Source organism: Ruegeria sp. HKCCSP351 (assembly GCF_017872535.1).
In the GTDB taxonomy this organism is placed as follows: Bacteria; Pseudomonadota; Alphaproteobacteria; order Rhodobacterales; family Rhodobacteraceae; genus Ruegeria.
This window is the reverse complement of sequence record NZ_JAEDOV010000014.1, coordinates 1-44,879: the sequence shown is the minus strand read 5'-3', so window position 1 is coordinate 44,879 and position 44,879 is coordinate 1. Positions and strand designations below refer to the sequence as shown.

General features: G+C 60.1%; 36 protein-coding genes. 18 read left to right on the top strand and 18 right to left on the bottom strand.

From position 1 onward, the window contains the following. Positions 1-90: 90 nt before the first annotated feature. The 6 genes from I9182_RS19600 to I9182_RS19575 all read right to left on the bottom strand — a co-directional run bounded on the left by I9182_RS19600 (position 91) and on the right by I9182_RS19575 (position 5,435). Complete coding sequence (locus tag I9182_RS19600) at positions 91-1,494, bottom strand: FAD-binding oxidoreductase (protein ID WP_209599383.1); 1,404 nt, start codon at positions 1,492-1,494, stop codon at positions 91-93. Positions 1,495-1,531: 37 nt separating this feature from the next. Then, positions 1,532-1,918: a nuclear transport factor 2 family protein gene (locus I9182_RS19595; protein WP_209507924.1), complete on the bottom strand. Its 387-nt coding sequence runs from the start codon at positions 1,916-1,918 to the stop codon at positions 1,532-1,534. A 26-nt stretch (positions 1,919-1,944) separates the two neighbouring features. Continuing rightward, positions 1,945-2,439, bottom strand: a complete 495-nt coding sequence (locus I9182_RS19590) for a universal stress protein (RefSeq protein WP_209599382.1) — start codon at positions 2,437-2,439, stop codon at positions 1,945-1,947. 17 nt (positions 2,440-2,456) lie between these two features. Continuing rightward, a complete protein-coding gene (locus I9182_RS19585; RefSeq protein WP_209599381.1) occupies positions 2,457-3,797 on the bottom strand; it encodes a TRAP transporter large permease in 1,341 nt (446 codons plus the stop codon). A 17-nt stretch (positions 3,798-3,814) separates the two neighbouring features. After that, entirely contained in the window at positions 3,815-4,351 is a 537-nt protein-coding gene (locus I9182_RS19580) for a TRAP transporter small permease (RefSeq protein ID WP_209599380.1), read from the bottom strand. 67 nt (positions 4,352-4,418) lie between these two features. Beyond that, on the bottom strand, positions 4,419-5,435 hold the full coding sequence (locus tag I9182_RS19575) for a TRAP transporter substrate-binding protein (RefSeq protein WP_209507932.1): 1,017 nt from the start codon (positions 5,433-5,435) through the stop codon (positions 4,419-4,421). 157 nt (positions 5,436-5,592) lie between these two features. On the opposite strand from I9182_RS19575, the gene I9182_RS19570 reads away from it, so the two are divergent. The 4 genes from I9182_RS19570 to I9182_RS19555 all read left to right on the top strand — a co-directional run bounded on the left by I9182_RS19570 (position 5,593) and on the right by I9182_RS19555 (position 12,254). Continuing rightward, complete coding sequence (locus tag I9182_RS19570) at positions 5,593-6,519, top strand: LysR family transcriptional regulator (RefSeq protein ID WP_209507934.1); 927 nt, start codon at positions 5,593-5,595, stop codon at positions 6,517-6,519. Between the two features lie 279 nt (positions 6,520-6,798). Then, entirely contained in the window at positions 6,799-8,838 is a 2,040-nt protein-coding gene (locus tag I9182_RS19565) for an NADH:flavin oxidoreductase (RefSeq protein ID WP_209599379.1), read from the top strand. Between the two features lie 73 nt (positions 8,839-8,911). Next, positions 8,912-10,930, top strand: coding sequence for a CocE/NonD family hydrolase (locus tag I9182_RS19560; protein ID WP_209599378.1), 2,019 nt, complete (start codon positions 8,912-8,914; stop codon positions 10,928-10,930). 181 nt (positions 10,931-11,111) lie between these two features. Then, the gene (locus I9182_RS19555) at positions 11,112-12,254 is read left to right on the top strand and encodes an amidohydrolase (RefSeq protein ID WP_209599377.1); all 1,143 of its coding nucleotides are present in this window, start codon (positions 11,112-11,114) and stop codon (positions 12,252-12,254) included. Between the two features lie 87 nt (positions 12,255-12,341). Here the strand turns inward: I9182_RS19555 and I9182_RS19550 are convergent, their stop codons facing one another. Genes I9182_RS19550 through I9182_RS19540 form a run of 3 tightly spaced genes read right to left on the bottom strand, consistent with a single transcriptional unit; the run spans position 12,342 to position 14,786 of the window. Then, the gene (locus I9182_RS19550) at positions 12,342-13,262 is read right to left on the bottom strand and encodes a U32 family peptidase (RefSeq protein ID WP_209599376.1); all 921 of its coding nucleotides are present in this window, start codon (positions 13,260-13,262) and stop codon (positions 12,342-12,344) included. A gap of 4 nt (positions 13,263-13,266) precedes the next feature. Then, positions 13,267-14,244, bottom strand: a complete 978-nt coding sequence (locus I9182_RS19545; RefSeq protein WP_209599386.1) for a peptidase U32 family protein — start codon at positions 14,242-14,244, stop codon at positions 13,267-13,269. After that, complete coding sequence (locus I9182_RS19540) at positions 14,244-14,786, bottom strand: SCP2 sterol-binding domain-containing protein (RefSeq protein ID WP_245222755.1); 543 nt, start codon at positions 14,784-14,786, stop codon at positions 14,244-14,246. The genes I9182_RS19545 and I9182_RS19540 overlap by 1 nt, the downstream gene beginning before the upstream one ends. A 136-nt stretch (positions 14,787-14,922) precedes the next feature. On the opposite strand from I9182_RS19540, the gene I9182_RS19535 reads away from it, so the two are divergent. Then, a complete protein-coding gene (locus tag I9182_RS19535) occupies positions 14,923-16,431 on the top strand; it encodes a UbiD family decarboxylase (protein ID WP_209599385.1) in 1,509 nt (502 codons plus the stop codon). After that, positions 16,428-17,009: a UbiX family flavin prenyltransferase gene (locus tag I9182_RS19530; RefSeq protein ID WP_209507947.1), complete on the top strand. Its 582-nt coding sequence runs from the start codon at positions 16,428-16,430 to the stop codon at positions 17,007-17,009. Before I9182_RS19535 ends, I9182_RS19530 begins: the two co-directional genes overlap by 4 nt. Positions 17,010-17,126: 117 nt before the next feature. Here the strand turns inward: I9182_RS19530 and I9182_RS19525 are convergent, their stop codons facing one another. The 8 genes from I9182_RS19525 to I9182_RS19490 form a co-directional block, all read right to left on the bottom strand. Then, positions 17,127-19,544, bottom strand: a complete 2,418-nt coding sequence (locus tag I9182_RS19525) for an FAD-dependent oxidoreductase (protein ID WP_209599375.1) — start codon at positions 19,542-19,544, stop codon at positions 17,127-17,129. Between the two features lie 28 nt (positions 19,545-19,572). Continuing rightward, positions 19,573-20,823 carry an aminotransferase class V-fold PLP-dependent enzyme gene (locus I9182_RS19520; RefSeq protein ID WP_209599374.1) on the bottom strand — a complete coding sequence of 417 codons (1,251 nt, stop codon included), beginning with the start codon at positions 20,821-20,823 and terminating at the stop codon, positions 19,573-19,575. Positions 20,824-21,133: 310 nt separating this feature from the next. Beyond that, entirely contained in the window at positions 21,134-21,874 is a 741-nt protein-coding gene (locus I9182_RS19515) for an Asp/Glu racemase (RefSeq protein ID WP_209599373.1), read from the bottom strand. Next, positions 21,871-22,938 (bottom strand): histidinol-phosphate transaminase, encoded by a 1,068-nt coding sequence (locus tag I9182_RS19510; protein ID WP_209599372.1) that lies wholly within the window; start codon positions 22,936-22,938, stop codon positions 21,871-21,873. The genes I9182_RS19515 and I9182_RS19510 overlap by 4 nt, the downstream gene beginning before the upstream one ends. After that, positions 22,935-24,587, bottom strand: a complete 1,653-nt coding sequence (locus I9182_RS19505) for a hydantoinase B/oxoprolinase family protein (protein WP_209599371.1) — start codon at positions 24,585-24,587, stop codon at positions 22,935-22,937. The genes I9182_RS19510 and I9182_RS19505 overlap by 4 nt, the downstream gene beginning before the upstream one ends. Further along, complete coding sequence (locus I9182_RS19500) at positions 24,587-26,680, bottom strand: hydantoinase/oxoprolinase family protein (RefSeq protein WP_209599370.1); 2,094 nt, start codon at positions 26,678-26,680, stop codon at positions 24,587-24,589. The genes I9182_RS19505 and I9182_RS19500 overlap by 1 nt, the downstream gene beginning before the upstream one ends. A gap of 243 nt (positions 26,681-26,923) precedes the next feature. Next, a complete protein-coding gene (locus tag I9182_RS19495; protein ID WP_209599369.1) occupies positions 26,924-28,024 on the bottom strand; it encodes a Gfo/Idh/MocA family oxidoreductase in 1,101 nt (366 codons plus the stop codon). A 12-nt stretch (positions 28,025-28,036) separates the two neighbouring features. After that, on the bottom strand, positions 28,037-28,747 hold the full coding sequence (locus I9182_RS19490) for a GntR family transcriptional regulator (RefSeq protein ID WP_209599368.1): 711 nt from the start codon (positions 28,745-28,747) through the stop codon (positions 28,037-28,039). A gap of 105 nt (positions 28,748-28,852) precedes the next feature. Here I9182_RS19490 and I9182_RS19485 point away from each other — a divergent pair, with 105 nt between their 5' ends. The 6 genes from I9182_RS19485 to dctP are packed head-to-tail and all read left to right on the top strand — an operon-like array spanning position 28,853 to position 34,429. Next, positions 28,853-30,007: an LLM class flavin-dependent oxidoreductase gene (locus tag I9182_RS19485; protein WP_209507965.1), complete on the top strand. Its 1,155-nt coding sequence runs from the start codon at positions 28,853-28,855 to the stop codon at positions 30,005-30,007. Further along, complete coding sequence (locus I9182_RS19480) at positions 30,007-30,897, top strand: aldo/keto reductase (RefSeq protein WP_209599367.1); 891 nt, start codon at positions 30,007-30,009, stop codon at positions 30,895-30,897. Before I9182_RS19485 ends, I9182_RS19480 begins: the two co-directional genes overlap by 1 nt. Beyond that, the gene (locus I9182_RS19475; protein ID WP_209507993.1) at positions 30,897-31,412 is read left to right on the top strand and encodes a flavin reductase family protein; all 516 of its coding nucleotides are present in this window, start codon (positions 30,897-30,899) and stop codon (positions 31,410-31,412) included. The genes I9182_RS19480 and I9182_RS19475 overlap by 1 nt, the downstream gene beginning before the upstream one ends. A gap of 53 nt (positions 31,413-31,465) precedes the next feature. After that, entirely contained in the window at positions 31,466-32,053 is a 588-nt protein-coding gene (locus I9182_RS19470) for a TRAP transporter small permease subunit (RefSeq protein ID WP_209507970.1), read from the top strand. Then, positions 32,054-33,343, top strand: coding sequence for a TRAP transporter large permease (locus tag I9182_RS19465; protein ID WP_209599366.1), 1,290 nt, complete (start codon positions 32,054-32,056; stop codon positions 33,341-33,343). Positions 33,344-33,367: 24 nt separating this feature from the next. Beyond that, positions 33,368-34,429 carry a TRAP transporter substrate-binding protein DctP gene (gene dctP, locus I9182_RS19460; protein ID WP_209599365.1) on the top strand — a complete coding sequence of 354 codons (1,062 nt, stop codon included), beginning with the start codon at positions 33,368-33,370 and terminating at the stop codon, positions 34,427-34,429. Positions 34,430-34,459: 30 nt separating this feature from the next. Here the strand turns inward: dctP and I9182_RS19455 are convergent, their stop codons facing one another. Next, a complete protein-coding gene (locus I9182_RS19455; RefSeq protein ID WP_209599364.1) occupies positions 34,460-34,930 on the bottom strand; it encodes a tetratricopeptide repeat protein in 471 nt (156 codons plus the stop codon). 33 nt (positions 34,931-34,963) lie between these two features. Here I9182_RS19455 and I9182_RS19450 point away from each other — a divergent pair, with 33 nt between their 5' ends. From I9182_RS19450 to I9182_RS19425, 6 genes are all read left to right on the top strand, one after another. Then, positions 34,964-36,217 carry a cytochrome c peroxidase gene (locus tag I9182_RS19450; protein ID WP_348540413.1) on the top strand — a complete coding sequence of 418 codons (1,254 nt, stop codon included), beginning with the start codon at positions 34,964-34,966 and terminating at the stop codon, positions 36,215-36,217. Positions 36,218-36,351: 134 nt separating this feature from the next. Continuing rightward, the gene (locus tag I9182_RS19445; protein WP_209599363.1) at positions 36,352-37,458 is read left to right on the top strand and encodes a saccharopine dehydrogenase NADP-binding domain-containing protein; all 1,107 of its coding nucleotides are present in this window, start codon (positions 36,352-36,354) and stop codon (positions 37,456-37,458) included. A gap of 3 nt (positions 37,459-37,461) precedes the next feature. Then, positions 37,462-38,973 (top strand): aldehyde dehydrogenase family protein, encoded by a 1,512-nt coding sequence (locus I9182_RS19440; protein ID WP_209599362.1) that lies wholly within the window; start codon positions 37,462-37,464, stop codon positions 38,971-38,973. 272 nt (positions 38,974-39,245) lie between these two features. Further along, the gene (locus tag I9182_RS19435; protein WP_209599361.1) at positions 39,246-40,142 is read left to right on the top strand and encodes a cyanophycinase; all 897 of its coding nucleotides are present in this window, start codon (positions 39,246-39,248) and stop codon (positions 40,140-40,142) included. Between the two features lie 15 nt (positions 40,143-40,157). Further along, positions 40,158-42,959, top strand: a complete 2,802-nt coding sequence (gene cphA, locus I9182_RS19430) for a cyanophycin synthetase (RefSeq protein ID WP_209599360.1) — start codon at positions 40,158-40,160, stop codon at positions 42,957-42,959. Between the two features lie 14 nt (positions 42,960-42,973). Beyond that, entirely contained in the window at positions 42,974-44,710 is a 1,737-nt protein-coding gene (locus I9182_RS19425; protein ID WP_209599359.1) for a Mur ligase family protein, read from the top strand. Positions 44,711-44,879: the final 169 nt, after the last annotated feature.

Sequence of the window (44,879 nt, the reverse complement as noted above, 5' to 3'; positions counted from 1 at the left end):
ATGCATCTGCAAAACCTTAACAAAGGCCTCTTCCGTCGTCATCTTCATAGGGGTGTTTCCTTATCTTCGGAACGCCAAAGCGTTGGTAAATTACAGTATTTCGTCTCGGAGGTAATAGCCGACATAGGCTATACGCTGACCCAGGCGGCGGAAGGGTGTCAGGATGCCATGGCTGGGCAGCGGGGACGTGAAGATCGGCAGGGCAAAGGCCTTGTCTTTCTTGCCCGCGATCAGCTGTGCCATACGACGCCCGGCCTGAGCCGAGTACATCACGCCGTTGCCACCATATCCCATCGCGTAGAACACGCGCTGTTCCGGGTCCGGCTGGAAGATACGCGGCATCATGTCGTGGCTGACATCGACCCAGCCCCACCACGAATAGTCGAGGTTGATATCCGTCAGTGCCGGGAACTTTCGGGCGAGACCCTTTTTCAGAAGCTCCAGATGTCTTTCGTTCTCGGCGTCCCGCCCCGTTACCGCGCTGCGGCTGCCGATCTGCATCCGGTTGTCGGGCAACAAACGATAGTAATGGCGCAAGGTGCGGGTGTCCGTCAGGGGTGATTTGGTCTGAATGCCACACTCATCCAGTTCGGCCTGGGTCAGCGGCCGTGTCACCATCGAGTTGGACAGGATGGGCATCAGGCGGTGCTTTGTGCGCGTGTTCAAACCCGGTGGGGTATAGCCCGCGGTGGCCAAGGCCACCGTTTTGGCGCGGACGATGCCGCCCGGTGTGCGCAAATGATGCACGCCGTTCTTCGTCTGCCATCCCATGACTGGGCTGCCGGTGTGAATTTTCACCCCCAGACGGCGTGCCATGTTGACGTATCCGAACGCCAGTTTACCCGCATGGATACAGGTCCCGTCAGGTTCCCACATGGCACCTGCGGCCTCCATATCGCGTACGTGCTTTTCATGCAGTTCTTCCCGAGAGAGAATGCGCGAGCCATAGCCGAACACATCGTTGAGCAGCTTGCTCTCTTTCTTGAGAGACGGCATGACCTTGTCGCGATGCGCGATGTAGTAGTGGCCACCCGGCTGCGGGTCGCAATCGATATCATCCGACGCAATCAGCTCGTTGAACAGCTGAAACGCTTCTGTGACCTCGGCATGCATGCGCTTGGCCACGTCCGTTCCCCACCGTTCGATCCATTGCGACCGCTTGAGCCGCCCGGATGAGATCTGGGCCTGCCCGCCATTGCGGGTGGAGCAGCCCCAAGAGACGGTATTTGCTTCTAAAACAATGGCTTGAATGCCGTGTTCCTTGGCAAGATGGATGGCGGTGGACAGGCCGGTATACCCCGATCCGATCACCACCACATCCGCATCCATATCGCTGGACACAGGTCCATCATCGGCCGGAGGTGTTCCGGCCGTTCCAATCCAATATGTGGGCGCGTGGTCGCGATTGTGACCCGGACCCGCATCAATGATCGGGTCATATTTGGGGTCATAGCTGGCCTTGGGCCAGTGACGCGGGATGCTGTTATCCACCATTCTTGTTTTTCTCCGAGGCTGCGTGCAGGGCGGCGGATCAGGCTTTGAACATTGGGCGCGTTTTGCGAAGCGCCTGTTTTACAACGATTTTACCATCACGAACGGTGAACAAATCCGCACCTTCAGCTTCGATCCGCATACCGTTTGCATCGGTTCCCGAGAAGGTCCACTCGGACACGGCACGATCACCGTGGACAAAGTGGCTGTGATGATCCCAATGGGCGTCTTTCATGCCTGCCCAGACGCCCGAAAACGCGGCGGCGATGGCTTCGGCACCTTCAACCTTGTTGCCGTATTTCTCGTCACCGGCCACGGTGTAGAACACGCAGTCGTCGGCGAAGTGGGTCATCACGCCGTCGATGTCGTGGCGGTTGAACGCGTCGAACGTGTCCGCCAGGTCCTGCGCGGTCAGGGTTTTGTTCATTTTGTACTTCCTTGTCAGTGGGGTTGTTACATTTCGTCCGGGTTCGGAACGATCAGTGTCGGGATCCTGGAGCGCCGCAAAACGCGTTTTGCGACCGTTCCCAGGAAGGTGTGCGAAAAGCCGTGATCATGCGCGCCCAATACGATCAGGTCGCAACCCAGTTCGACCGAGCGGCGCAGGATTACTTCTGCGGGATGGCCGTCAGTCACCTCGACCGAGGTGACCTGATCGCGAATTTTCCCGTCGTCGCCGTCGAACTGCGCCCAGAACTTGGCTTGCCGTTCGGCCAGAACCCTGCGCACCATCTCGTGACGACGCTCAATCGCGGTCTTGCGGGTCTCTTCGTTCATGATGAATATTTCCATCGTGATCTTGGCGTCTTCCGACAGGGGTTCGTTCACATGCAGCACGTGAATTTCCGCCCCGGTGGCCTGCGCGATGCTGGCGGCATGGCGCATGGCGTGACCCGAGTTTTCGGACAGGTCGGTGGCAAACAGGATGTTGGTGACCATCTGTTTCATGTCGTCATCCTTTCAGATCAGTAGCCAAACAGCCGTGGAAGCCACAGCGACAGTTCAGGGAAGAAGGCGATGATGAAGATCGCGATCGTGTTGGCGGCCGCAAAGGGCAGCGCGCGCAACGAGATCTGTTCGATCGAGATGTTCGAGATACCGGATGCGATGAACAGGTTCTCGCCCAATGGTGGCGTCTGGAACCCGATGCCCAGCGTACAGACCATCACCACGCCAAAATGGATCGGGTCAATACCCACCGAATAGGCCACCGGCAGCATCACCGGAACAAGGATCAGGATGGTGGCCAGTGTTTCCATGAACATGCCGACGAACAGCAGGAAGAAGATGATCAGCGCCCAGATCACATAGAGGTTTTCGGTAAAGCTGAGCATCCCTTCTGCGATGATTGCCGGGATCTGGTTTTCTACCAGCAGACGACCAAACACCGTTGCTGTGAACAGGATCAGCAGAACGCGGCCGGTTAGCCATGTGGTGGCTTCAAGCGACTGGAACAGCGACTGCCAGGTCAGTTCGCGATAGATGACAACACCCACGAACAGGGTGTAGAAGATCGCGACGATTGCAGCCTCGGTCGGGGTGAAAAAGCCGGTATAGATACCGCCCAGGATCACCAGCGGAGCCATCAGCGACCAGAACCCGCGATACATCTCGCACCCGACATTGCGGATCGACCAGCCCTCGGCGACGCCTTTGTAGCCACGCTTTTTCGACATGAAATAGTTCAGGATCAGCAGGCTTGTGGCGATCAGGAAGGCGGGTACGAACCCGGCAATGAACAGTTTCGAAATCGAAACCGACTGGAAAGTGCCGAATTTCTCGACAGCTTCGGGCGGCGGAGCCATACCGAGCGCGGCAATGCCAAAGATCACCATCGGGATGGAGGGAGGAATAATAATCCCGAGGCCGCCAGAGGACGCAGTGATCGCCGAGGCATAGCCGCGCTCATAGCCGCGGTCGATCATCGCCGGGATCATCAGCATCCCAACAGCCGCGGTTGTTGCCGGGCCCGAGCCCGAGATGGCACCAAAGAACAGGCAAGCCATGACCGTTGCGGCCGAAATACCACCGGTGAAGGGACCGGCCAGACTTTCGGCAACGTTGATCAGGCGTTTTGAGATACCGGCAGCCTCCATCAGGGCCCCGGCGAGGATAAAGGCTGGCAGCGCCATCAGCGGGAACGAGCCCACGGATGTAAAGGCGATCTGCACGAATTTGATCGGGTTGTCGCCCAGATAGAGAAACGAGATCAGCGACGCGACACCCAGCGCCACCGTGATCGGCGCGCCAATGAGCAGCAAGAACAGAAATGATCCAAACAGGACCGTGACGATTTCGGATTCCATGGTTACCCCTCCCGGTCTCAGTGGTCTTTGGCCGCTTCGGCAGCGGCCTTGATCTCGTCCAGATCGATCTGGTCGGGATCGTGAATGTCCTCGCCTTTGACAAGGCGGAGGTAATTCACCTGAATGATGCGGAAGGTCATCAGCGCAAAAGCGATGGGCAGCACCATGTAGATATACTTCATCTCGATGCCCAGTGTCTGGGATTTCCAGAACTTGTTCATCTTGTTGAAAACAAAGTCTGTCGCCAGATAGAGGAAGTAGACATTGAAGAAGAGCCAGAAGAGGTCGGCAAAGGCTTCGACATATTTGATCGACCCGTCAGGCAGGAATTTGAACTGGAACGTCACGCGGTTATGCGCCCCTTTCAGGGCGGCGTAACTTGCGCCGAAATAGACGAACCATACGAACATGTAGACCGAGAGTTCTTCGATCCAGCTGACTGAAAAGCCGAAGACTTCGCGCGCGATGATCTGCACGAATAAAAGGCAGACAAAGCCGGATAAGAGTATCCGGCAGATGACACTTTCTATGTTGTCCAGAAATTTCCAGAACATGTGGTTTCACTCCTCCCTGAGATGAGAAGAGCGCCGTGGCGCTCTTCCCGGTATCGCTCTGCGGCGATTATTGCTGCACCGGCTCGCGGCCGATGGCTTCAAGAACGGTGTTCAGTTTTTCGACGCCACCGATGGAGTCGTAGAACTGGGGCCATACGGCACTTGTCGCCAGTTCGATGAACTCGGCTTCGTCGTTTTCGGGATCGATGATCTCCATGCCTTTGGCGGTCAGCTCTTCCTTGATGGCGGCTTCGGAATCCCGCAGGAACTGAGCGGATGCCAGGGTGGCTTCCTGTCCTGCTTCAAGGAGGATTGCCTGATCTTCTGCGGACAGATCCTGGAAGACAGCTTCTGATACGATCAGCGGTTCAATCGAGAAGATGTAGCGCAGGTTGGTGACGTGGTCCTGAACCTCGTAGAACTTCATCGCGTTGATGGTCAGGTAAGGGTTGTCCTGCCCGTCGACCACCTTGGTTTGCAGACCGGTGAAGGTTTCCGACCATGCCATCGGCGTCGGGTTGATACCCCATGCCTTGTAGGTTTCGATCATGATCTCGTTCTTGGGAACGCGGATGACCAGATCCTGAAGGTCAGCAACCGATTTGACCGGCTTTTTCGAGTTGGTCAGGCGGCGGAAACCGGTATAGGTCCAGCCGATGATGCGCACGCCGGCATCACGGATGGTGTTTTCGACCAGTTCCTGACCGATTGGGCCCTGGGTCAGCTTTTCGGCATCTTCCAGGCTGAGGATCACGTAAGGCAGCGTGAAAACACCGACCGAAGGCGAGAACGGCGTGATGTTGTTGATCGCCAGCAGCGACATATCCAGCGTTCCGATCGCCGCCTCGTTCACGGTGTCCTGTTCGGACCCCAGCTGACCGTTCAGAAACAGCGTTGCGGTGTGGGCACCGCCCGATTTCTCTTCCAGCGCCTTGACGAAGGCGATGCCCAGAGCTTCCTGTGCGCTTCCTGCGCTATCGCCCACCGCGATCTTGAAGTTCTTCGCATCAGCCGCGCCCGCAACCATCAGTGCAGCAACAGAAACGGCGGCGCTGATGGTGCCAAGCTTTTTGATAAATGACATGGATGTCCTCCCATTTGTCGTGTTTCGAGGTGCGCGATGGCCTGGGGAGAAAGTGGCCAGTCCGATTCTGCCTCGGCCACAAGAGGCTATCTTGCCAACATGGTTTCGTCGTTGTTAATATTTGCGCGAAAGGTTTCACAAATGTCGAACTTTTAATATGAGGCAGAACCCACTGGCCACCCGCATTGGGGATACGGACATCCGCCTTCTTCGGGTTTTCAAAACCGTTGCGGAAAGCGGCGGGTTTTCAGCGGCGGAAAATGAGCTCAACATCGGGAAATCAACAATCTCGAAACACATATCGGATCTGGAGCTTCGGCTGGATCTGAAGCTGTGCAACCGTGGCCCGGCGGGTTTTTCCCTGACTGAAGACGGCGAGAAAGTGCTGGCCGCGACTGAAGACCTGCTGATTTCGGTTTCTCAGTTCAGAACAGAAGTCAACGAGATCAAGCAGCAACTGGCAGGAAGTATCCGCGTGGCGCTGTTCGATCAGTGTACCACGAACCCCGAAGCGCGCCTTGCCCGCGCCATTCACAGGTTCAACGAAGCCGCCCCTGCCATCCAGATCGAGTTGTCAATCGAACCGCCCAACGTCATTGAGACCATGGTTATCAGCGGGCAGCTGGATGTCGGGATCATCGCCCTGCACCGCCCCTCGGCAAGCCTGCATTATGCGCCACTTTATGGGGAAAACATGTTTCTGTATTGCGGGCAGGCCAATCCGTTGTTCAGCCAAGCCGCCGACATACTGAGTTTGCGGGACATTCAGGCATACAACTATGCGGGTCTGAACGTGAACTCACCCAACCTGATTTATGGCCAGCAACTGGGGTTTCGGCGCGCCGCCAAAGTGCAGAACGAGCAGGCCCTTGCAACACTTATTCTGTCAGGCAGCTATCTGGGCTTTCTTCCGGACCATCTGGCGCAGGAATTTGTTGATAAGGGGCTTATGAGGCAGGTGATGCCGCAGGACATCAAATACAGAACGCGCTTTGCGGCGGTGACACGGAAACAGCCGGATCCGACGCGCGCGGCCAAGCTGTTTCTGGAAACCCTGCTGAGCGTCCATTCCGAGGCGCCCTGAGCCCGGCCTTGTCGCATGTTTGTGCAAGGGCACCCCGTTTATTAACCGATGACATGCGCCAGCCGGGGGCGCGCGGCCGCGCTTGTCCTGTCCACTACGGCGAAAGGCATGAGGAAAATGGGTCGAAAACGTCCGATTGAAAACAAATTTGACTTGGCAATTCCAGTTTGATTTCAATCGGCAAAGACCCTCACCTCTTGCCCCCAGTCAACCGGAGAGCCGCATGTCATCCGACCCTGTTGCCGCCTTGCGCACTCAAACCGATCACGAGGCGCTACCATGAGCCGCGATGCCTTGCTGCAACCTTATCAGCTAAAGCACCTGACGCTGAAAAACCGGATCATGACGACCAGTCACGAACCCGCCTATCCCGAAGATGGGATGCCGACGGAACGCTATCGTGCCTATCACGAGGTGCGCGCCAAAGCGGGGGTTGCGATGACCATGACGGCGGGGTCGGCCGTTGTCAGCCGCGACAGCCCGCCTGCGTTCAACAATATCCTGGCTTACAAGGACGAGGTGGTCCGCTGGATGGCGGAGCTGACGGATGCCTGCCATACCCATGGCTGTGCGGTGATGATCCAGCTGACCCATCTGGGGCGGCGCACGGGCTGGAACAAGGGTGACTGGCTGCCGTCCCTGTCGCCGTCGCACGACCGGGAACCGGCACACCGGGCCTTTGCCAAGAAGATGGAAGATTTCGACATTGCGCGGATCGTATCCGATTACGCCGATGCTGCCGAACGGATGCAGGCCGCCGGGCTGGATGGAATTGAATTGCAGGCCTACGGCCATCTGATCGATCAGTTCTGGTCGCCGATGACCAATCGGATGGATGCGCCTTTTGGGGGCAATCTGGACAACCGGTTGCGCTTTGGCTTCATGGTTCTGGATGCAATCCGCGACCGCGTCGGGCGCGATTTCATCATAGGGGTCCGTTATACCGCCGATGAGGTGGAAAAGGGCGGCATCACCGAAGCGGAAGGGTTGGAGATTGCCCGAAGGCTGCGCGACAGTGGTCAGGTCGATTTCCTGAACATCATTCGCGGGCGTATTCATACCGACCCGGCCATGACGGATGTGATCCCGGTTCAGGGAATGAAAAGCGCACCCCATCTGGATTTTGCCGGGCGGGTGCGGGCCGAGGTTGGGATGCCGACCTTTCACGCCGCGCGCATTCCCGATGTGGCAACGGCGCGGCATGCGGTGGCCTCGGGCCTGCTGGACATGGTCGGCATGACGCGCGCGCATATGGCCGATCCGATGATCGTTGCCAAAATCCGGGCCGGACGGGAAGAGGATATCCGGCCTTGCGTCGGTGCCACCTACTGCCTTGACCGCATTTATCAGGCGGGTGAGGCGCTGTGCATCCACAACCCGGCCACCGGGCGCGAATTGTCGATGCCGCATGTGATCCCCACCGCAGAAACGCGCCGCCGCGCGGTGATTGTGGGCACAGGCCCCGGCGGGCTTGAGGCCGCGCGGGTCGCGGCCGAGCGCGGGCATGACGTCACGGTTCTTGAGGCCGCCCCCGAACCCGGCGGTCAGGTGCGGCTGACCGCGCAATCCCGACGTCGGGCCGAGATGATCGGGATCATCGACTGGCGCATGGCCCAATGCGCGGCGCGCGACGTGACATTTTGGTTCAACACCTTTGCGGACGCCGATGCTGTAACCGCGCTTGCGCCGGATATGGTGGTGATCGCAACCGGCGGGTTGCCCGAGGTGACGGTTCTGGAAACGGGTAACGATCTGGCGATTACTGCCTGGGATATCCTGACCGGTGATGTGCGCCCCGGCGACAATGTCCTTATCTATGACGATGCGGGGGATCACCCGGCCCTGATGGCGGCTGAGGCTATCGCGCAAGCAGGGGGGCGGGTAGAAATCATGACCCGCGACCGCAGTTTTGCCCCCGAAATCATGGGGATGAACCTGGTGCCCTACATGCGGGCCCTGCAAAAGACCGGGGCCGTGTTCACAGTCGCCCGGACGCTGAAATCACTGGTGCGATCAGGCAACCAGCTGGAGGCAGCCATTGGAACGGATTACTCGGACCTGGTGGAAAAGCGCCTGTATGATCAGGTGGTTGTCAATCAGGGTATTTTACCACTGGATGATTTGTACTTCGATCTGAAACCGCTGTCGCGCAACCTGGGCGCCGTGGACTATGAAGCGCTGGTCGGCGGGTCCGGCCCCGTGTTTCCGCAATCCGTCCCAGAGGCGGGGTTTGATCTGTACCGGATCGGCGATGCCGTTTCATCACGCAACACGCATGCCGCCATTTATGATGCGCTGCGCTTGGGGCTTCGGTGGTGAGATCATTGAAGCACACCTCGGCCAAGCACACCACAAACAGCTTTTCACCTGACAGTCAGACAAAGGACCGGACATGAGCAACACAGAGGTCATCGAAACCGTTTGGATCCCCATGCCGGACGGCGCAAGGCTTGCGGCACGGCTTTGGCTGCCCCGCTCGGCCCGAACAACGCCTGTTCCCTGTGTTCTGGAATACATTCCCTATCGCCGCCGGGATCGCACCCGGATGCGGGATGAAAGCATGCATCCGCATTTCGCCGCAGCAGGCTATGCGTCGATCCGGGTGGATATCCGCGGTTATGGTGACAGCGACGGGATCCCCGAGGATGAGTATTCGCATCAGGAGATTCAGGATGGGCACGACATCATCCAGTGGATTGCAGCTCAGGACTGGTGCGACGGAAATGTCGGAATGTTCGGAAAAAGCTGGGGGGCGTATAACGCCTTTCAGGTGGCCGCGACCCGCCCACCAGCGCTGAAGGCGATTGCGCCGGTGATGGGAACGGATGACCGCTGGCGCGAGGATATTCACTTTTACGGCGGCTGTCTGGCCAATGACAATTTCTGGTGGGGCTCGATCATGCAGCTGTACAATGCCATGCCGCCCGACCCCGAGATCGTGGGCGCGGATCGCTGGATCGACATGTGGCGCGCACGGTTGGAGGGGGTCGAATTCTGGCCCGCCATGTGGCTGGAACATCAGACCCATGACGACATGTGGCGGCGCGGCTCGATCTGCGAAAACTATGCGGATGTCGATGTGCCGGTGTATTTCTTTGGCGGATGGATGGACCTGTATCGCGACACGCCGTTCCGCATCGCGGAACACCTGAGCGGGCCGGTCAAGATCCTGATGGGCCCCTGGGCGCATCTGTATCCGCAAGAAGGGGTGCCGGGGCCCCGGGTCGATTTCGTCGGCGAGGTGATCCGGTTCTGGGACCATTGGCTGAAGGGGATCGACACCGGCCTGATGGACGAGCTGCCCTTGAGGTTTTTCATGCAAGACAGTGCCGCCCCGTCCGGGACACATGTGCACCGCGAAGGGCGGTGGATCGAGGAGCCGAGCTGGCCATCGCCAAATGTCCAAGACCAGCCCTTGTGGCTGAATGACGGAACGCTGGACGCCTCCGCCGGGTCGGGCGGGGTGATGGCGGTTTGTTCGCCACAGAATTTCGGGGCCGCAGCGGGCGACATGTGTTCTTTTGCAATACCCGGAGATATGGCCGCAGATTGCCGGATCGAAGCCGCAGGGGCGCTGCAATTCAAAGCAGAGCCCTTGGAAAAGCCCGTTGATATTCTTGGCCAACCCTCGGTTGACCTGACTGTTTCTGCCGATCGGACGCAGGGTTTCGTTGCGGCCTTGCTGGTGGATGAGGCCCCGGATGGCGCGCAGACATTGATTGCACGCGGGTTCTGCAACCTGACGCACCGGATCAGCGACACTGAACCGGTGCCGATCACACCGGGCGAAGATATGCACGTGACTGTCCCGCTTTATGGAACCGGTTATCGGGTGTTGGCGGGTCATCGCATCGTTCTGCAAATCGCGTCTGCCTATTGGCCGGTTCTGTGGCCAGCGCCCGAGCCGGTTACGCTGACGATCCGGCCCGGCACATCGCGGCTGATCCTGCCCGTGCGCAGCCAGCGAGATGACGCGCCAGCCCCACGCCCTCTGCCAGAACCTCAGCGTCCCGACGTCGCCCCGCGGAAGACAAACGTCCGCTCCGGGTCGATGGAGCGTTCGGTCCACACCGATCTGACCAATGGCGGGGTGACACACAGGTATTTCCTTGACGGCGGTGTCTTTGGGCCGGTGGGCGATATTCGCCTTGACGATACCGGCACGGTGCTGAGCGATATGTCGGATCGACGCTATACCATCCAGCCGGGTGATCCATTGTCGGCAGTGGCCACAATGGAGCAAACCGCCGGTTTCGACCGCGAAGGGTGGTCAGCCAAGATCTGGACCCATTCCGAACAAAGGGCGACAGCGACCGAATTTCACCTGACCGCTCGCCTAAAGGCGTGGTCGGGTGCCGATCTGATCTTTGAGGAAGAACGGTCTTTTGTCATCCCCCGCAACGGGATGTAGGCGCAGAATGGTTTACAGACCTGCCCGTCTTGCGGTGCGCGGGTTGGTGGGCCGCTCGCAGGATCGAAACTGTTCAGGGCGCTCATCCGGGGGCAACGTGAATCAATCGGAACCGATCTTTTAGCGGGATTGCAAAACCCTGTAGCAATGGCACAAGGAAGAAGGACGAAGGAGTGTAGCCATGACGAGTTTTTCCGAAAACCTGCGCGCCCTGCGGCATGAGTTTCACCGCAACCCCGAGCTTGGCTTTCAGGAGGACTGGACCAAGGCCCGGATCGCCGATCACCTGAGAAACCTTGGCATCGAGGTGCATGAGGGTGTCGGCGTTGTTGGTGTTCTGCGAGCGGGTCATGGCAACCGATCCATCGGTTTGCGCGCGGATTTCGACGCGCTGCCCATCACTGAGGTCAACAGCTTTGCCTACAAATCTCAGAACCCGGGCGTGATGCATGCCTGCGGCCATGACGGCCATACGACGATGCTGCTGGGCGCGGCCGAGCTTTTGGCCAGGGATCAGGATTTTGACGGCACCGTTGTCTTCCTGTTCCAGCCCAATGAGGAGCACGGGCTGGGCGCACGAGCGATGATTGAGGAAGGCGTCCTGCGGGATTTCCCGATTGACGAAGTCTATGGCGCTCACAATCTGCCGGGTGAACCCGTTGGGCGGGTTTCAACCCGTGCCGGTGTCATTTGTTGCAGCGAAAGCCTGTTCGAGATCACCATCACCGGTCAGGGCGGCCATGCCTCGATGCCCCATGTCGGGCGCGAGACAATCACGCCCGCAGCAGAGCTTGTTCTGGCTTTGCAAACCATCGTTTCGCGTAAGCTTGCCCCGTCGTCTGGCGCGGTCGTTTCCGTGACCGAGTTCATCACCGATGGGCAGCGCAACGTCCTGCCGGGTCGAACGGTGTTGAAAGGGGACGCACGGGCGATGTCGCCCGAGGACCGCGAGCGGATTGAACACCACATGCGGCAGATCGCGGCGGGCGTGGCGGAAAGCCACGGTGTCGCGGTGACGGTGGATTTCCGGGCCGAATTCATCGAGGCAATCAACGATGCCGATGCCGCAACCCATGTGGTTTCAGCTGCAAAAACGCTGGGTCTGGAGGTTGACGGCGACCGGATCGCCATGTCGTTTTCCGAGGATTTCGCAGAATTTGCGGCTGCGGTTCCGGGGTGTTTTCTGCTGATCGGCAATGGAGCCGAGGGGTCGAATGGCCGCCCCCTGCACGCGGACGATTATGATTTCAACGACGCGCTGCTGCCATTGGGGGCAAATCTGTGGGCCGAACTGGTGCGGCAACGTCTGCCAGTGCCCACCTGAATGCGCGGGTCGATCCTTGGATTTTCAGGTTCGCTGTTCAGGTCGTGCTGAAAATTCGGGTTCGGATGCCGGTCTTTTCCGGAATGATCAGCGTGCAGCTTCTATGGGCGCGCATGCCGAACCCGACCATTCAGCGCCGGATTCGCCGGTCAGGAACCCATCGCTTAGCCTTTTACCGGGATCGTCCGCGCGCAGCGCATGTTCCAGATCGCCCCTGCCAAGCTGACCATCCAGCCGCTGTCGGTAGAGCGCACACAGCCTTGGGAACCCCTGAGATTGCGGCGACAGTCGCAGGGCCGAGACGCCCGCGCTTTGCAGCAACTCGACCTGATGATCCGTGCAGGCATAGCTGTCTGACAAGGTCTGCACGCCGTTCATGGCCGTGAATGGCTGTCCATCGCCGGTCAGCACATCCAGCCCGTCGGGGTCGTTTTCGCAGGCAAACTGGCAGTTGTCTTTGCTGCGCCCATGCAGGCGCGCGTGGTAACACCGGCCGGAGATGGCCAATGGCAGGCGACCATGGCCCCAAACCTCGACTGCGACACCCAGACTGGCGGCGGCTTGTGCCAGAACCCTGACCGAGGCGATTGGCAGTTCCGGTGGCAGGCAAATGCGGCGCGCGCCACGTGACGCCAGCCATGCCAATGTGCCTTCGTTATAGACATTGATCAGGGGTCCGACATCGAAAGCCGTGTTCTGGGGCAGATGCGCCAGCGCGGTCAGGTCGTTGATCTCGACCGTGACCCCCAGATCCGCCAGATCGGCGGTCAGCTTGCGTTCACGCTTGAGCGTCACCAGAGCAAGACTGGTCAGCGCAACCTGTTTGCCAGCCTCAACCAGTCGGGTAATCGCGTCGGGGATCCGGTCCTGATAAAACGGCAGGCGCTTGGAACAAACCAGCTCGCCCAGCACGATGCGATCGACGGAGGCATGGGCCAGATCCCCATAAAAAGACATCCAGTTCTCGGCGGGCCAGAAAAACTGGTTGGGGCCAACGGTCAGTTCCATCACGCTATCTCCAGGTCTTTTTGTATGCGCCGGTTGTCATGGCCTGCCCTTCGGACAAACGGGCCAACATCCCCTCGGGCAGAGGGCGCCCGGCCTCAAGCGCGTCGACAGCGGCACGGAAGTTCCGAACCACCTGCGCAACGTAGGATTTCGAGCGCTGGCGCCCTTCGATCTTCAGCGCGGTGACACCGGCCTTCTGCAATTGCGGGATCAGCCGTTCCGCGTTCAGGCTGACCGGGTCTTCGAACAGGTGGCCCGTCTTTTCACCTGCGGAAAAGCACCCTTTGCACAAGGTCGGATAGGGTGCGGGCTGGTTTCGTTCGACCCGGTGGATCAGGTAGCCACCCAGGCGCGTGTTCAGCGCGCCCTGATCGTTCTGGTATTCGACATGGCTGGCGGGCGAGCACACGCCGTTCATGTTCGGAGACAACCCGGTGGCGTAAGAGGACAGTGAACAGCGGCCTTCGGCCATCACGCAAAGCCCGCCGAACACAAAAACCTCGGTCTCGACTTCTGTTTCGGCGTTGATGGCGGCGATTTCGGGAACCGACAGCACGCGCGGCAGGACCACGCGTTTGACGCCGAAGGTTTCGGCATAGAAGTTGATCACATCGGCATTTGCGGCAGCGGCCTGCACGGACAGGTGCCTGCGCAGCCCCGGATGGTTGCGCGCGGCATAATCCAGCAACCCTATATCGGCGAGGATCACGGCATCCGCGCCGCAGGTTTCCGCATCGGCCACCGCGCGGTGCCAGATTGCTTCGTTGCCGGCGCGGGGAAACGTGTTGATCGCGACCAGTACCCTGGCCCCGTGGTCATGGGCAAAGGCAACGCCTGCGCGCATTTCGTCCCGGTCGAAGTTCAGACCGGGAAAGTTGCGGGCGTTGGTTTCGTCATTGAAGCCGCAATAGACCGTATGCGCCCCGGCCTTGACGGCTGCGCGCAAGGCGGCGGGCGTTCCTGCCGGGCAGACGATTTCCATCACCATAGTACAGTATCTTCCAGTCGGGTCAGGTACAGGCCGGTTCGACGCTCCACCAAAGTGATGAGCTGCTTGAGCGGGCGCGCAAGCGGGCCGGAGAGGGTTGCGGCCTCGTGCGCGAGGTCCAGTTCCGCGTCGTCGATTGCATTGCGCAGGGCCAGCGCCGCAGCCGTATCGCCCTCGATCACCAGATCACGTGAGAAGAACAGTGCATCGCCGTCAAATGCGCCGTGAACCAGCCCAAGAAGGGCCGCCAGAGGGCCGGAAACACGCGCAACCCCTGTCCCGCTGCGCCGGGTCAGTGTCACCTTTGGGGCACCGCCATTCGGATCCAGCAGCAGGACAACAGGCAGATCGGTCGGATCAAGAACGAAAACTGATCTTCCGTATGCGCCAAGCCGTTGAAACATTTCCGGGTTTTTCCTTGCGATCCGGCGCGTGAAGACCGTCAGCGACAGCGACAAGGGGGCAAGCGGGGCTATCCGAAGCGTGACCGCCAAAGCCGCCGGGCAGCGCGGTATCGGGCTCTCAGGAACGGGCAATGAGACCTCCTGCTGTCTCAACGTTGTGACCTTGGATGCCTTCCTAGGGCGATCGCAACAGGGGTGACTTGACGGTTGTCAATTCGACCCCTCGCTTTCGTTGCTAGAGGGTGGAAACCACTGTCGGAGCAGCCCCATTCGCACCCTGCCGCAATATCCCAGCCTTCGGCGTTTTCTGAAATGGTGCGAAGACACCGGACAATTCAGGCGCATCCCTGATCCGGTTTCCGTACGCCATCAGATGACTGCCGTTCACCGCGCCGTGCTTGAGGCGGGCGGGCCGGTTCTGCAATTTGACCATCCGACAGACGTGGCCACTGATCGGTTCGATACCCCGGTCGTCGTCAACCTGTTCGGAACGGCGGAACGGGTTGCTGCCGGGCTGGGTGTCACACCCGACGGGCTGGACGATCTGGGGGCCTTTCTGGCCGCGCTGCGAGCCCCGACGCCGCCGGACGGGGTGCGGGACGCGCTGGCCAGATGGCCGATGCTGAAGGCGGCCCTGTCGACCCGACCGAAACTGGTCAGAACGGCCCCGGTTCAAAGCCACTGCCACAGCGGGGCGGATGTGGACCTGACCGCACTGCCGGTCCAGACCCACTGGCCCGGTGATGTGGGGCCGCTGATCACGTGGCCCGTGGTCCTTACCCGGCCCTACGGCAGCGATGCCAACGCGGCGCAAGGCTATAACGCGGGCGTTTACCGCATTCAGGTGCTGGACCGGAACCGTGTCATCATGCGCTGGCTGCCTCATCGCGGCGGCGCGGCGCATCACAGAAACTGGGCGAGGTGCGCCGAAAAGATGCCCGTCGCCATTGTGCTGGGCGCAAGCCCCGCGACGCTATTGTCGGCGGCCTTGCCACTGCCAGAGGCGGTATCCGAGCTGACATTTGCCGGAGCCCTGAACCAGAAGCGACCACATCTGATCCCGGCCAGAACCATCCCCCTGCTGGTCCCTGCTGATGCCGAGATTGTTCTGGAAGGTTGGGTTTCACCAAGCGAGACCGCCCCCGAGGGGCCTTTTGGGGATCACACCGGCTATTACAACCCGGCTGAACCCTTTCCGGTGATGCAGGTCAGCGCTGTCACCCATCGGGACGCGCCGCTGTATCTTTCCACCTATACCGGGCGGCCACCGGACGAGCCATCGATCATTGGCGAGGTGTTCAACCGCCTGGCCCTGCCGACCATCCGCGCGCAAATCCCCGAAATCCACGATCTTTGGCTGCCGCCCGCTGCCTGTTCCTATCGCATCGCAATCGTTGCCATCGACAAACGGTATCCGGGGCAGGCCCGTCGCGTGATGATGGCCCTGTGGGGAATGCTGCCGCAATTCAGCTATACGAAAATGATCATCGCAATCGATGCCGATATCGACCCCCGAAACTGGGGGGATATTGCCTGGGCGCTTGCCACACGCATGGACCCGGGCCGGGATGTGATGGTGCTGGACAGGACACCTATGGATTATCTGGATTTTGCATCGCCCGAACCCGGTCTGGCCGGAAAAATCGGCATCGACGCCACGACGAAACTGGGCAGTGAAACGCTGCGGGAATGGGGGACGGTCATGCGCACTGCGGATGGTGATCACTCCTTTGCGGAAGACCTTGTAAACCGATTGATACCGGAGCTGAGAGCATGACAAACGCCCGTGTTGTTTTGGGGGTATCCGGTGCGTCAGGCGCGGCGTTGAGCCTTGCCGTGGCCCGGTGTCTGGCGTCATCGGATATCGAGACCGATCTTGTGGTCAGCGCAGCCGGGATGCGGACACTTGCGCAGGAATGCGGCCCGGACGCTTTGCCAAACCTGCGGCAACTGACGACGCGGCATCACCCGAGCGCTGATATCGGTGCCAGCATTGCGTCCGGGTCGGTTCCAGTATCCGGCATGATCGTTGCGCCCTGCTCCATGCGAACGCTTGCCGCGATTGCGCATGGGCTGGACGATAACCTGCTGACGCGCGCCGCCAGTGTTCAGCTCAAGGAACGCAGGCCGTTGGTTTTACTGACACGTGAAGCGCCGCTGACGCTGGCCCATTTACGCAACATGACGGCGGCGGCAGAAATGGGGGCCATCATCCTGCCCCCGGTTCCTGCGTTTTATCTGAAGCCCGACACCCTGATGGATATCGTGTCCCAGATCGCCGCACGCGCAGTGGACTGCCTGCGCATTTGTGAGCCGGTGGCACAAGAGTGGCGCCCGCAATGCGCAGGTGGGTGAGTTCGGACGCCTCCGGCGGGAGTATTTGGAAAAAGATGAAGTCGCCTGAAGGGCCGGGACGAGGCATCTTTTGGAGCGTCTTAGTGGCCTTGCTTGCCTGTAGACAGGATTTGAGCGTTAGCACCGCAACCTGGCGCCCGTCGGGTCAAACGGTGCCTCGGCCAGTACGCGCGCCTTGTGCGGTTTACCGATGACCTGAATGACCACCTCATCGCCCGGCTGTGCCGTGTTTGGGTTGCGGAACCCCAGCGCCAGCGATTTCCCGACCGAATAGCCGAACGCCCCCGACGTGACACGGCCCACGGGCGTGCCATCGGGGGTAAAGATCGGCTCGCCCCCGGTTGCGTCGGCATCTTCGGTCACATCCAGTTCGAAGACGGACAGCACCTCGCGCGCGGGGTTGTCCTTGACGGACAGATAGGCGTCTTTGTGCAGGAAATCCTTGTCCAGTTTGATCAGACCCGCCAGCCCGACCTCTTGCGGCCAGTATTCCTGAGAATACTCGCGCCCCCACGAGCCATAGCCCTTTTCGATCCGCAGCGCCCCCAGCGCGCGCCCGCCCACCGGACCGCCATTACAGTCTTTGGCGGCTACAAGCAGGGCGGTGTAGAGCGCCACCTGATCCCCCTCGGCGCAGTGCAGTTCCCAGCCCAGATCGCCGGTAAAGCTGACCCGTATGGCCACGCAATCAACACCTGCAACGGTGATCTTTCGCGACCGCATGAAGCGGAACGCTTCGTTGGAAAGGTCTGCATTGGTCAGGCGCGCCAGCGCTTCGCGTGACCTGGGGCCTGCGATGTTGAACCCTGCGATGCGGTCGGTGGCGACCTCAAGAGTTGTGCCCTCGGGCATTTCCACCATTTGAAAGAAGCGCTGATGATAGCGTTCGGCCATGCCCGACCCGATCATCATGTATTCATCCTCGGCCAGCTTGGTGATGGTGAAATCACCCGCCACGCCACCGCGAACCGAGATCAGCGGCGTCAGGCAGCTGCGCCCCACTTCGGTGGGCACCCGATTGGCCACCAGACGGTCCAGCCAGTCATGGGCACCGGGGCCCTTGATCACGTAATTGGCGAAGTTCGAGATATCGATCACGCCCACGCTGTCGCGCAGCATCTGCACCTCACGGCCTACGGGCTCCCACCAGTTCTGGCGGGTAAAACCGGTGGTCTCTTCCACCTCGGGTTCATCGGCGAACCAGAGCGAATGTTCCCAGCCGCAATTGAGGCCAAAGACACTGCCCATCTGCTTCTGCATCTCATAGGCGGGGCGTATACGGGCCGGGCGGCCTGCGCTGCGTTCCTCGTTGGGGAAATGGATCTTGAAGCGGTGGGTGTAGGCATCCCGAACGCGGGCCTTGGTGAATTTCTTGTCAGCCCAGTCGCCAAACCGGGCCAGATCCCAGGCGAACATGTCGTATTGCGGCTCGCCCTCGATCATCCATTGCGCCGCCAGCAGACCCAAGCCCCCGGATTGCGAGAAGCCGGGGATCAGACCGCCGCAGAGGAAATAGTTCTTCAGCTCGGGCACCGGCCCCCAGAGCATGTTGGCGTCGGGCGACCAGATCATCGGGCCGTTGATCACGCGTTTCACCCCGGCAGTGGCCGCAACTGGCACGCGTTCGGTGGCGCGGATGACGTTTTCCATGATCCGGTCCAGATCGTCGGGGAACAAATCATGCGCGAAGTCGAGCGGCGTGCCGTCCTCGGCCCAGAACTTCATATCTTTCTCATAAGCTCCGATCAGAAGGCCGTTGCCTTCCTGCCGGAAGTAATATTCGCCGTCGCGGTCAGCGATCGAGGGCAAACGACGGCCCAGACTGGCGACCTCGTCGATGCTTTCGGTCACGAAATACTGATGCTCGGTCGGTTGCAGCGGCAGGGTCAGACCCGCCAGCGCCGCTACCTCGCGGCCCCAGAGACCGGCGGCGTTGACAACCCACTGCGTGTGAATGTCGCCTTTGGGCGTGCGCACGATCCAGCTGCCGTCGGGCTGTTTTTCGGTCGCTGTCACCGGGCAGAACCGTTCAATAGTGGCCCCCATCGCACGGGCCCCGGCGGCATAGGCATGCGGCACGCCCGACGGGTCGACATTGCCGCCATCGGGTTCGTACATGACGCAGCGGATGTCATCGAACTGCGCCAGCGGATGCAGTTCCTTGGCTTCTTCACGGCTGACTTCGTAGAAGTTCAGACCATAGAACCGGGCTTTCGCCTCTTGCAGGCGCAACTGCTGCTCACGCTCTTCGGTCTGGGCCAGATAGAGCGAGCCGGGCTGGAATACGCCGCAGCTTTGGCCGGTTTCCTGTTCCAGCTGTTTATACAGATTCATCGTATAATGCTGGATACGGGTGATGTTGTTGTTGTCGTGCAACCCGTGGATATTCGCCGCTGCGTGCCAGGTCGAGCCGGAGGTCAACTCATTCCGTTCCAGCAGGACAACGTCGGTCCAGCCAAGCTTGGCCAGATGGTACAGGATCGAACAGCCCGCAAGGCCCCCTCCGATCACGACAGCTTGTGCATGAGTTTTCATGAGTGCATGTCCCTTGGTCCGCCGTAGCTCAGGCGGCGATTTCTTTCATGACAGCCAGAAATCTGGCGACTTCGCCGATTGAGTTGTAGTGGCACATCGAGACCCGGACGCAGGCGTCATAACCCAGCGGTGTCAATATGTTGCCAGAGTAATGGTCGGCCTTGCGCAAATGGGTGCGAATACCTTCATCGTTCAGCCGTTTGACGACATCTGCCGAGGCCACACCCTGAACGCGCAGCGACACCAGCCCTTCGCGAGCGGGGTTGTCGGCACCGCCCAGAATGGTGACTTTCTCCATCTCGGCCAGTCCGCTCAGGTTGCCAGTGCCGTGGATCATCGCGTCGGTCAGTGCCTTTTCCTGCGCGTGGATGGCGTTACCCGCTGCCAGAAATCTGGAACGCCGGTCGGTGGCGTCGCTGACCTGACTGCCGAGCCATTCGAAATAAGACACAACGTCGGACATGGTCGCATAAGCCCCGGTGTCGCGCGTGCCCATTTCCCAGTTATCTGCCGGGCCGTCCAACAGGGCATTGTGTTCAAGCCGGGTCATCCGGTCGGAAATCCACGCCACGCCGTAGCCATGGCGCGAAAACACCTTGTAGGGCGAGATCACGTAGCCGTCGACGTCATACGCGCTCAGGTCAATCTGGCCATGGGCGGCGTGCTGGATGCCATCGACAATGATGAAACAGTCTGGCGCCACGGCGCGAATAGCCTGCGAAACAGCGGCCACATCGACGCCCATGCCCGTCACGGGTGAGGTGTGCAGGATTGTCGCCACTTTGGTGTTGGGGGTAACAGCTGCGGCATAGGCCCCGGCTGTTACGGTGCCGGTGTCGTCATCATGGGGCACCAGCACATGGGTCTGCCCGGCAATGCGGGCCCAGCGATCACAGGCTGAGCGTGTGGCAGGGTGTTCCAGTGTCGATCCCAGCACAATCCCCGGACCGGTTCCCAGACAGGCGTTCATGATCAGCCGGAACAGAAGCTCGGTACCGCTTTCACCGACAAAGAACTGACCACCGGGTGCATTCATGAAATCCCGCATATCGGCCTTGGCCGCGTTGATCGTGGCAACCAGCGCATGAGACCCCGGATTGTCGCGCCCCTGATTGTCGGGGATTGCGGCATGACGCGCCGAGCTGTCCAGCACGGATTTCAGTGTCAAAGCCCCACCGGCGTTTTCGAAAAATATCCGCTCGCCCTGTTCGGGGCAGTGATCGATCTGGGCAAAACGGTCGCGGATCTGGTTCAGAAGATTTTCCGAAATTTGGCTCATGAAAAGCGGCACCTTTGTGTTTTGTGAACGTATGATGTTTCAGACAAGCCTAAGATGGTTTCCCCGCGGGGCAGGCCAAATCTCCCGTGACTGTGCGGCTGGTTCAACATGTACTTCAATCCCGAGCGGCCCTTATTCCGACTATGGCGTAGAGGACGCGGTATCTTGTTCCTTTGCGACGTAAATACAGTCACATCTGCGACACGGCGCGTTGGGGTGGCCAGATTTCCCGCCCCATATGCCGGGTCGCAATTGCCTTTGAGGCAGGCAGCCGTCCGGGGCGGATTCCGTTCTTTTGTCTGACCCACGGCTATAGCAGATCAAACACCCGCCCCGGAACACTTCTGTGCCTTGGCAGGTCAAGCGCCCGCATCAGGGCAAACATCATGGCCTGGTTGGACGTTACAACAGGTTTATCAAGGGCTGTTTCGATCCGGTCTATGGCCTCGACCGCGCGCATGTCGGTGCAGCTGAGTATGATGGCCTCGGCCTTTGGGTGGTCGGCCTGCATGGCAAGGTCGAAAACCTCGTCCGGGGTCAGTTCACCCTGCCCGTAATTGCCCAGCTCGCGGCCGATATCCGCGCATTTCACCGTTGCGATCCGGTTCTGCGTCAGAAAATCCATGGCCTGCGTGTTGATCTCGCCCAGATAGGGCGAAGAAAAACCGACCCGGGACACGCCAAGCGCATGGATCGCGCCAACCAGCGCCCCTGCGGCGGTAATACACACGGCGCCCGACGCGGCCCTGATGTCCTGCGCCAGCTTTCGATCAAAGGACGAGCCATGGGTCAGCGTGGCCGAGGTACAGCCATAGAGCACCGCATCGGGCCGAACGCCCGAGATCATCTTGAGGTCATGGCTGATATCCGAGGCCCCCAGACCCGCCATTTGATCCGATCCGGGGATCTCATCCACGTCATAGCCACCCATTCGCTGAAAATGCACCGTCGTGTCCGGGCAGCGCATCAACATCATGTCGGCTTCGAGATTGGTGTTGGTAAAGGGCACCAGCACCCCGATTTTGGCCCGTGTCCGGGTTTCAAAGATCATGACGTCACCTCTTTCAGAACAGTCAGGCAGCGCTGCATCACCGCCGTGTCGCAGATCGTGGCGCGCAGGCAATCCGCGAGGCCATAGGCGCCCATTCCGCGCGTCAGCAAACCCGCTTTGCGCAACGCGGTATCTGCTTTTTGCGCCGTCGCGGCATCGGCAAAGCGGATCAGGACAAAATTGGTGTGGCTGCGCGGAACAGATAATCCCAGCGCCCGGCACTCATCGGCAAAGCGATCCCGGATGGCGGCAGTTCTGGCAACCGTGTCGCGCATGTGGGGCTGATCCTGCATCGCTGCTGTTGCCATGGCCTGAGAGGGGGTTGATACGTTGTTGGGGTTGAGCAGCTTTCGCAGCTCAATCGCGACCTCAGCCGGGAAAAGACCCCAACCCACGCGCCCACCCGCCAGACCGTAAGCCTTTGAGAAGGTGCGTATGACCACAGTATCCCCACGTGCGACGAGGGCAAAGATTTCAGCCGGGTCGTGATCGCGATCGGCGAATTCGGCATAGGCCTGATCGACCACCAGCAGCACGTTCCCGGGCAGGGTGTCGCGCAGGCGGATGACCTCGGCATTCGGGATCAGGGTGCCGGTCGGGTTGCCGGGGTTGCAGACAAAGACGATCCGGGTATCAGATGTGACAGCGGCCAGAATGTCATCGACCGAGACGGTCAGATCAACCTCGCGGGCTTTCACATACTCTGCCCGCACCTGCGCCGTGGCTGAGGCCATATAGGCATAGCCGTAATCCGTGCCCAATACATGGTCGCCCGGCCCTGAATAGGCGCGGATCAGGCAGCCGATCAACTCCATCGATCCGGCACCGCACAGGATGTTGTCGGCTGGTACCCCGTGCCCCTGAGCGATGGCGGCGCGCAGGTCCGACCAGTCGGGATCGGGATAAAGCGGCATCCGGTGCAATGCCGCCTGCCCCGCCGCAATTGCGGCAGGGCTGACCGGAAAGGCGCTTTCATTCTGGGCCAGCGATACAGTGTCCTGCCCGCCCAGATCGGCCAGCGCATAGGCTGCCATGGCTCGAATGTGATCAACCGCGCGGATCATGAAGCACCCCCATAGGCTTTGGCCCCTTCTTCCGTGACCAGACCGCGCCTGAGGTCCAGCGCCAGCGCCTTTGGGTCGCGCACGGCCGGATCGCCAAAGCCGCCGCCGCCGGGGGTGTCAAAGATCAGGTAATCGCCGCTTTCCACACGTAGCTCGCCCTTGCCCGGAATGTCGCCGCCGCCATCGCGAAACCGGATACGTCCCGGCGCGCCGGGCAGGCCGCCCATACGACCCAGAGCCGGGAATTTCAGACGTTCGACCGACAGGAAGACGATGAAGGGGGCATCGTTCGCGGACGTCATCTCGATCCGCTGACCCAATCCGCCCCTGAACTGGCCTGCGCCGCCCGAGTCGGGCAACAATTCGCGTCGCCACATGATCACCGGTGCGACACTTTCGGTTATTTCGACCTGCGAGCCGAACACCCCCGAAGGGTAGGCTGTCGCAGACAGGCCATCCGCGTGGGGCCGCGCCCCGGTACCGCCATTGTGAACGGGTTCGATGGCAAATTCGCGCCCGCCAATCGCCGCCACTTCGGGCGCGTGGCGCATTGGCAGGTCGAACATGCACGACGCCCCTTCGGCGGGCACCTGATCGGGCAGCGCCTGATGCAGGCAGCCCAGAACCAGATCCGGTGTGACCTGCCCCAGCGTATGCCGCATGGCCACTGGCACCGGATGCTGGGCGTTCAGGATGCAACCCTTGGGGCCGTCCACCGTGAAAGGTTCCAGCGAGCCCGCGTTGTTCGGGATATCCGGCCCGACGATGCAACGCAGGGCAAAGACCGTATAGGCGGTGGCATAGTTCAAAGGCACGTTGATGCCCTTTTTAGAACACCCGGACGTGCCCGTGAAATCGACATGCATCCCCTCTTTGGTGACGGTGAGCGTTGCGTGCAGCTCCAGCTCAGCCTCATAGCCGTCCATGCGCAGCACGTTTTTGTACACGCCTTCGGGCACCTCGGCGATGGCCTGCAGCGCACCTTTGCGCGAGGTGTCGATGATATATGTGCCAAGCGTGTCCAGATCATCGATCCCGAACTCCTCCATCATCGCAACAAGGCGGTTCACCCCAGCCTCGCAACAGGCGATCAGGGCGTAGATGTCGCCCTCATTGGCCACAGGCTCGCGCGAGTTGGCGCGGATGATATCCATCAGCAGCGCGTTGGGCGTTCCGGCCTCGACCAATTTGCAAGGCGGGATCAGCAGGCCTTCGTCATAGATGTCCGAGCCTTCAGGCCCCATGCCAAGACCACCTAGATCCACCAGATGCGAGGTGCATGAGGTAAAGCCCACCACCCTGCCGTCCTTGAACGCGGGCATCATCAGCAGGAAGTCGTTCAGATGCCCCGAGGCCAGCCAAGGGTCGTTCGTCATGTAGATGTCGCCGGGGCGCATATCCTGCACCGCGAAACGGGCGCGCAGGTGCAGCACGGCCTCGGCCATGGTATTGATATGGCCCGGAGTACCGGTCACGGCCTGCGCCAGCATCCGGCCATTCACGTCGAATATCCCGGCGGAAATGTCGCCGCATTCGCGCACGATGGGCGAGAAAGCCGCGCGGATCAGGGTCTGGCCCTGTTCTTCGACCACTGCCAGCAGGCGGTTCCACATCACTTGCAGGCGGGCGGGGGACAGATCAGCGGTCATTATGCGCCTCCTTTCTGATCCTGTATCAGGACAAGGTTGCCGATTGCGTCCATCTGGGCCGAGAAATCGGCGGATACGAGTGTGGTTGTTTGTGGTTCATGGATCAGCGCGGGGCCTGCCACATAGTCTCCGGGGCACATATCGGCGCGGGCGACAAAGGCGGCCTGTTTTACCGTGCCATCCAGATCACAGGTGATGGGGCGTGTCTGCGTGACCTGAAATGCGGTTTGGCCGGGTGTTTCCGACACCACGGGCACCGCTTTGCCCGGGGTGGCAACGCGAACCGCCCAGTTGAGAATCTCGATCTTCATCCCCGGCACGGGGCGTGAGAATTGTTTGCGGTATTCCCTTTCGAATGCAGCCGTCAGCTGGGCGATATCCCGGTGCGTCAGGGCGCGGTCCGGCAAGGTAATCTCGATCTCATGCCCCTGCCCGCTATAGCGCATGAAGGCGGTGCGCAGGGTTTCGGTGGGTGCGTCCCCTGCCCCTTGGGCGACGACCTCTTTTGCTTCGGCAATCATCGTATCGAACAGGGCGTTCATCCCGTCCATGTCCATGCTGTCGAGCAGGGAATAGCGCGAGCGGACGATTTCGAAGGATACCGGGGCAAACAGGAACCCAACCGCCGAACCGACACCGGGATTGGGCGGGATCACGATACGCGACACCCCGGCGGACCGGGCGACGCGGGTGGCATGCAGCGGCCCGTTGCCACCAAAGGCAATCATGGTGCGCGGGCCGAGGTCCTTGCCGCTTTCAACCGCATGCATCCGCCCGGCGCTGGCCATGCTTTCGACAACGATGCGGCTGACCCCATCTGCCGCACCTGTCGCATCCAGCCCCAGTTTGTCCCCGATCACACGTCTCAGGGCGGCCTTGGCGCCAGCAGGGTCCAGCTGGATATGCCCCTCGGCAAAGGTGTCGGGCACGATATAGCCCAGAGTGATGTCACTGTCGGTCACGGTCGGATCGATGCCGCCGCGCATGAAGGCGACCGGTCCGGGTTCCGAGCCTGCCGATTTCGGCCCGACCGTCAGACGCCCGAGACGGTCAACACCCGCGATCGAACCACCACCAGCACCGATTTCAATCATCTCGATCACCGGAATGCGCACCGGCATTCCCGACCCCTTGATGAACCGTGCCGCGCGGGCGATTTCGAATGAGCGCGAGGTCTGGGGGCGCGCCTTGTCGATCAGGCAGAGCTTGGCCGTGGTGCCACCGACGTCAAATGACAGGACCTGATCCAACCCGGCACGCGCCGCGATGCGGGCGGCCAGAATGGCCCCTCCGGCGGGGCCGGATTCCACCAGACGAATGGGGAAACGCGTTGCGGTGCCGATCGTGCACATACCTCCGCCTGCCGTCATCATCAGGATCGGACAGGTTACGCCCTCGGCCGTGAACTGATCCACAAACCGGGTCAGATAGCTATCCATCAACGGCTGAATATAGGCGTTGGCCACAGTGGTGCAGAGCCGGTCAAACTCACGCGCCTCGGGGCTGACATCGGACGAGATCGAGACGGTCAAACCGGGGCGGTGTCGCGCCATAAGATCGCGCAAACGCCGTTCGTGGGTCGGGTTGGCGTAGGAATGCATCAGGCAGATGGCCACCGCCTCGGCCGCGCTGGCGTCAATCTCGGCCAGCAAACGATCTACTTGCCCTTCATCCAATTCAATCAGCACCTTGCCTTCTGCCGACATGCGTTCGCATACGGTCAGCGAGCGTTCGCGCGGCACCAGCATGTCTGGCTTTTCAAGGTTGATGTCGTATTGGGAATACCGACGCTCGTACCCGATATCGAGAATATCGCGGAACCCTTCGGTGCAGACCGTGGTCACGACCGCCCCGCGCCGTTCGATCAGCGCGTTGGTCGCCAGAGTGGTTCCGTGAATAAATCCGGTGACATCATTCAGCGACCGGCCAGCCTGCGCCATGACGCGCCGTGCGCCCTCCAGTGCGCCTTCTGCCGGGTTCTGGTGGGTGGTCAGGGTTTTGGTAGAGGCCAGTATCGTCTCATCACCCGAGACGAGGACCGTGTCGGTAAAAGTGCCGCCAATATCGATGGCGAGGCGCAGAGCGGTTGTCATGAGGTATTCCGTTGTCGTCTGAAAGCAGGCAGGCAGAACGGCCCCGCAGGGCGGTTACCGGCGCGTCGTGACCAGATCACAGCCGGTCGCACGGCGATCAAGGCGGGTGGGAATACACTGACAGGTCATACAGTTTTGTCCCCTACTGCGCCCCGCTTCACTAGCTGATTTACGACAGATTGGCCCGCAAGCGACACATTTGTCGCCGCAGACCTGTCTACACTGAACTTGCCCGGGGTCAGTCTAAAGGTGCTTTAGGTGAACCGTTTCGCCGGTTTGCAGGGCCTGCTGCGCCGCCAGTCCCATTCTTACAGCCCACAGACCGTCATGCACTGTCACATCCGGTTTGGCCTTGTGCCCGCGCACCAGATCCAGAAACCCCCTGTGCTGATAATAGGTCGAGCCGTTGTGGTCACCGGCAGCCAGCAAGCGGGGATCGACAGGGATATCGTGCGATATTGGCCCCTTGGGGTCCCGCGGGCTGACGATGACCTGCGGCACGGGCGGCGATCCCAGATGGTCGGGCCAGAACCGTCCCGGCCCCGGCACCAGAGCCTCGACCTTGGCGTTGGGCCCGATGGCCGAAATCTCTTCCTGATAGCGGGCGCCTTCGGCGAACATGCACAGCTCGAGCATCGCGCGCGCGCCATTGGCGAAATCGACCAGAACATAGCCGTGATCCAGTATATCGGGTGTTTCGCCCCCGTAAGTTTCGTCCAGATGGTTCACCGCCTGCCCGCCGCTTGCGGTGATCCGCACCGGGTCGGATTGCAGGATCAACCGCATCAGATCGAAGAAGTGGCAGCATTTTTCAACAAAAGTGCCGCCGGTGTTGCGGTTGAACCGGTTCCAGTCGCCGACTTTGCGCAGAAATGGAAAGCGATGTTCCCGGATCGACAGCATCCTGACCCCGCCTGTGTCACCGATCTTGTCGATCAGGGTCGCGATGGGCGGCATATAGCGGTATTCCATTGCGACCCAGATCGGGTGTGGATAGTCGCGCTGAACCTTCTCTAGCCTTGCGGCGTCCTGGGGGTTGGTGAACAGGGGCTTTTCCACCAATAGCGGCAAGGGGCGCGTTTGCGCGATTTCACAGATCTGGTCGACATGCATGTGATTTGGGCTGGCGATGACCAAGCAGTCCAGGTCTTCGATATCCAACACCTCTTGCACCGAGCGTGCCATAACCGCACCCGGCGCAATCGCCTGCGCGGCTTTTGCCATCCCGGGATCGGGTTCGAATATCGCCGCGACACGCGTGCCGTCCAGCAGGGCGATGTTGTGCAGGTGTTCCTGCCCCATCATGCCACATCCGATCAGCCCGTAATTGATGGTCCGGGTCATGCGCGTTTCCTTTTACTTCAGACGTTGGACATAGGTGGCCCGGTCCGGGTCGAACCAGGTCTTGGAAAATTCGACAGGTTCGGCCTTGTCCGACCAGCTGAACCGTTCGATATAGCCCACCGCTTCACCGGTGGCTTTGGTGAACGCCACGGGCGTCCAATCGGGCAGCTGACCAATCGATACGCGATCTTCGGCCCGTGATATCCAGAAGCCCAGCTGGTGCTGATAATAGCGATAGAGCGAGTCTGACAGCAGGCTTCGCTTGATCAGGCCGGCTGATTCGTCCAGCCAGATTTCCTCGACCGCGATGATTGTGTCATTCAGATAGCGCATCCGACGTACGCGCGATCCGGTGTCCGAGGTGCCAAAATCCGGCAGATCGGAAGGTTTCTTCAGATGATCGACCGACAGGATATCCGCACGCGGCAACCCGCCCCCTTGGGGCAGTTCCAGCCGGAACATCGCGTAGACGCTGTTCTGGGTTCCGGTCTCGCGGATGTAATTTCCTGAACCCTGAATACGCTCCAACATGCCTTTTTTCTCAAGCTCGGCGAGCGATTTTCGCAGCGTGCCGACCGACACGTTCAGCTCGGCCGCCATGTCGCGTTCCGGGGGCAGACGCTCACCATCGATCAAACGGCCTGCAGCGATATCGCGGATCAGCAGCTCGGCAATCTGAACGTAGATAGGCAGCGCATTGGGGTTTCGGGTGTTGGGGGGCATTTCAGGCGCTTCATTCGGTCGCAGGAAAAATTGATACACTATTGATCTACATCAATGTGATTGCTACGCAAGAGGAAAGTAAAAGATGCACGGAGCGTGAATCAAATGACCATCGTCCCCATCACATCCCCTGATCTGGATGCGGCCGAGGTTTCGTGGTTCGCCGCCTTATGTTCGGACGATTATCAGTTCCTGGGTGTGCCCGATGGTGATCTGCGCTCCAGCTGGGAGCATTGCTCGGCCATCGTGAAAGAGGCCGAGGCGCAGGGGTTCCGCAACATCCTGTGCCCGTCATCATATCAAGTTGGGCAGGACACGCTGAGCTTTGTCGCCGGTTGTGCACCGATCACGCAAAAGATCAACCTGTTGGCTGCCGTGCGCTGCGGCGAGATGCAGCCGATCATGCTGGCCCGCACGATCGCGACGCTGGATCACATGCTGAAGGGGCGGCTGACCGTCAACATCATTTCATCCGATTTTCCAGGTGAAAAGGCCGACAGTGCCTATCGCTATCAACGCTCGCGCGAAGTGGTCGAGATCCTGAAACAGGCCTGGACACAGGACGAGATTAACCATGCGGGCGAGGTCTACAACTTTACAGGTCTGACAACCGACCCGGCGCGGCCCTATCAGACTGGTGGCCCGCTGCTGTATTTCGGAGGCTATTCGCCCTCGGCGCTGGAGCTGTGCGGCGAGCATTGTGATGTGTACCTGATGTGGCCGGAAACCAAGGATCAACTGGCCGAGCGGATGAAGGCTGTTCATGCAGTGGCGGAAAACTACGACCGCACGCTGGATTACGGCCTGCGGGTTCACATGATCGTTCGCGATACCGAAGCCGAGGCGCAGGAATACGCGGATTACATCGTTTCAAAACTGGATGACGACTATGGCCGCGCGATCCGCGAGCGGGCGTTGGATGCAACGTCGCTTGGCGTGGCGCATCAGGCCAGGAATCGTGATCTGGCGGATGAATATGGCTATGTGGAACCCGGTCTGTGGACCGGCGTCGGCCGCGCCCGTTCGGGCTGTGGTGCGGCACTGGTCGGATCAACCGATCAGGTCATGTCAAAGATCGAAGATTACCGGAAGATGGGCATTCGCGCTTTCATCTTCTCGGGCTATCCGCACATGGATGAGGCCAAGCATTTCGGTGCGCGTGTGATGCCGCATCTGAAAACATGCTCGCTGCCCGAAGCATACGGGCGTGTGCCCAAGACACCCCCGGCCACACCGCTGGGCAACGGAGTGCGCCGCTGATGCAACGCGTGAAACTATCCCCGACGCTGGAAATGAGCCGCCTTGTCTATGGCATGTGGCGGCTGGGTGACGATAGCGACACCTCGGCAGGGCATGTCGAGGCCAAGATTCAAGCCTGCCTTGATCAGGGCATCACCACCTTCGATCAGGCCGACATATATGGCGGATACGCGGCCGAAGCCGTTCTGGGCAACGCCTTGCGCGCCAATCCCGGCCTGCGCCAGAAGATGGAGATCGTCACCAAATGTGACATCGTCGCGCCCGTGGGGCGGCATTCAGATGCGAAGGTCAAATACTATGACACCTCGCGCGCGCATATCCTGAAGTCCATCAATATGTCGCTGTCGGAAATGGCCATCGACCACATCGATCTGTTGCTGATCCACCGCCCCGATCCGTTCATGGACCACCACGAAACCGGCGCTGCGCTGGATGAGGCTGTCGCCAGCGGCAAGGTAGGCGCGGTTGGTGTTTCGAACTTCCGTCCGTGGGACTGGACCCTGCTGCAATCGGCGATGAAAACCCGGCTGGTCACCAACCAGATCGAGATCTCACTGGGCGAGATCGCCCCTTTCACCAATGGAGATCTGGCGTTTCACCAACAGCACGGGCACCATCTTATGGCGTGGTCGCCGCTGGGGGGTGGACTGTTGATGGCCGGAAACCCACCCGTTGGGGTTGTTGCCGATGAAATCGCAGAGGAGTTCGGTGTAGACCGGGCCGCTGTGGCGGTGGCCTTTCTGCTGGCTCATCCGGCGGGCATTCTGCCGGTTCTGGGCACCAACAACCTGAACCGTATCAAACGCATCTCGGACGCGCTGAAAGTCACAATTGACCGCGAAACCTGGTTCCGCCTATACGAGGCGGCGCTGGGGCATGAGGTAGCATGATGAACGCAATCTCAAGAAACATGACCCACACCTTTGTGCCAACCAAGGACGACACCCGGACCCTGCGGGATGCTTTTGGGCGGTTTGCAACCGGCGTTACCATCGTGACATGCGACAGCGGTGATGGCCCGATCTGCATCACAGCCAACAGCTTTTCTTCCCTGTCGCTGGACCCGCCACTGATCATGTGGGCCGGAGACCGCAACTCGCGCCGGTTCCCCTATTTTCGCGCGGCACCGCATTTCACGGTGCATGTGTTATCGTCTGCGCAGGCCGAGCTGTGTTTTGGCTGCTCGAAAGATGCCCATGCCCTGCGCGACATCCGGCACGAGCGCTGTGCAAACGGCACCCCGCTGCTGTCGGATTGTCTGGCACGGTTTGAATGCGAACAACATGCCTATCACGACGCGGGCGATCACGTGATCGTGGTGGGCAAAGTCCTGAAGGCCAGCATGAGCGACGGCGACGCGCTGACGTTCTATGCCGGGAAAATGGGCCAATTCGCGCAGCACTAAGCGCGATCTGACGACCGCGGGACACACCTGCGGCTGAACAAGGGAGGATCCGCATGGGCGGACTGGCATCGGTGCTTGCGCCGATTGCATTTGTGAACGAAACCGTGCTGCGTCTGGGCCGCGCGGTTGGCGTTGTTGCGATTGCATTCATGGTTATCGCAATCCTGATTCAGGTGTTCTTCCGATACGTTCTGGGCAACGCCCTGCCCTGGCCGGATGAGGCCGCGCGGTTCTGTATGTTGTGGATGACCGGATTGATGGCACCGACGGCCTTTCGGCGCGGCGGGTTTGTAGCTATCGACATGCTGCAACGGTTTCTGCCGCGTATGCTCGGCCTGTCGCTCAATCTGTTCCTCCTGCTGATCTCGCTGGCCGTGCTTTTGGTTGCGGTCAATATCGGCTGGTCCGAGGTCACGGGCTTTGGCGGCAGGTTCGCCACCGCCGCCCTGTACCTGCCGACATCGCTTGGGTTTGACGAGTGGTATCGCATTCCGCGCAGCTGGATGATGGCTTCGCTGCTGGTGGGGATCATTCTGCTGATCTCGGTCAATATCGAGCTTATCCTGCGTTCCGTGGTCACCCTGCTTGGCGGCGCGCATCTTTTGCCGGACATTCCCGACGCAGCCGTGGGGGCCGAATAGATGCTGATCTGGTTCCTGCCTACGTTCCTGATTTTCCTGCTGATTGGCCTGCCGGTCTTTTTCGCGCTTCTGGCAGCACCCGGCATTCTGCTGTGGCTGAACGGACAGACGAATGACATCACCCTGCTTTATCGCAATGTCTACAACGGTATGGACAGCTTTCCGCTGATGGCCATCCCGTTCTTCATGCTGGCCGGGGAAATGATGAACCGTGGCGGCATCACCATCCGCCTTGTCGAATTCAGCCAGGCCCTGATGGGCCATCTGCGCGGCGGGCTGGCGCATGTAAACGTGCTGAGCTCGATCCTGTTCGCGGGCCTTTCGGGATCTGCGGTGGCTGACACATCCGCCCTGGGGTCGATGCTGATCCCGGCGATGGAAAAACAGGGCTACACCCGAAAATTCGCCGCCGCCATCACAGCCGCGAGTTCGGTGATCGGGCCGATCATCCCGCCCTCGGGCATTATGATCATCTATGCCTATGTCATGGGTGAAAGCGTGGCCGCCCTGTTTCTTGCAGGCATCGTGCCCGGAATCATGGTGGGTGTCGGCCTGATGGTGATGATCAAATTCATGGCCGACAAGTACGATTTTCCCGTCGCCAGCCGGAAATACACATGGGATGAGCGGCGCAAGGCCAGCCTCAAGGCGTTCTTCCCGCTGATGACGCCGGTGATCATTCTGGGCGGCATTCTGGGGGGTATATTTACCCCGACCGAAGCCGCGGCAGTCGCTGTGGGCTACGCGTTTATCATCGGGTTTTTCGTTCTGCGCACACTGACCCTGAGGGAAATTCCCGACGTTCTGAGCAATGCAGGTATGACGTCGGCCGTGGTGTTGTTGTTGGTTGGCGCAGCAATGGCGTTCAAGACCGTGGTCAGCCTGAGCCACGCCCCGGAACAATTGGCCTCGTTGATCCTCAGCCTGTCGGAAAATCCGCTGATCCTGTTGTTCCTGATCAACCTGTTGTTGTTTATCGTCGGGATGTTTCTGGACGCAGGCCCTGCGATCATCATCCTTGGGCCTATCCTTGGCCCGATTTTCACCAGTCTCGGTGTAGACCCGATCCATTTCGCCATTATCATGAGCGTCAATCTGACCGTCGGCCTTGCAACGCCCCCTATGGGGCTGGTGCTGTTCGTGGCCGCCGCCGTGTCGCGGGAGCGGGTCGAGACAATCGCCAAGGCGATCCTGCCGTTTCTGGCGGTCGAAATCATCGTGATCTTTCTGATCACCTACATCCCCGCACTATCCATGACGATCCCGAGGATAACGGGATTTGCCAACTAACTGAGTTCCACAGGGAGGAAACGCATGCTCAGAGACTTCATCAAAACCGCTGCGGTGGCCACATCGCTGGTGGCCGCGTCCGCCATCGCTGCAACGGCTGCAGATTACACACTGCGCGCCACCGCAAATTCAAATGAAAACGACGAGGATTATGACGGCCTCATCGTGTTCAAGAACTACGTTGAAGCGGCCTCGAATGGCGCCATCGAGGTGGAACTGTTTATCGGTACCCAGCTGTGCTCGAACGGTGCCGAGTGCCTTCAGGGCGTAGCTGACGGCACCATCGATATCTATATCTCTACCTCGGGCGGGGCGTCGGGCATCTTCCCTTACGTGCAGGTTCTGGACCTGCCTTACCTGATGGCCGATGACCGGATTGCAGAGCATGTGTTGTCGGGTGATTTCACACGTAAGATGCGCGACATGGCGCTGGAGGATTCCGGTGGCGCGATCCGCCTGATGACCATCGGCAACACCGGCGGCTGGCGCAACTTCGCCAACACAAAACACCGCGTCGCCGAGCCTGCCGACATGGAAGGTCTGAAAATCCGCACCGTCGTCGCAGACCTGCCGCAGGAACTGGTCAAAGCACTGGGCGCATCGCCGACCCCGATTCCGTGGCCGGAACTGTTCACCAGCTTCCAGACCGGCGTTGTCGAGGGGTCAAAGAACGGCATCACCGACATCATGGGCATGAAGTTCCCGGATGCGGGTCTGCAATATGTCACGCTGGACGGGCACGCCTATATGGGCGCGCTGTGGTGGATGAACGACGCCAAGTTCCAAGCGATGCCGGAAGATATGCGTCGGGTCGTTGTCGATGGGTTCTACGCCCTGCAACAAGCCACCTTTGCCTCGCCCAAGCGCAAATCGATCCAGGCGTATGAAGACTTCGTCGCAGGTGGCGGTGACCTGTACGTCCCAACGCCCGAGCAAAAGGCTGCGTTCAAAGAGGCTGCCACTCCGGTCTATGCCTGGTTTCAGTCCAATGTTGCCCGTGGTGATGAAATCTTTGCAGCGCTGACCGAAGCCGTCGCAGCGGCCGAGGCGGATGTGAATGCCTCGCGCAATGCGGACCTGAACTAAACGGATGGGTCGGGCCTTGTGGCCCGGCCCTTATCGAAACGGGTACATCCACCCTTTGTAGTCGTTGACCAGAACATGCGCCTTCTCGATCTGCTCCGGCGACATTTTCTTGATCACTTCCTCAAGGCTGATCGCAGCATCGGGATCGCCGCCAATGGCGCTGAGCGTGTACCACATATAGGCCCGCACCAGATCGGGCGCGGGCATTCCCAGACCCAGTTCATAGTACCAGCCAACCCCCGACTGTGCCCCCGGATGCCCCTTCATCGAGGCACGCAGATACCATTCAAACGCTCTTTCGTGGTCCTGCTCGACCCCAAGACCCAACCCATACATCACACCAATCAGTTCCTCGGCCTCGGCATTGCCCGACCGGGCGGCAGGCAGCAGTTCCGCGCGCGCGGCTTCAAACTCCCCGGCCTCCATCATGTCACGGGCCTGTTCCAGTTCAGCCAGAGCCGGGGTCGCAAGAAAACAAAGGGTATAGAGAAACTGGCGCATTGGGCGATTGTCCTCGTATGGGCGGGGGCCGCGGTGGCGCAGGACCTGCCGACCCCGCTGACGGATGATGACTTTATCCCATTTGATATGGAACAGGCCGCTATCGGTCATCAACTGTTTTACGATCCGATCCTGTCAGGCAATCAGAACATTTCATGCGCCCATTGCCATCATCCCGATTTCGGCACCTCTGACGGGTTGTCCCTGGGGATCGGCGAAGGCGGACTGGGGTTGGGGCCGGACCGCACACCGGGCACCGGCGCGGACAGGATCCGCAAACGCATTCCCCGAAATGCGCCGGGGTTGTGGAACCTCGGGGCAAAGGACATTCATACCGTTTTCCACGATGGCCGCCTGAGCATCTCGAACATCTATGGCAACGGGTTCAATTCGCCTGCACAGGAATGGCTGCCCGGGGGATTGAACTCGCTTTTGGCAGCGCAGGCCCTGTTCCCGCTGACCGCACAGTTCGAGATGGCCGGTAATGTCGCCGAAAATCAGGTGACCGGCGCGGTTCACGACAGGATCGACAAGGGCTGGCCGATCCTTGCCAAACGCGTGCGGACCGATCCGCGCTATGGCCCAGCCATAGTCGCGGCTTTTGACGATATCGAGACCACCGAAGACATCACGATCACCCAGATTGCCAACGCGCTGGCGGCCTTCATGGCCATTGAATGGCGCAGCACCGACAGCCCATACGACCAGTACTTGGCTGGGGACAAGGATGCGCTGTCAGACATCCAGAAAGACGGGATGAACCTGTTTTATGGCAATGCGCGATGCGCGACATGCCATGCGGGATCGTTGATGTCGGACCAAGAGTTTCACGCGCTGGGTTTGCCCCCTTTCGGGCCGGGCCGGACCCGGCAATGGGACCCATATGCGCGGGACGTTGGCCGGTTGGCGGAAAGCAATCGTCTGGAAGACGCCTATCGCTTTCGCACGCCGATGCTGCGCAATGTCGCCCTGACTGCGCCTTATGGACATAACGGCGCTTTTGCGGATCTCGAAAGCATAATCCGTCACCATCTTGACCCACAGACCAGCCTTGCCAAATGGAAACCCGACATGGCTGCGTTGCCCAAGGTCCCCTGGTTGCAAGAGGTGGATTTCGTGGTGTGGGACGACCGGTTCGAAATGGAACGCCAGCGCAGCAGGATCGACATTACGCCAATGACGCTTTCGAATGCGGAAATCGCCGCCCTGGTCGCATTTCTGCATTCCCTGACGGGCACTGGTGTTGGCTCTCCTCCTTTCGGGGTGCCGGCCGATTTCAACCCCTGATGGCGGTCACGCCATAATGACAAGTGATCCGGCATAATGTCGGATAAGTCGATCACTTCGTCAAATTGCGGCCTAGGAAATGTCTGGCCAGCCCTGCACCATAATATCAGGAACAGAAATTTACGGAGACGTTGATGTCCTGGAATATTTGCGTAATCGGGGCTGGCAAGATCGGTCAGATGATCGCGACGCTGCTGAGGGCCTCGCCAAACTATACAGTGACCGTGGCTGACCATGACCTGAAAGCACTGGGTGATATCACAAGGCTTGGTATTGGCACGAAGCAGATTGATGCCCGGGATGCGGACAGTCTGGCAAAGGAACTGACCGGGTTTAACGCCGTGGTTTCAGCGGCACCGTTCTTTCTGACCCCGAACATTGCCAAGGCCGCCAAAGAGGCGGGCGCGCATTATTTTGACCTGACCGAAGACGTTGCGGCCACCGAGGCCGTACGGGAACTGGCCGAAGGCAGTGAGACAGCTTTCATGCCGCAATGTGGTCTGGCACCTGGTTTTGTGGGTATCTCCGGAGCCGCGCTTGCCGCAGAGTTTGATGAACTGGACAGCCTGCACATGCGGGTGGGCGCGCTGCCGCTATATCCGACCAATGCGCTGAAGTACAATCTGACCTGGTCGACCGATGGGTTGATCAACGAGTACTGCAACCCCTGCGACGCCATTGTGAACGGCAAACTGGTCAAGACCGCGCCGCTGGAAGATTACGAGCTTCTGGGTCACGATGGTGTGGAATACGAATGCTTCAACACCTCGGGCGGATTGGGCACACTGCCGGAAACGCTGGAAGGCAAGGCGCGGGCCGTGTCTTATCGCACGATCCGGTATCCCGGCCATTGCGAAATCCTGAAACTGCTGCTGCACGATCTGGGGTTGGAACGCCGCCGCGATCTGCTGAAAGATATCTTCGAGACCGCCCTGCCCCGCACCGATCAGGACGTTGTGCTGGTCTATTGCACGGCCAAGGGCTTGATCAACGGCGTTCTGCGCGAGAAATCCCTGATCAACAAAAGCTTTGCCCGCACCATCAACGGACAGGTCTGGAGTGCCATTCAGGTCACCACAGCTGCGGGTATTCTGGGCGTCGTTGACCTGATGCGCACCGGCACGCTGCCTTCGAAAGGGTTTGTCCGGCAGGAACAGGTCAAACTGAACGACTTCCTGAAAACAGAATTTGGCCAGCTGTATCGTGCTGGTGACGTGACCCGGCAAAACAAGGCGGCCTGAGATATGAAAGACATCGTAATGACAGCCCAAACCACGCTTGCAAATCTGGATCTGACGGATGCCGCATTGAAAGGCGGCACTCTGAAGGTGACGTCACCGATTGACGGCAGCCTGCTGGCCGAAGTGCACGAAACTCGGGCCACCGAAATGGACGCGATCATTGCCCGCGCCAAAACCGCGTTCAAGGCGTGGCGCGTTGTGCCAGCCCCGCGTCGGGGCGAGTTGATCCGCCTGCTGGGCGAAGAGTTGCGCGCGGCCAAGGACGATCTGGGCGCACTTGTCAGCTGGGAGGCGGGCAAGATCACGTCCGAAGGTCTGGGCGAAGTGCAGGAGATGATCGATATCTGTGACTTCGCCGTTGGCCTGTCGCGTCAGCTTTATGGTCTGACCATCGCGTCGGAACGCCCAGGTCACCGGATGATGGAAACCTGGCATCCGGCGGGTGCTGTCGGCGTGATCTCGGCCTTCAATTTCCCGGTTGCCGTCTGGTCGTGGAATGCCGCTTTGGCGCTGGTTTGCGGCGATCCGGTGATCTGGAAACCGTCCGAAAAGACGCCGCTGACAGCGATGGCCTGCCAAAAGATCTTTGAACGCGCGCTGGTGCGGTTTGGCGATGCCCCCGAAGGGTTGCTTCAGGTCCTGATCGGTGGCGCGGAGTTGGGCGAGGCGCTGGTGGCCAGCGAAGATGTTCCGATCATCTCGGCCACGGGTTCGACACGTATGGGTCGTGCGGTTGCGCCCATTGTTGCGGCACGCTTTGGCAAGTGCATTCTGGAACTGGGTGGCAACAACGCGATGATCGTCGGCCCTTCGGCGGATCTGGAAATGGCCGTGCGCGCCATTGTCTTCTCGGCCGTTGGGACCGCCGGTCAGCGTTGCACCACGCTGCGCCGTCTCATCGTGCACAACTCGATCCGCGAGGAATTGGTGGGCCGCCTGAAAAAGGCTTATGCCGGTTTGCCCATCGGCAATCCGCTGTCTGAGGGCACGTTGATCGGGCCACTGGTGGATGAGGCATCGGGTGCCGCCATGACGGCCGCACTGGAGGCCGCAAGGGCCGAAGGCGGCACAGTGTTCGGCGGCGAGCGCGTGACCGAAGGGCTTCCTGCGGGGGTCTATATGCAGCCCGCAATTGTCGAAATGCCCGGCCAAAGCGCGGTTGTGAAAACCGAAACCTTCGCGCCGATCCTTTATGTCATGGGCTATGACGACTTTGACGACGCGATCCAGCTTCAAAACGATGTACCGCAAGGGCTGTCATCCTGTGTGTTCACGCTGAACATGCGCGAGGCCGAGCAGTTCCTGACTGCGGCGGGGTCGGATTGCGGTATTGCCAACGTCAACATCGGCCCCTCGGGCGCCGAGATCGGCGGTGCATTCGGAGGCGAGAAGGAAACCGGCGGCGGACGCGAAAGCGGCTCGGACGCGTGGAAAGCCTATATGCGCCGCCAGACCAACACTGTGAACTACTCGGCAGAGCTCCCCCTGGCGCAGGGTGTCAAATTCGACATCTGAACCAGCGCGCAAACTGACGGACAATCTGATCCCCCCGGAACTTTGATGTTTCGGGGGGATTGCTTTTGTCGTGAAGGGTTTGGCCCAGGCAGGCTGAAGCAGGCACAAAACCGGTGGTTCTTGACGAAATCCCTGCCGTGCGGCATGTGATGTCGCTGGGGGGAAAGGCATGTCAGATAAGGTCAGATGGCCCGACACGGCATGTATGAACAGGTTAAGCGTCCGAGTGGCCCCGATGGCTGGCTGCTTTTATACCGGAAGGTAAATAAGATATGTGCCCTGCACCCGTTGATGCAGAGACCCCGCGCGGGTTCATCATCCCGATCGGCGGCGGCGAAGACCGCGTTAAGGAAATGCAGATTCACCGCAAGTTCGTAGAGCTTTCAGGGGGTGAGAATGCCGATATTGTCGTGATCCCGACCGCCTCGATGCTGGAAGAAACCGGACCGGACTACAATCGCATCTTTTCCGAACTGGGTGCAGGCAAGGTCGAATTTCTGCCCATCTCGCGGCGTGCCGATTGCGACAATCCCGATTATGCCGAGATGCTGGACCGCGCCACAGGGATATTCATGACCGGTGGCAACCAGCTGCGGCTTTCAGCGATTCTGGGTGGCACGCTTGTGGCGCAGAAAATACGCCGCCGAAATGCGGCCGGTGTGCCGGTTGCCGGCACTTCAGCCGGCGCGTCGATCATGTCCGAACATATGGTGGCCGGGGGCAGCAGCAACTCGGCCCCGGCTGAAGGCAATATCACACTGGCTCCGGGCATGGGCTTGACCAACGCCGTCATCATCGACCAGCACTTCACACAGCGCAATCGGCTAGGTCGCTTGCTAACTGCCTCATCTTTCAACCCTTTTTTGATCGGGCTGGGTATCGACGAAGACACGGCAGCCTTCATCGGGCCCGATAATGTCCTTGAAGTCGTGGGCAGCGGATCGGTTACCGTCGTGGATGCCAGTCATCTGACCCATTCATCGATGTGGGACGCGCGCCGCGGCGAAGCGCTGAGCCTGCTTGGGCTTCGGCTTGACGTTCTGGGCGAAGGGTGCCGTTATGATCTGACGGCTCGCCAGGCTTTTCCGCCGGATGAGCATATGGCGTTCTGCACATTGCCGGACATGTCCGGGCAAGAGGTCGCCAGCGGGGAGAAAACAAAAAGCTAACCAGCGGGGAGCCTCATGAAAATAATCTCGACCAATGTCTTTGTCGGCCCGAACGTCTGGGCAAGTTTTCCGGTCATTCGCCATGTCATCGATCTGGGAATTCTGGAAGAATGGCCCTCGGCAAGGATTGGTTCCGAGTTTATTGACGCCTTGATCAAGGCGCTTCCCGGTCTGGCGGAACATGGCTGCTCCTATCGCGAACCCGGCGGCTTCATCCGCCGCCTGCGCGAGGATGAAGGCACCTGGCTGGGGCATGTGCTGGAACATTGTGCCATCGAGGTGCAGAACGTGGCCGGGTCCGACGTGACCTTTGGCCGGACGCGCGGCACGGGTGAGCCGGGCCAGTACAATATGGTCTATGAATACCGCCAGCGCGATGTCGGTCTGGATGCGGGCAAGCTGGCGATGCGGTTGCTGATGCATCTGTTGCCGCAATCCCTGAAAGATCAGGTGGATTACGAATTCGACCCGGACTTCAACTGGGATGAAGAACTGCGCAGCTTTGTTCTGCGGGCGCAACGCAAAGAATTTGGCCCGTCAACCGGATCGCTGGTCAAGGCGGCGCAGGAACGCGACATTCCGTGGATCAGGCTGAACTCGGGATCGCTTGTGCAATTTGGGCACGGCAAGTTTCAGAAACGCATTCAGGCGACGATTACGTCCGAGACCAAGCATATCTCGGTCGAGATTTCCTGTGACAAGGAAGACACCCATAACCTGCTGAACGATCTTGGCCTGCCGGTTCCGCAGCAGCGCATGGTCTATTCGGCCCGCGAGGCCGTGCGCGCTGCCGCGCGGATCGGGTTTCCCGTGGTGGTCAAGCCCTTGGACGCAAACCATGGGCGCGGCGTTTCGATCAATCTGAATTCCGATACCGAGGTCGAGGCAGGTTTTGCCGAGGCCAAGGAGCATTCGCGCAGCCGCGCCATTCTGGTCGAGAGCTTCATCACCGGCTTTGATCACCGGATGCTGGTCGTGAACGACAAACTGGTTGCGGTGGCCAAACGCGTCCCCGGCCATGTGACAGGCGACGGCACTCATACGATTGCTGAACTGGTCGACATCGTGAACCAGGACCCGCGCCGGGGCATCGGGCACGAAAAAGTACTGACCAGGCTTGAGCTGGACAATCAGGCAAACCGCCTGATGGAGAATGCGGGCGTGACGGAAGACACTGTCTTGCCCGAGGGCGAGGTTTTCTATCTGCGCTCGACCGCGAACCTGTCAACGGGCGGCACCGCCATCGACCTGACCGACGTGGTGCATCCTGACAACCGCGACATGGCCGAACGCGCCATCATGGCCGTCGGGCTGGATGTGGGCGGTGTCGATTTCCTGATCGACGATATCACCAAATCCTACAAGGATATCGGTGGCGCGATTGTCGAAGTAAACGCCGCACCCGGTTTCCGGATGCATGTGGCCCCGTCCGAAGGTCAGCCGCGCGATGTGGCGGGCAAGGTCATCGATATGCTGTTCCCCGCCAATGAACAGACCCGCATCCCGATTGCGGCCATCACCGGCACCAACGGCAAGACGACCACGTCGCGGATGCTGGGTCATATCATGAAAACCAGCGGCAAGATCGTTGGCATGACCTCGACCGACGGCGTCTATGTGGATGGCAAGCTAAGCGTAAAGGGGGATATGACCGGCCCGAAATCGGCGCAGATCGTCCTGCGTGATCCGATGGTCGATTTTGCGGTGATGGAAACCGCGCGGGGCGGGCTGGTGCGCTCGGGTCTGGGCTATCAACGCTCGAACGTGGCGGCCTGTCTGAACGTCTCGGCAGATCATCTGGGTCTGGGCGGGATCAACACGGTCGAGGAGCTGGCCGTCGTCAAACGGGTGGTGGTGGAAAGCGCGACCGATACGGCCGTGCTGAACGCAGACGACATCAATTGTCTGAAGATGGCCGATTACGCCGGGGCGGATCAGATCTTCTATGTCACGACCAACCCCGGCCACAGTCTGGTCAAGGAACATTTCAAGACAGGGGGCAAGGCCATCGTGCTGGAAAAAGGCATGAATGGCGACATGCTGACCATCTATGACAAAGGGCTTCACATCCCCGTTCTGTGGTCGCATCTGATCCCCGCCACGCTTGAGGGTAAGGCGATCTTCAACGTGCAAAACGCCATGGTCGCGGCGGCAATGGCCTATAGCTTTGGGGTCGATCTGGACAATATCCGGCATGGTCTGCGCACTTTCGACACCAGTTATTTCCAGGCGCCGGGTCGGATGAATGTCTATGATGAACATCCTTTCAAGGTAATCCTTGATTACGGCCACAACCCGGCCGCGCTGAAGGCGATGGCCGCTTTGGCCGATCAGTTGGAGGTCAAGGGCCGCAGGCTGTGCGTTGTTGCGATGCCCGGCGACCGGCGCGATGAAGACATTGTTGATGGGGCCGCAGCGCTGGCCGGGCATTTTGACCACTTCATCTGCAAGGCCGATGACCGCCGCCGGGGTCGCGGGCATGACGAAGTGCCGCAAATGATGCGGCAGGCCCTGATCGATTGCGGGACGCCGGACGACGTGATCTCGATCATTCCGGATGAGGTTGAGGCCGTAACCACAGCGCTGGAGATGGCGGCTCCGGGCGATCTTCTGGTGATCTTTGGCGATGACACCACACGGTGCTGGAAACAGATCATCTATTTCAATTCCGATGGCGAAACCTCTGAAACCGAGGCGACACCCGGGACCAGCCCCGCCGACACCACGTTCGAGGACATGTTCGACAGTGACCAGAACCTGATCCGGGACGAACGCGGCGTAAGACTGGCGCGTGAAATCAGCGAAGACGCGGATTGAGCGGAGGCACCGGAATGGACCGGATCGAAGAGCTTGAAACCGCGCTGACCATCGAATGCGCGACCGCTGATCATATTCAGGTGGATGACGCACGGCGCCTGACCGGCCCCGGCCTGTTATGGGATCACCCCGGCGCGGTGATGGATGTGTTTTTCACTGATATCGACCCCACGCAAGTCATTGCACTGTGGGAAAAACATGCCCGGTGCGTTCTGGATGCGCTTGGCTGGCAGGATCAGGCACTGACCCACCGAACCTTCACCGGTGGTGTCAATCTGGCGATCTCGGCACCGATGGATCAGCTTTATTCCGCGATCTTTGCGGCGCAGACCGCCTGGCATTTCTGCGCGGCAGAGTTGTTGGAGGCCACGCCGGGCGATTTTGATCAGATGATCCGGGACGTCAAAGGCGTCATGGCGAAGGAGGCCAATCCTGCGCTGATCTCCCTGATCGCGGCAGCCGAGGCGCATGGTGTGGATATCCTGTGCGACGATGACGAGATTTCCATCGGGCATGGCACCGGCAGTCAAATCTGGCCTGTCAACGCACTGCCCGCCCCGGATAACGTTGACTGGCCCTCCCTTCACAACATCTCCGTCGCCTTCATCACCGGAACCAATGGCAAGACCACCACGACCCGGTTGCTGGAGGCCATCGCCCGCGCCTCGGGCAAGGTCGCAGGGCTGACCTCGACCGAGTTTGTGCGGGTGGGTGATGATATTCTCGATCGCGGCGACTATTCCGGCCCCGGCGGAGGGCGGATGTTGCTGCGCGACAAGCGGCTTGAAATCGGCTGCCTTGAAGTGGCCCGTGGGGGTATCCTGCGTCGCGGCCTGCCGACGCGTGCGGCCATGGCCGCCACTGTCACCAATGTGGCGAATGATCATCTGGGGCAATACGGCGTGAACACGGTGCCCGAGCTGGCTCAAGCGAAATTCGCCGTGCACCGGACATTGACCAAGGGCGGTGTTCTGGCCCTGAATGCCGATGATCCTTTTGTCCGTGCCGAAGCCGAAAACACTGCGGCAAATATCTGGTGGTTTTCGCTGGATCCCGGGAATGATCTGATCCGTCGGGCGCGGGACGCGGGAACATGCTGCGCTTATGTCTCGCAGGGCAATATCGTCTTTTTCGACGGCCGGTCCGAGCAGGCGGTCATTGCCGTGTCCGACGTGCCCCTGACCATGGGCGGTGTCGCGAAATACAACATCCTGAACGCTCTGGCGGCTATGTGCCTTGCGCTGGCATTGAAACTGCCGCTTGAGGCGGTGCGGCAAGGGTTGGCCGGGTTCAAGCCGGATGCCAAGGACAATCCGGGTCGCTGTAACGAATTCCGGTACAACGGCGCTCAGGTTTTCGTGGATTTCGCGCATAATCCGCATTCGATTTCTGCCGTGTGCGATGCGCTGTCGGCCCTGCCGGCAAAACGGCGGTTCATCATGCTCAGCCATGCCGGAGACCGCTCGGATCAGGACATTCGGGACGTCACCGCAACCGCGTTGAACTTCCAACCCGACGTGGTCGTTGCTGCTGAACTGGAAGGGTATCTGAGGGGCCGCTCAATGGGAGAGATACCGGACCTGATCGAAAAGTCTGCCTTGGAACAGGGATATAACAAGACCCAGATCCAAAGGGCCGCATCCCCGTCCGAGGCCGCCGCGATGATCCTGAAACAGGTGGAACCGGGCGATCTTGCCCTGCTGCTGGTTCTGTCGGAACGCGACGCCGTGCTTGAGATGCTGGACCAGTAGGCGACCTAGCGGGTTGAAGGACCAGTAAGGCAGCGAGCCGCCACCTCCGGCTGAGGTCAGCTGAGCAGCAATTTGCGTATCGCCCTTGCATTGACACCCAGCCTGACAATACTCGCCAAAATACAGGCAACAGGTTGTTGAGGTTGGGTGATATGGAGATTGAGCAGAC

Excerpts from the sequence above, each read along its gene's own strand:
- I9182_RS19600 (WP_209599383.1), bottom strand. The coding sequence starts at position 1,494 with ATGGTGGATAACAGCATCCCGCGTCACTGGCCCAAGGCCAGCTATGAC.
- I9182_RS19595 (WP_209507924.1), bottom strand. The coding sequence starts at position 1,918 with ATGAACAAAACCCTGACCGCGCAGGACCTGGCGGACACGTTCGACGCG.
- I9182_RS19590 (WP_209599382.1), bottom strand. The coding sequence starts at position 2,439 with ATGAAACAGATGGTCACCAACATCCTGTTTGCCACCGACCTGTCCGAA.
- I9182_RS19585 (WP_209599381.1), bottom strand. The coding sequence starts at position 3,797 with ATGGAATCCGAAATCGTCACGGTCCTGTTTGGATCATTTCTGTTCTTG.
- I9182_RS19580 (WP_209599380.1), bottom strand. The coding sequence starts at position 4,351 with ATGTTCTGGAAATTTCTGGACAACATAGAAAGTGTCATCTGCCGGATA.
- I9182_RS19575 (WP_209507932.1), bottom strand. The coding sequence starts at position 5,435 with ATGTCATTTATCAAAAAGCTTGGCACCATCAGCGCCGCCGTTTCTGTT.
- I9182_RS19570 (WP_209507934.1), top strand. The coding sequence starts at position 5,593 with ATGAGGCAGAACCCACTGGCCACCCGCATTGGGGATACGGACATCCGC.
- I9182_RS19565 (WP_209599379.1), top strand. The coding sequence starts at position 6,799 with ATGAGCCGCGATGCCTTGCTGCAACCTTATCAGCTAAAGCACCTGACG.
- I9182_RS19560 (WP_209599378.1), top strand. The coding sequence starts at position 8,912 with ATGAGCAACACAGAGGTCATCGAAACCGTTTGGATCCCCATGCCGGAC.
- I9182_RS19555 (WP_209599377.1), top strand. The coding sequence starts at position 11,112 with ATGACGAGTTTTTCCGAAAACCTGCGCGCCCTGCGGCATGAGTTTCAC.
- I9182_RS19550 (WP_209599376.1), bottom strand. The coding sequence starts at position 13,262 with ATGGAACTGACCGTTGGCCCCAACCAGTTTTTCTGGCCCGCCGAGAAC.
- I9182_RS19545 (WP_209599386.1), bottom strand. The coding sequence starts at position 14,244 with ATGGAAATCGTCTGCCCGGCAGGAACGCCCGCCGCCTTGCGCGCAGCC.
- I9182_RS19530 (WP_209507947.1), top strand. The coding sequence starts at position 16,428 with ATGACAAACGCCCGTGTTGTTTTGGGGGTATCCGGTGCGTCAGGCGCG.
- I9182_RS19525 (WP_209599375.1), bottom strand. The coding sequence starts at position 19,544 with ATGAAAACTCATGCACAAGCTGTCGTGATCGGAGGGGGCCTTGCGGGC.
- I9182_RS19520 (WP_209599374.1), bottom strand. The coding sequence starts at position 20,823 with ATGAGCCAAATTTCGGAAAATCTTCTGAACCAGATCCGCGACCGTTTT.
- I9182_RS19515 (WP_209599373.1), bottom strand. The coding sequence starts at position 21,874 with ATGATCTTTGAAACCCGGACACGGGCCAAAATCGGGGTGCTGGTGCCC.
- I9182_RS19510 (WP_209599372.1), bottom strand. The coding sequence starts at position 22,938 with ATGATCCGCGCGGTTGATCACATTCGAGCCATGGCAGCCTATGCGCTG.
- I9182_RS19505 (WP_209599371.1), bottom strand. The coding sequence starts at position 24,587 with ATGACCGCTGATCTGTCCCCCGCCCGCCTGCAAGTGATGTGGAACCGC.
- I9182_RS19500 (WP_209599370.1), bottom strand. The coding sequence starts at position 26,680 with ATGACAACCGCTCTGCGCCTCGCCATCGATATTGGCGGCACTTTTACC.
- I9182_RS19495 (WP_209599369.1), bottom strand. The coding sequence starts at position 28,024 with ATGACCCGGACCATCAATTACGGGCTGATCGGATGTGGCATGATGGGG.
- I9182_RS19490 (WP_209599368.1), bottom strand. The coding sequence starts at position 28,747 with ATGCCCCCCAACACCCGAAACCCCAATGCGCTGCCTATCTACGTTCAG.
- I9182_RS19485 (WP_209507965.1), top strand. The coding sequence starts at position 28,853 with ATGACCATCGTCCCCATCACATCCCCTGATCTGGATGCGGCCGAGGTT.
- I9182_RS19480 (WP_209599367.1), top strand. The coding sequence starts at position 30,007 with ATGCAACGCGTGAAACTATCCCCGACGCTGGAAATGAGCCGCCTTGTC.
- I9182_RS19475 (WP_209507993.1), top strand. The coding sequence starts at position 30,897 with ATGAACGCAATCTCAAGAAACATGACCCACACCTTTGTGCCAACCAAG.
- I9182_RS19470 (WP_209507970.1), top strand. The coding sequence starts at position 31,466 with ATGGGCGGACTGGCATCGGTGCTTGCGCCGATTGCATTTGTGAACGAA.
- I9182_RS19465 (WP_209599366.1), top strand. The coding sequence starts at position 32,054 with ATGCTGATCTGGTTCCTGCCTACGTTCCTGATTTTCCTGCTGATTGGC.
- dctP (WP_209599365.1), top strand. The coding sequence starts at position 33,368 with ATGCTCAGAGACTTCATCAAAACCGCTGCGGTGGCCACATCGCTGGTG.
- I9182_RS19455 (WP_209599364.1), bottom strand. The coding sequence starts at position 34,930 with ATGCGCCAGTTTCTCTATACCCTTTGTTTTCTTGCGACCCCGGCTCTG.
- I9182_RS19445 (WP_209599363.1), top strand. The coding sequence starts at position 36,352 with ATGTCCTGGAATATTTGCGTAATCGGGGCTGGCAAGATCGGTCAGATG.
- I9182_RS19440 (WP_209599362.1), top strand. The coding sequence starts at position 37,462 with ATGAAAGACATCGTAATGACAGCCCAAACCACGCTTGCAAATCTGGAT.
- I9182_RS19435 (WP_209599361.1), top strand. The coding sequence starts at position 39,246 with ATGTGCCCTGCACCCGTTGATGCAGAGACCCCGCGCGGGTTCATCATC.
- cphA (WP_209599360.1), top strand. The coding sequence starts at position 40,158 with ATGAAAATAATCTCGACCAATGTCTTTGTCGGCCCGAACGTCTGGGCA.
- I9182_RS19425 (WP_209599359.1), top strand. The coding sequence starts at position 42,974 with ATGGACCGGATCGAAGAGCTTGAAACCGCGCTGACCATCGAATGCGCG.